Annotated in this window: 52 protein-coding genes and 1 tRNA gene (1 of these 53 only partly in view); 25 read left to right on the forward strand and 28 right to left on the reverse strand. The window is 62.1% G+C overall.

What is annotated here, in order from left to right; genetic code table 11:
* A partial coding sequence (locus ASE00_RS17345; RefSeq protein WP_156405486.1) for an alcohol dehydrogenase catalytic domain-containing protein occupies window positions 1-308 on the reverse strand: 308 nt, incomplete at its 3' end.
* 121 nt (window positions 309-429) lie between these two features.
* Here ASE00_RS17345 and ASE00_RS17350 point away from each other — a divergent pair.
* Complete coding sequence (locus tag ASE00_RS17350) at window positions 430-1320, forward strand: LysR substrate-binding domain-containing protein (RefSeq protein ID WP_056382677.1); 891 nt, start codon at window positions 430-432, stop codon at window positions 1318-1320.
* A gap of 4 nt (window positions 1321-1324) precedes the next feature.
* On the opposite strand, the gene ASE00_RS17355 is transcribed toward ASE00_RS17350, so the two are convergent.
* The 3 genes from ASE00_RS17355 to ASE00_RS17365 all read right to left on the reverse strand — a co-directional run bounded on the left by ASE00_RS17355 (window position 1325) and on the right by ASE00_RS17365 (window position 5070).
* Window positions 1325-2692 carry a metal-dependent hydrolase family protein gene (locus tag ASE00_RS17355; RefSeq protein ID WP_082594813.1) on the reverse strand — a complete coding sequence of 456 codons (1368 nt, stop codon included), beginning with the start codon at window positions 2690-2692 and terminating at the stop codon, window positions 1325-1327.
* Entirely contained in the window at window positions 2689-3162 is a 474-nt protein-coding gene (locus tag ASE00_RS17360) for a hypothetical protein (RefSeq protein ID WP_056382679.1), read from the reverse strand. The genes ASE00_RS17355 and ASE00_RS17360 overlap by 4 nt, the downstream gene beginning before the upstream one ends.
* Before the next feature lie 159 nt (window positions 3163-3321).
* A complete protein-coding gene (locus tag ASE00_RS17365) occupies window positions 3322-5070 on the reverse strand; it encodes an amidohydrolase (RefSeq protein WP_056382680.1) in 1749 nt (582 codons plus the stop codon).
* Between the two features lie 413 nt (window positions 5071-5483).
* Between ASE00_RS17365 and ASE00_RS17375 the strand changes: the two genes are divergently transcribed.
* Window positions 5484-7559, forward strand: coding sequence for a TonB-dependent siderophore receptor (locus tag ASE00_RS17375; protein WP_082594814.1), 2076 nt, complete (start codon window positions 5484-5486; stop codon window positions 7557-7559).
* Between the two features lie 115 nt (window positions 7560-7674).
* On the opposite strand, the gene ASE00_RS17380 is transcribed toward ASE00_RS17375, so the two are convergent.
* Window positions 7675-8244, reverse strand: coding sequence for a cupin domain-containing protein (locus ASE00_RS17380; protein ID WP_056382685.1), 570 nt, complete (start codon window positions 8242-8244; stop codon window positions 7675-7677).
* Window positions 8245-8255: 11 nt separating this feature from the next.
* Window positions 8256-9128 carry an alpha/beta hydrolase gene (locus tag ASE00_RS17385; RefSeq protein ID WP_056382687.1) on the reverse strand — a complete coding sequence of 291 codons (873 nt, stop codon included), beginning with the start codon at window positions 9126-9128 and terminating at the stop codon, window positions 8256-8258.
* Window positions 9129-9386: 258 nt separating this feature from the next.
* Between ASE00_RS17385 and ASE00_RS17390 the strand changes: the two genes are divergently transcribed.
* Complete coding sequence (locus ASE00_RS17390) at window positions 9387-10091, forward strand: thymidylate kinase (protein ID WP_056383353.1); 705 nt, start codon at window positions 9387-9389, stop codon at window positions 10089-10091.
* Window positions 10092-10156: 65 nt separating this feature from the next.
* On the opposite strand, the gene ASE00_RS17395 is transcribed toward ASE00_RS17390, so the two are convergent.
* From ASE00_RS17395 to ASE00_RS17410, 4 genes are read right to left on the reverse strand one after another with little or no spacing between them, the layout of a single operon-like run.
* Window positions 10157-11161, reverse strand: coding sequence for an MBL fold metallo-hydrolase (locus ASE00_RS17395; RefSeq protein WP_056382689.1), 1005 nt, complete (start codon window positions 11159-11161; stop codon window positions 10157-10159).
* A gap of 28 nt (window positions 11162-11189) precedes the next feature.
* Window positions 11190-12503 carry a fumarylacetoacetase gene (fahA, locus tag ASE00_RS23895; protein WP_056382691.1) on the reverse strand — a complete coding sequence of 438 codons (1314 nt, stop codon included), beginning with the start codon at window positions 12501-12503 and terminating at the stop codon, window positions 11190-11192.
* A gap of 3 nt (window positions 12504-12506) precedes the next feature.
* Window positions 12507-13964: an amidohydrolase family protein gene (locus ASE00_RS23900; RefSeq protein ID WP_056382693.1), complete on the reverse strand. Its 1458-nt coding sequence runs from the start codon at window positions 13962-13964 to the stop codon at window positions 12507-12509.
* Between the two features lie 11 nt (window positions 13965-13975).
* On the reverse strand, window positions 13976-16288 hold the full coding sequence (locus tag ASE00_RS17410; RefSeq protein ID WP_056382694.1) for a TonB-dependent receptor: 2313 nt from the start codon (window positions 16286-16288) through the stop codon (window positions 13976-13978).
* Window positions 16289-16489: 201 nt separating this feature from the next.
* On the opposite strand from ASE00_RS17410, the gene ASE00_RS17415 reads away from it, so the two are divergent.
* A complete protein-coding gene (locus ASE00_RS17415) occupies window positions 16490-17158 on the forward strand; it encodes a TetR/AcrR family transcriptional regulator (RefSeq protein ID WP_056382696.1) in 669 nt (222 codons plus the stop codon).
* Here ASE00_RS17415 and ASE00_RS23590 read toward each other — a convergent pair.
* Window positions 17155-18531 carry an FAD-linked oxidase C-terminal domain-containing protein gene (locus tag ASE00_RS23590; RefSeq protein ID WP_056382698.1) on the reverse strand — a complete coding sequence of 459 codons (1377 nt, stop codon included), beginning with the start codon at window positions 18529-18531 and terminating at the stop codon, window positions 17155-17157. The two genes, ASE00_RS17415 and ASE00_RS23590, sit on opposite strands and share 4 nt — an antisense overlap.
* A gap of 9 nt (window positions 18532-18540) precedes the next feature.
* A complete protein-coding gene (locus ASE00_RS17425) occupies window positions 18541-22011 on the reverse strand; it encodes an indolepyruvate ferredoxin oxidoreductase family protein (RefSeq protein WP_056382700.1) in 3471 nt (1156 codons plus the stop codon).
* A gap of 112 nt (window positions 22012-22123) precedes the next feature.
* Here ASE00_RS17425 and ASE00_RS17430 point away from each other — a divergent pair, with 112 nt between their 5' ends.
* Complete coding sequence (locus ASE00_RS17430; RefSeq protein ID WP_162256489.1) at window positions 22124-22672, forward strand: TIM barrel protein; 549 nt, start codon at window positions 22124-22126, stop codon at window positions 22670-22672.
* Between the two features lie 122 nt (window positions 22673-22794).
* Here the strand turns inward: ASE00_RS17430 and trmB are convergent, their stop codons facing one another.
* From trmB to lnt, 4 genes are all read right to left on the reverse strand, one after another.
* A complete protein-coding gene (gene trmB, locus ASE00_RS17435) occupies window positions 22795-23475 on the reverse strand; it encodes a tRNA (guanine(46)-N(7))-methyltransferase TrmB (protein WP_056382704.1) in 681 nt (226 codons plus the stop codon).
* The gene (locus tag ASE00_RS17440) at window positions 23468-24037 is read right to left on the reverse strand and encodes a class I SAM-dependent methyltransferase (protein WP_056383354.1); all 570 of its coding nucleotides are present in this window, start codon (window positions 24035-24037) and stop codon (window positions 23468-23470) included. The genes trmB and ASE00_RS17440 overlap by 8 nt, the downstream gene beginning before the upstream one ends.
* An 80-nt stretch (window positions 24038-24117) precedes the next feature.
* Complete coding sequence (metK, locus tag ASE00_RS17445; protein ID WP_056382706.1) at window positions 24118-25332, reverse strand: methionine adenosyltransferase; 1215 nt, start codon at window positions 25330-25332, stop codon at window positions 24118-24120.
* A gap of 85 nt (window positions 25333-25417) precedes the next feature.
* On the reverse strand, window positions 25418-27070 hold the full coding sequence (gene lnt, locus ASE00_RS17450; RefSeq protein WP_056382709.1) for an apolipoprotein N-acyltransferase: 1653 nt from the start codon (window positions 27068-27070) through the stop codon (window positions 25418-25420).
* A 234-nt stretch (window positions 27071-27304) separates the two neighbouring features.
* Between lnt and groES the strand changes: the two genes are divergently transcribed.
* Together groES and groL are read left to right on the forward strand one after the other, a co-directional pair.
* Entirely contained in the window at window positions 27305-27592 is a 288-nt protein-coding gene (groES, locus tag ASE00_RS17455; RefSeq protein ID WP_056382710.1) for a co-chaperone GroES, read from the forward strand.
* 76 nt (window positions 27593-27668) lie between these two features.
* Window positions 27669-29321 carry a chaperonin GroEL gene (gene groL, locus ASE00_RS17460; RefSeq protein WP_056382712.1) on the forward strand — a complete coding sequence of 551 codons (1653 nt, stop codon included), beginning with the start codon at window positions 27669-27671 and terminating at the stop codon, window positions 29319-29321.
* A 75-nt stretch (window positions 29322-29396) separates the two neighbouring features.
* Here the strand turns inward: groL and ASE00_RS17465 are convergent, their stop codons facing one another.
* Entirely contained in the window at window positions 29397-30290 is an 894-nt protein-coding gene (locus ASE00_RS17465) for a peptidylprolyl isomerase (protein ID WP_056382714.1), read from the reverse strand.
* 77 nt (window positions 30291-30367) lie between these two features.
* Here ASE00_RS17465 and ASE00_RS17470 point away from each other — a divergent pair.
* Together ASE00_RS17470 and ASE00_RS17475 are read left to right on the forward strand one after the other, a co-directional pair.
* A tRNA-Ser gene (locus ASE00_RS17470) sits at window positions 30368-30458 on the forward strand.
* Between the two features lie 179 nt (window positions 30459-30637).
* On the forward strand, window positions 30638-31858 hold the full coding sequence (locus ASE00_RS17475) for a tyrosine-type recombinase/integrase (RefSeq protein ID WP_056382716.1): 1221 nt from the start codon (window positions 30638-30640) through the stop codon (window positions 31856-31858).
* 24 nt (window positions 31859-31882) lie between these two features.
* Here ASE00_RS17475 and ASE00_RS17480 read toward each other — a convergent pair whose 3' ends face one another.
* Both ASE00_RS17480 and ASE00_RS17485 read right to left on the reverse strand, forming a co-directional pair.
* On the reverse strand, window positions 31883-33475 hold the full coding sequence (locus ASE00_RS17480; protein ID WP_056382718.1) for a DUF927 domain-containing protein: 1593 nt from the start codon (window positions 33473-33475) through the stop codon (window positions 31883-31885).
* A 282-nt stretch (window positions 33476-33757) separates the two neighbouring features.
* A complete protein-coding gene (locus tag ASE00_RS17485) occupies window positions 33758-34519 on the reverse strand; it encodes a hypothetical protein (protein ID WP_156405487.1) in 762 nt (253 codons plus the stop codon).
* A gap of 538 nt (window positions 34520-35057) precedes the next feature.
* On the opposite strand from ASE00_RS17485, the gene ASE00_RS17490 reads away from it, so the two are divergent.
* From ASE00_RS17490 to ASE00_RS17510, 5 genes are all read left to right on the forward strand, one after another.
* Complete coding sequence (locus tag ASE00_RS17490) at window positions 35058-35960, forward strand: hypothetical protein (RefSeq protein WP_156405488.1); 903 nt, start codon at window positions 35058-35060, stop codon at window positions 35958-35960.
* A gap of 394 nt (window positions 35961-36354) precedes the next feature.
* Window positions 36355-36699 (forward strand): hypothetical protein, encoded by a 345-nt coding sequence (locus tag ASE00_RS17495; RefSeq protein ID WP_056382723.1) that lies wholly within the window; start codon window positions 36355-36357, stop codon window positions 36697-36699.
* Between the two features lie 53 nt (window positions 36700-36752).
* Window positions 36753-37103 carry a DUF3768 domain-containing protein gene (locus ASE00_RS17500; RefSeq protein WP_056382725.1) on the forward strand — a complete coding sequence of 117 codons (351 nt, stop codon included), beginning with the start codon at window positions 36753-36755 and terminating at the stop codon, window positions 37101-37103.
* A 424-nt stretch (window positions 37104-37527) separates the two neighbouring features.
* Entirely contained in the window at window positions 37528-38382 is an 855-nt protein-coding gene (locus tag ASE00_RS17505; protein WP_156405490.1) for a hypothetical protein, read from the forward strand.
* Window positions 38382-39422, forward strand: a complete 1041-nt coding sequence (locus ASE00_RS17510) for a DUF4429 domain-containing protein (RefSeq protein ID WP_056382730.1) — start codon at window positions 38382-38384, stop codon at window positions 39420-39422. Before ASE00_RS17505 ends, ASE00_RS17510 begins: the two co-directional genes overlap by 1 nt.
* Before the next feature lie 291 nt (window positions 39423-39713).
* On the opposite strand, the gene ASE00_RS17515 is transcribed toward ASE00_RS17510, so the two are convergent.
* From ASE00_RS17515 to ASE00_RS17535, 5 genes are all read right to left on the reverse strand, one after another.
* Window positions 39714-40112 (reverse strand): hypothetical protein, encoded by a 399-nt coding sequence (locus ASE00_RS17515; protein WP_156405491.1) that lies wholly within the window; start codon window positions 40110-40112, stop codon window positions 39714-39716.
* A 22-nt stretch (window positions 40113-40134) separates the two neighbouring features.
* Window positions 40135-40290: a hypothetical protein gene (locus tag ASE00_RS17520; protein WP_156405492.1), complete on the reverse strand. Its 156-nt coding sequence runs from the start codon at window positions 40288-40290 to the stop codon at window positions 40135-40137.
* A gap of 58 nt (window positions 40291-40348) precedes the next feature.
* A complete protein-coding gene (locus ASE00_RS17525) occupies window positions 40349-40906 on the reverse strand; it encodes a helix-turn-helix domain-containing protein (RefSeq protein ID WP_056382736.1) in 558 nt (185 codons plus the stop codon).
* 84 nt (window positions 40907-40990) lie between these two features.
* Window positions 40991-41617: an SOS response-associated peptidase family protein gene (locus ASE00_RS17530; protein WP_056382739.1), complete on the reverse strand. Its 627-nt coding sequence runs from the start codon at window positions 41615-41617 to the stop codon at window positions 40991-40993.
* Between the two features lie 5 nt (window positions 41618-41622).
* Window positions 41623-41811 carry a DUF3606 domain-containing protein gene (locus ASE00_RS17535; protein WP_056382740.1) on the reverse strand — a complete coding sequence of 63 codons (189 nt, stop codon included), beginning with the start codon at window positions 41809-41811 and terminating at the stop codon, window positions 41623-41625.
* 159 nt (window positions 41812-41970) lie between these two features.
* Between ASE00_RS17535 and ASE00_RS17540 the strand changes: the two genes are divergently transcribed.
* From ASE00_RS17540 to ASE00_RS23600, 5 genes are all read left to right on the forward strand, one after another.
* A complete protein-coding gene (locus ASE00_RS17540) occupies window positions 41971-42474 on the forward strand; it encodes a hypothetical protein (RefSeq protein ID WP_156405493.1) in 504 nt (167 codons plus the stop codon).
* Window positions 42475-42518: 44 nt separating this feature from the next.
* Window positions 42519-42692, forward strand: coding sequence for a hypothetical protein (locus ASE00_RS23595; protein WP_156405494.1), 174 nt, complete (start codon window positions 42519-42521; stop codon window positions 42690-42692).
* A gap of 170 nt (window positions 42693-42862) precedes the next feature.
* On the forward strand, window positions 42863-43150 hold the full coding sequence (locus ASE00_RS17545; RefSeq protein ID WP_156405495.1) for a hypothetical protein: 288 nt from the start codon (window positions 42863-42865) through the stop codon (window positions 43148-43150).
* Between the two features lie 155 nt (window positions 43151-43305).
* A complete protein-coding gene (locus tag ASE00_RS17550; RefSeq protein WP_156405496.1) occupies window positions 43306-43587 on the forward strand; it encodes a hypothetical protein in 282 nt (93 codons plus the stop codon).
* 321 nt (window positions 43588-43908) lie between these two features.
* Window positions 43909-44385, forward strand: coding sequence for a hypothetical protein (locus ASE00_RS23600; RefSeq protein WP_056382745.1), 477 nt, complete (start codon window positions 43909-43911; stop codon window positions 44383-44385).
* Here ASE00_RS23600 and ASE00_RS23095 read toward each other — a convergent pair.
* Window positions 44347-44925, reverse strand: coding sequence for a recombinase family protein (locus tag ASE00_RS23095; RefSeq protein ID WP_082594817.1), 579 nt, complete (start codon window positions 44923-44925; stop codon window positions 44347-44349). The two genes, ASE00_RS23600 and ASE00_RS23095, sit on opposite strands and share 39 nt — an antisense overlap.
* Window positions 44926-45506: 581 nt before the next feature.
* Between ASE00_RS23095 and ASE00_RS17565 the strand changes: the two genes are divergently transcribed.
* Window positions 45507-46835, forward strand: coding sequence for a hypothetical protein (locus tag ASE00_RS17565; RefSeq protein ID WP_156405497.1), 1329 nt, complete (start codon window positions 45507-45509; stop codon window positions 46833-46835).
* A 269-nt stretch (window positions 46836-47104) separates the two neighbouring features.
* Window positions 47105-48706 carry a hypothetical protein gene (locus ASE00_RS17570; protein ID WP_162256490.1) on the forward strand — a complete coding sequence of 534 codons (1602 nt, stop codon included), beginning with the start codon at window positions 47105-47107 and terminating at the stop codon, window positions 48704-48706.
* Between the two features lie 98 nt (window positions 48707-48804).
* Here ASE00_RS17570 and ASE00_RS23605 read toward each other — a convergent pair whose 3' ends face one another.
* The 3 genes from ASE00_RS23605 to ASE00_RS17580 form a co-directional block, all read right to left on the reverse strand.
* Window positions 48805-49194, reverse strand: a complete 390-nt coding sequence (locus ASE00_RS23605) for a sel1 repeat family protein (RefSeq protein WP_156405498.1) — start codon at window positions 49192-49194, stop codon at window positions 48805-48807.
* A complete protein-coding gene (locus ASE00_RS23100) occupies window positions 49194-53456 on the reverse strand; it encodes an RHS repeat domain-containing protein (RefSeq protein WP_162256491.1) in 4263 nt (1420 codons plus the stop codon). The genes ASE00_RS23605 and ASE00_RS23100 overlap by 1 nt, the downstream gene beginning before the upstream one ends.
* A gap of 170 nt (window positions 53457-53626) precedes the next feature.
* Window positions 53627-54514, reverse strand: a complete 888-nt coding sequence (locus ASE00_RS17580) for a hypothetical protein (RefSeq protein WP_156405500.1) — start codon at window positions 54512-54514, stop codon at window positions 53627-53629.
* 1284 nt (window positions 54515-55798) lie between these two features.
* On the opposite strand from ASE00_RS17580, the gene ASE00_RS17590 reads away from it, so the two are divergent.
* From ASE00_RS17590 to ASE00_RS17605, 4 genes are all read left to right on the forward strand, one after another.
* On the forward strand, window positions 55799-56071 hold the full coding sequence (locus ASE00_RS17590) for a hypothetical protein (RefSeq protein WP_056382760.1): 273 nt from the start codon (window positions 55799-55801) through the stop codon (window positions 56069-56071).
* Window positions 56072-56084: 13 nt separating this feature from the next.
* Entirely contained in the window at window positions 56085-56264 is a 180-nt protein-coding gene (locus ASE00_RS17595) for a hypothetical protein (RefSeq protein WP_056382762.1), read from the forward strand.
* Between the two features lie 252 nt (window positions 56265-56516).
* Window positions 56517-56885 (forward strand): DUF2513 domain-containing protein, encoded by a 369-nt coding sequence (locus ASE00_RS17600; RefSeq protein ID WP_056382764.1) that lies wholly within the window; start codon window positions 56517-56519, stop codon window positions 56883-56885.
* 16 nt (window positions 56886-56901) lie between these two features.
* Window positions 56902-57003: the 5' portion of a recombinase family protein gene (locus ASE00_RS17605; protein ID WP_056382766.1), read on the forward strand. Its footprint extends 1437 nt past the window's final position; the window shows 102 of its 1539 coding nt (coding positions 1-102); its start codon is at window positions 56902-56904; the stop codon falls past the right edge of the window.

Raw genomic sequence — 57003 nt, forward strand, 5'->3', positions numbered from 1 at the left:
GTCTTGCCACTGAGGCAGCTTTTGCACTGGCGGCATTCGGGCGTGTACAGCGGGATCACATGGTCGCCCGGCTTCACGCTGGTGACACCCGCGCCCACCTCGCGCACCACGCCTGCGCCCTCATGTCCCAGCACCGATGGGAAGATACCCTCGCTGTCGAAGCCGTCGAGCGTATAGGCGTCGGTGTGGCAGATCCCCGTCGCCATGATCTCCACCAGAACCTCGCCCGCCTTCGGGCCCTCGAGGTCCAACTCCACGATCTCCAAAGGCTTCTTCGCCTCGAAAGCGACGGCTGCACGGGTTTTCATCATTCACTCCCAGCTCCGCCGAAAGGGCGGCATCCGATATCGACCAGCGCGGATAGCAATATCCCTCCACCGTGATAACTAGGCAGAAATGCAAATCATTATTGCCATTGAGGGATAATCAATGTCGCGCTGGGACGGTATCGACGAGTTCGTGGCAGTGGCGACGGCGGGCAGCTTCTCGGGCGGTGCGCAGGCCCTTGCCATGTCGACGACCCATATGAGCCGAGCCGTCGCACGGCTCGAACAGCGCGTGCAGGCGCAACTGCTCCACCGCACGACCCGCACCGTGCGGCTGACCGACACCGGCCGCGTGTTCCTCGACAGTTGCCGCCGGATCATCATGGAACGCGACGAGGCGATCGCGCTGATCGACGAGCGCGGCGAACCGCAGGGCGAATTGCGCATCACCTGTTCGACCGCGATGGGCGAACGCTTCATCGCGCCGCTGGTGCGCGAGTTTACCGCACGCCACCCCAAGCTCAGCGTTACGATCGAACTCACCAACCGGATCATCGATCTGGTCGGCGAGGGCTATGACCTTGCCATCCGCACCGGGCATCTCGCCGATTCGAGCCTGATCGGCACGCGCATCGCCTCGCGCACGCTGCACTGCTGCGCGGCTCCCGCCTATCTGCGCGGCCATGGTCGCCCGCGCCGGATCGCCGATCTCGCCCGGCACGAATGCCTGGTCGGCACCGCCTCGACCTGGCATTTCAAGCGGCAGGGTGGCGAGGAGATCTACCGGCCCAAAGGGCGGTGGCGGTGCAACAGCGGCAGCGCAGTGGTCGAGGCCGCGCTCTCCGGCATGGGCATCTGCCAGTTGCCCGAATTCTATGTGCTGCCGCTGATCGCCCAAGGGAAACTGGAGCCGCTGCTGGAGGACCATGCCCCCGACGCCGAACCGATTTGGGCGGTCTATCCCCAGCGCCGCCACCTGCAGCCGAAGATCAGCGCGCTGATCGACCTCCTCCGCCTCGAACTCCCCGCCGCGCTCGCCCGAACGCGCGACTGAACCGTCAGGACCGGAAAGGTGCGCCGCCGCCGGGCATCAGGTTCTTGTGGATGACACCGTCCTTGACGATCATCAGCAGGTTGCGCTCGAAATCCTCGAGCAGGCGCAGGTCGTCGAGCGGATTGCCGCGCACCACCAGCATGTCCGCCCAGGCACCTTCGCGGATCACCCCGAGCGGCGCCGCGCGATAGGGATCGCGCTTGCCGCTCTGCGCGAACAGCGCGCAATTGCCCGACGTCGCGATACGCAGGACCTCGGCATTGGGAAAGATCGCGCCGAGCCGCGGCAGCATCGCATTTTCGGTCCGCGATGCCGGGGTTCGCCCGAACAGATCGGTGCCGAAGGCGAGCCTGACGCCGTGCTTCTTCGCGAGCCGCACGCTCGCCTGCCAGCCGCCTGGGCCGAGCGACTCCTCGGCCTTGATCTGCTGCTCGGCGGTCAGACTATTATCGCCGCGTTCGAAGGGCTGGCTCGACAGCCATGCCCCCTTCTCGGCCATCAGCGCGGCGGTGCGGTCGTCGATGGCATGGCCATGCTCGATCGACAGCACGCCCGCCTCCAGACAGCGGCGAACCCCGGCCGGCGTATAAGCATGCGCACAGGCGTAGCTGCCCCAGTCGGTCGCGACCTGGACGATCGCGCGCATCTCCTCGGGCGTGAACTGGACGGTGTCGATCGGATCGTGATCGGACGTGACCCCGCCGCCCGCCATGATCTTGACCTGCGACGCGCCACGCTTGAACTGCTGGCGGGTCGCAGCAAGCACTTCGGGCACGCCATTGGCGATCGCGGTCATGCCGAGCCGCTGGTTGCGCGAGACATCGCCGCCCAGCGTCGCCGGCAACTCGTCGATCGGCCCCGGATCGCCATGACCCGAAGTCTGCGAAATCGCCGCTCCGCTCGGGTAGCAGCGCGGCCCCGGCACGACCCCGCGATCGATTGCGGCCTTCACCCCGAACACCGATCCCGCCGTGTCGCGCACGGTGGTGAATCCGCGCATCAGCTGGCGCTCGGCATCCTTGAGGATCAGTGCGATGGCCAGCCCATCGTCCGAACCCATCCATGGCACGCCCTTCACCGCCGCCATATGCCAGTGCGCATCGGTCAGCCCCGGCATCAGCGTCTGGCCGGCGCCGTCGATGACGGTTGCGCCCGCCGGGGCGGGGATATCGCCCGCCGAGACGGCATCGATGCGGTTGCCCGCGATACGGACATTGCGAGGCTGGCGAGCGCTGCCCGTCCCGTCGAAAATCTGGACGTTGCGGATCAGGGTGACCGGCGGCGCCCCCTCCCCGTCCGCCGCGCCGAGCAAAGGCAGCGCGGCAAGGCCGCCCAGGATCGCCCGGCGGGTCGGGCCGCCCGCCCGGGTCATTTCCCTGCCTTCGCCTCGGCGCGCTCGCGATCGAGATTAGCGAGCCACTCCGCCGCGGTGGTCGGCCCGCTGGCTTCGAAATGGACATGATCGGCCATCTGCTCGCGAACCTCTAGAAAGTAGATCGAACCGCTGGAGAGGCCGAGTTCCTTGATCTTTGCCGCCATCGCCGCCTCCTGCGCCGGCGTCGGCTTGGGGCGCGACGGCTTGTAGAGCAGCACGTCCCAGCCTTCGCCGCCGGCATGGAGGAAGAGTTGCGTCGTCGGCTGGCCGCCCGCGATGCTGACCTTGTCATAATCGGCCACGCCGCGGATGAAGGCTTCGGCCTTGCCGGGCACGAGGCGGAACATCTCGAACATCGGCGTGGTCATCTCGACCTTCCCGGCCGGGGCGGATGCGGCGCCGGCGATGGATGGTGTCAGCGCCGCTCCGGCAAGAGCGAGCATGACGAAGGAAAATCTGCCGAGCATGAATGCCTCCCTGTTTGCCGGCGGATCGTGCCTCCGCAGGCGCGGTGCGACAATCGGCTCAGGCGGGTGACGCCCGGCCGCAAACGGGTAAGCCGACTCAGCCGGGACGACAGCGCGGCGGCTCGCTGGCGACGGTCATCGCGTCCCTCTTGGCTGCCGCTATTTGTTGCCGTTGACGGCCTCCAGGTCCCCGAACACGGCGCGGCCAGCGAATAGCGTGAGCAGGACCTTGGCCTGCGATATCTGATTGGCGGGGATGTCGAAAAGGTTGCGGTCGATGACGATCAGATCCGCACTTTTCCCCGGCGCGATCGACCCCGTCTGCTTGTCGTTGTGATTAACCTCGGCGACATGGATCGTATAGGAGGCAATCGCTTCAGGCAGTGTCACGGCTTCGCCGGGTAGCAGCGGGCCCAGCTCCGGATGCGCATGGTTGCTACGGGTCAGCGCCACTTCGATCCCTTCGAGCGGATTGGCGGAAGCCACCGGCCAGTCCGCGCCATATGCCAGCTTGCCGCCGCCCCGCACCACGCTGCCCGCGGGATAGATATAGCCCGAACGCTTCGGCCCGATCGCCGCCTTGCTCAGGTCCATATAGGCTTCGTTGCTCGCCCAGAGCGGCTGGAACACCGCATAGGCGCGGAGCTGTCCGAAGCGCGGCTGGTCCGCCGGATCGATTACGTTCATGTGCGACATCATCGGGCGGGTGTCGCTCATGCCGTTGCGCTGGCGCGCCGCCGCGAAGGCGTCGAGACCCTCGCGCACCGCGGCATCGCCGATGGCGTGGATATGTGCCTGGACGCCCTTGGCATCGAGCGCGCTTATCGCGTCGCTCAGCATCGCGGGAGCGATGGTGGCCTTGCCGCGTTCCGACGTGCCTTCATAGGGCGCGAGCATCGCGGCGGTATGCTGCGGGATCACGCCGTCGAGATAATATTTCACGCTGTAAGCGTTGAGGCCGTAGCTCTTCGCGCGCTCGGCACCGCGCAGGATGGACGGTATCTGCTCGAGCCCGCGATCATTCTTCCACTTCTGGTCGATGGCGACATGGCTGGTCAGCACCCCCTTGTCCTTCACGACGCGATAGGCCTCGATCACGGCGCTCCTGCCGTCATCGTCGATGTCGACGCCTGCATCATGCCAGTTGGTGATGCCGATGCCGTTGAAATGCTTGAGCACCCAGACGATCGCACCCTGGATTTCCGTGGCGGTCGGCGGCGGGACCAGCTTCTCGACCAGCGCCATCGCGCTTTCTTCGGCCAGATGGCCGGTCGGCTCGCCCGTCTTCGGGTCGCGGATGATCCTGCCGCCGGCGGGGTCCGGCGTGTCCCTGGTGATGCCGGCCAATTCGAGCATCTTCGAATTGGCCCACATGCTGTGGCCGTCGCCCGATCCGATCGCGATCGGCCGGTCGCGGCTGATCTCGTCGAGGGTTTCCTTGCGCGGCGAACCATCGGGAAACACCGTCTCGGTCCAGCCGAGACCATAGACGATGCCGCCGCCCGCCGGTGCTTTTTCGACGCACGCGGCGATAAGCTTCTTATAATCCTCGACGGTCTTGCCGCTGTGGATCGGGCAGCGCGCCTGGCTCAGGCCACCGAACAAGGGGTGGTTATGCGCATCGCCGAACGCGGGCATCAGCATCTTGCCACCGAGATCGACGACCCGGGTGCCCGCGCCCTTGCGGCGCGCAACCTGCGCCGCCGAGCCGACCGCGACGATCCTGCCGTTGCTGACCGCCACCGCCTGCGCCCATGGCAGCGTCTTTTCGACGGTGTAGACGCGGGCGTTGGTGAGGATCAGGTCGGCCGCCGCCTGCCCGGTCGCGGCCGAGGCGCCGGACGCGCCAGCAATCGCCAATGCCAGTGCGGAGAAGCCTGTCTTCCTGGCAATTCGAAACAACGTCATGATGCACCCCTAGCCATCGGCTTCGAACGAAAGAGACGCCGATTTTTCGATTTGCGGACGCAGCCGCCCGCTCACATTGAACATATAGCAGCAGCCCGGCTCCACGCGGATTTTGGGGTAACGCCGGGCCAAGACGGGTAAGCCGAACCTGCGCTCGCGTGCGTTCGCGAAAGTGCCAGCTCCGGGGCCCGCCGGGTAATGAAGCGCCTGCCGCCCAGCATCCCAAAACCCTCCAATTACCCGCCTGCTCTACCCGTCGAAAATCGAAATCTACCCAAATTCGATCAACGGCGCCGGGACATCGCGGTTACACTTCAAGGGCTAGAAAATCCGTGAGCAAGCGGTGGTCGGAATTCCAGGACTTCCTTTGAAGTCCGTGTCTTAGGTCGCAATATAGGGAAAAGGGGGTCTTCATGAGCAGTGAAAACAAGCGCAAGTTGACGAAGGTTCGAGCATCGATAGGCGCGTCGATATTGGCGCTGACGTCCATTGCACCCGCGCACGCCCAATCGGCGGATACGGACATCATCGTCACCGCGACCCGCGCCACCACGGCGACCAAGACCGACACGCCGATCCTGCGTATCCCGCAGTCGATCAACATCGTCACCGACGCGCAGATCGAGACCATCGGCGCGCGCTCGATCGTGGAAGCGCTCAGCTACACCGCGGGCGTCGCGGGCGGCAACGACAACTCGCTCGGCGACTTCAACTATCTGCGCGGTTTCGAATCGGTGCTTTATGTCGACGGCCTGAAGCGCAACTTCGGCTTCGTCTATCTGCCCCGCGCCGATGTCAACGCGCTTGAGCGCATCGAACTGCTCGTCGGCCCGGCATCGGTGCTGTACGGCGCGGGCAGCTCGGGCGGCATCACCAACATGCAGAGCAAGAAGCCGCTCTTCGAATTCGGCGGCAGCGTCAGCGCCAGCTATGGCAGCTTCAACCGCAAGGAAGGCGTGGTCGATGTCTACGGCCCGCTGAGCGACACGATCGCGGTGCGGCTGGTCGCGCTGGCCCGCGATTCGGACTCACGCATCGATTACATCCCCAACAATCGCGTGCTGTTCCAGCCGGCGATCACCTGGAAGCCCAGCGAGAAGACCGAGGTCACCGCGCTCGGCATCTACCAGCGCGATAAGAACCCGCCCAACTACAATGTCGTGCCGCTGCCGGCGTCGATCCTCGCCGCGCCTGGACGCCGGGTTCCGGGCAGCCGCTTCCTCGGCGAGCCGGACATCAACGGTAAGGGTTACAAGAAGAACGGCGCGGCGACCCTGCTGATCAGCCATGAATTCTCGGACGCGATCCGCTTCGCCAGCTCGACCCGCTACTCCAAAGCGTTCACCGATCAGCGCGAAGTCTATGTCGCACCTTATGCGAACCCGCTGGACCCGTTCCTGGATCCGGCCAAGACGATCGTTCCGCGCAACATTTTCGCGATCAAGGCCCATTACCGGACCTTCCAGAGCGACAACAACATCGCGGTGAAGTTCGACACCGGTCCCGTCACGCACAAATTCCTGGCCGGCGTCGACTATTCCTATTTCCGCCAGCTGGCGCGCCAGGCCTTCGACGTCACCACGCCGATCAACATCTACAATCCGGTCTATGGCACCGCGCCGCAGCCCTTCTACTTTCCGCAGACGCGGCAGGTCGTGAAGCAGACCGGCTTCTATGCTCAGGATCAGATCGATTTCGGCGAGATCGCTTCGCTCGTGCTCGGCATCCGCCGCGACCGCGTGACCAAGACCGAGAGCTTCTCGCCCCGCGCGGTCGACAAGAAGACCACCAAGCGGGCGGGCCTGACCGTCAACGTCACCCCGACGCTGGCGCCCTATGTCAGCTATTCGGAATCCTTCTTGCCGGTTTCGGGCCTGAACCAGTTCGGCAATTCCTATGTACCGCTGTCTGGCAAGCAGAAGGAAGTCGGCGTCAAGTGGCAGCCCTATAAGACCACGTTGCTGCGGGCGACCTATTATACGCTGAAGGAAGACAATGCCCTTCGCACCGATCCGAACAATCCGCTCAACCAGGTCCAGACGGGGTCGACCAAGTCGAAGGGCTTCGAATTCCAGCTCGACCATAATGTCGCCAAGGATATCAGCCTGACCGCCAACTACGCCCACGGCACGGTCAAGCAGTCGGGTGAGTTCCGACAGCGGGACAACACCCCGAAGGATACCGCAGGGCTATTCGCGACGAAGACGACCGCCATCACCGATGAACTGTCGCTCCGCTATGGCGGCGGCGTCCGCTATGTCGGCAAGCAGCAGTCGGGGACGCCGGCAGCCTTTCCCTTCTTCCGCCTCGTGACGCCCAGCTACACGCTGGTCGATGCGATCGTAGCGGTCGATTACGGCAACTGGACGCTGCAGGTGAACGCGCTCAACCTGCTCGACGATCAATATTATCCGACCTGCTATAATTTCGGTTTCTGCGCCAATGGCGAACCTCGCACCGTGCAAGGCACGTTGACCTACCGCTTCTGATCCGCGCGCAAGCGGTTACCTCCCTGACCCGCGCTGCCCTTCGGCGGCGCGGGTTTTCCTTGTCAGGTGATCGCCGATGCGTCGCGGGAGGATGGCTCTGGCCGGGACAGCGCCGTCAGGCCGGGGATTTCGGGCGGTAGCTCTTCGTCCAGGGGGTTTCGGATCCGCGCTGGATGAACGTCAGGAATATGCGCAGATTGTCGGTCGCATGACTATTCTCCACTCCGTGCGCGACCTCGAGCGGGGTGTGGACGTGATCTCCCTGGACGACCGGCAAGATCTTCCCGTCGATCTCCATCTGCCCCTGGCCGCTGATGACATAATAATATTCGTCGAACGACCCTTCCTCGTTCCGGTTGTCGAGGAAGTGGACATGCACCCCTTCGCTCGCGCCGGGCGGAAGATCATAGATCATGAAATAGGCGGGCGCGGACTGATCGGCGAAACGGAAGATCCGCGCCTTCCCCTTGCCTTTGCCATTGTGGATGCCCGTGATCTCGACCATGCCGTCGGCCTCCGCCTCTTTGGTGAAGGCCGGTTTGCGTCCGGCAGGACGCGGAACGGGAGCAGCCCGCGGCTCCATCGCGGCCAGCGCCTTCTGGCTCGCCATCGCGAAACAGGCCCCCGCTGCCGCAAGCGCGCTGCGGCGGCTGATCAGCGGGGTGCGCGGCCCACGATCGCCCATCAGCGGTCCCCTCAATAACCCTCGGAGACGAAGCGCAGCACGTCGGTCACCGATCGCGCGGGCACGGTGATGTGTCCTTCCTCCTCATAGCGGCGCAGGCGCGAGCGCAGACCATGGCCGGAGAGCAGGTCCATCCGCCGCGCGAAGGCCTCGCCAGCATAGGGATCGTCATCGACGTCGCGCCCGCCGACGACGACCAGCAGACGGCTGGGATTGCGGATCCTGCCGCTGGTGAGCTGGGCGGCGAAGGCGCGTTCCTCGGGCAATATGCCCTGATCGTTCCATTCGATCGACGGGCTCGCGGCGACGAGCGAATAGAAAGCCTGCGGGCGGGTGAACAGCGTGTGCAGCACGAAGATGCCGCCCAGCGAATGGCCGAACAGCGACTGGCGCTCGGGATTGATCCGGAAGCGTCGGCCGATCTCGGTGCGCAGCTTGCCGGTCAGGAAGTCGAGGAAGACGTCCTGCCCGCCGCTGCGATATTTGCTGAGATCCTTCCACGCCTGCGGCGGCGGATCGAGCATCGCCGGGGTCAGGTCGTAGAGGCGCCGCTGATCATAGGCCTTGTCGGTCGGGTAACCGACCCCGACGACGATCATCTTGCCGACCGGCTGATATTCCTGGATCCAGCGGGCCGCCGCGAACCCTGCGAAGGCGGCGTTGCCGTCGAGCACGTAGAGCACCGGATAACCATTCGGCGGCGCCTCGCCCTGGCTCGGAAAGGAAACGGAGATGCGATAGACCTCGCCGTTGCCGGCAGTCATGTCCCACATCTGGGTCGACGCCATGGTATAGGACGCCTCCGCCGGTTGCACCGCCGAATGCGCCGCCGGAGCCAGAGCGATCGCCAAGGCCGAGGCCAGTCCCGTCCACCGCCAGGTCATCGGCAACCCTCCGTCAGGCCCTTGCCCGCCGCGGACGCGCGCGGGCTCCCATCCTGCCATAGAAACCGCTTCGGCGCGCCGCCGCCAGAGCGGTGACGGGTAAAAAGGCCGCCTCGCGGGTAAGCCAATGGACGAGCGGCCCATCGCGGTTCGATCTCGCGCACCGCAGAGATGCTGCTATGCTGGCCGCAAGATGAAAGGATCCGCCGTCTTGCCGAACATCGCCAGCCACCCAAATGCCGGGCGGAGAACCGCCGCATGAGCCTGCTCGTGGCGATCGAGGGCGCAGACGGCGCGGGCAAGGCGACGGCCGCAGGAAACCTGCGCGACGCGCTCGTTCAGCGCGGCCTGTCGGCGACGGTGATCTCCTTCCCGCGCTACCGCGACACGGTCGGCGGCGTGACGCTCGGGGAGTTCCTGGCGGGCCGCCTGCCGGTGCCGGTGACGCCGAAGGCAGCGGCTGTGCTCTACGGTCTGGATCGCCTCGAATCGGTGGGGTTCGTCGCGGAAGCCGCGGCGGCCAACGATGTGGTGATCTTCGACCGCTACATCGCGTCGAACATGGTCTACCAGGCATCGAAGGTCACGGCCGGCGAAGCGGCGGCCATGATGGAGTGGATCTTCGCGCTGGAGACCGAGGCGTTCGGCGTCGTTCCGCCGGACCTGTCGATCTATCTGGACACCCCGCTCGACGAAGCCCGCAAGCTGATGCTGCTCAAGGACAAACGCTCCTACACCGACGACCAGTTCGACCAGCATGAGGCCGACATCGCGCTGCAGAACGCGGTCCGCCGCAACTATGCCGAAATGGCCCGCACCGGCCTCGCCGGTCCCTGGCACGTCGTCCACACCCGTGTGGACGGCAGCCTGCGCGCGCCGCTCGACATCGCAGCGGAAATAGTAGGACATGTCGTCGAGCGGCTGGATGCGGGCGGGGAAACACCGCGGGCGAAACTGGCCTGAGACTGCAGGACCGACCCCCGCCCAATCCGGAATCGCCCCGGCAGCCCGATCGCTCGATGATCGGGTTAGTGTGCGTGTCCGCAAGTCGCGCTGTGCCGCCCGCTCAGGCATTCGGCGCGCCGGTTCGCATAGCGGGCGATCATGTCGAACATCTTCAGGAAATCGGGCTCGGCATGCGGGCTACCCCATTGGCGGTAGAGGAAGTTGATGCTGCCGACGATCCGTTCGGGCAGGATCCAGCTATCGAAGGGCGGTTCGAAGACGATGTCCGCCGCGGCCTCTTCCACCGTCATCCCGGCCTCGAAGCGCAGCCGCGCCTCGCGGCGGAGCATCTCCAGATAGGCCTTGAAGGTCCGCACCCCATTTTTGTCGGTCAGCCGGCCATGCCCCGGCACGACGATATCGACGTCGAGGCTGAGAATCAGATCGCAGGCGGCCATCCAGCCATCGATCGAGCCCGCCCAGATCGCGGGATGGCCGTCGTTGAAAAGGATGTCGCCGGTGTAGACGACCTTGTCGTGCACCGAATGGATCAGCGTGTCCCCGGCGGTATGGGCAGGACCGACATTATACAGCCGGACATCCTTGTCGCCGACCTTGAGCAGGGCCTCGCGCTCATAGGTTTCGGTCGGCGGGGTGGTGACGACGTCGTCGAAGTCGAAGCGCCCGCCGCCCATATAGGCGGCGATATATTGCGCGCCTTCGCCCAGCATATCCGCCTTGGCGAGGACTTCGCGCAGCCGTTCGGGCCGGTCGGCGAAGAACTCGTTGGCGGTGGCCGCCGAGGCGATGATCCGCGCGCCCTTCACAAGCTGATTGCCATAGGTGTGATCGCCATCGGCATGCGAATTGACGAGCATGTCGATCTGCCGCGCGGCGGGCGTCGCGTCGCGCATGTCCGTCAACATCCGCGTCGTCAGGTTCAGATCGTACAGCGTATCGACCAGCAGCGAATGATCGCCGTTGGTGATCAGCCCGGCATTCGAATAGCCCCATTGGCCATCGGGCTGGAGCCAGGCCCAGATATCACGGCCGATCTCATGAAGGCCGTAGGTGAAAGCGTCACTCATTAAAATCTCCCGGCACGACGGCCGTCTGTCAGTTGGGGACGGCCGGCGCCGCGATGATACGCCCGGAGCATTCGCCGAAGCCGATCGGCACGAAGCCGTCGCGCACGCAGCGCGCCCGCAGGCTCACTTCGTCGCCGTCCTCGAGGAAGCCGCGCGTCTCGCCGGTGGGCAGCGGGATGGCGATCGTGCCGACCGCGCTGAGCTCGGCCATGCTGCCGGACTGCTCGCGCGTCGGGCCAGATATCGTGCCCGAAGCGATCAGGTCGCCGCTGCGCAAATTGGTGCCGCCGCAGCTATGCTGGACGATCATCTGCGCGAAGGTCCAGTAGAGATGGCGGGCATTGGTGGCGGTGATCCGGACCGCCCCCATATTCGCGTCGCGCATCGCAGCGCTCGACAGCCATGCCTCCAGCTGGATGTCGAGCCCGCCCTGCGCCTGATCGTCGGCGTCGGACAGGTAGCGCGGCGGCGCGGGATGGCCGTGCAAGCGGTCCATCAACGGGGCGCGGAACGGGGCCATCGCCTGTTGGGTGACGATCCAGGGCGAGACGGTGGTGCTGAACCCTTTCGAGTTGAACGCGCCGAGCGGCTGGTTCTCCCAGAACTGGATGTCGCGTGCCGACCAGTCGTTGACGAGGCAATAGCCAGCGATCCGGTCCCGGGCCTCGGCGATCGCTATCGGCGCGCCCAAGTCATTGCCTTGCGCGACATAGACGCCCAGCTCCAGTTCGAAATCGAGCCAGCGGCTCGGTCCGAATTCGGGCGCCCCATCGACCGGTGGCTGGCCGAGCGGGCGCCGCACCGGTTCCCCGCTGATCCGTACCGAGGAGGCGCGGCCATTATAGCCAAGCGGCATCGCGCCATAGTTGCGGGTCAGTGGCGGGTCGGCCTTGGTCAGCCGACCGCCCTCCTCCGCATGGTAGATGCCCGCGAAGAAATCGGTAAAGCCCGGCACCGAAGTCGGCACGTGCATCTGCGCCGCCGCCATCGGGACGAGCGCGCTCCGCTCGATCGCCGCGCGGATCGCCGGATCGGCGGCAGTGTCGAGCAGATCGCCCGCCGCCGACCGCAGCAGGCCGATCGTGCCGACGCCCGCGCGCAGCAGCGCGTCGAGATCATCGCCCGCCAGCAGCGTCGCCCATTCCGGGCCGATCAGCCCGGCGGCGCCAACCGCGCGGAGATCGACGATCATGTCGCCGATCGCGACACCCGGCCGGGGCCCGCCGCCGTCGCGGCTGTATATGCCGAATGGGAGATTCTGGATCGGGAAATCGCTGTCCCCGCCATTGGCGGAGTCTACCCAACTCCGCCGGGCGGCGTCATGCGTCCTGTCGAGGATCATCGGTCAGATCGCGGGTTCGATGGCGGGGGTTTCGAGGCCCCAGATCGGCGCCCAGGCGCCCCGGATATCGGCTTCCGAGATGCGCGCAAACTGGTCGAGGATATGATCCCGCGAGGCGTTGAGCCGCTTGCGGACGGCGGGCCAGGAGATGCCGGTCAGCTTGCCGCCGCGCTTGCGCGCGACGCCGTCGATCCACACCGAGTCGATATCGTTGGCGTCGGCGTAGAAGACGAGCGCCGCCACCGGATCGGTGACCGGGCTCATGTTCACGCTGTCCATCCGCGTGAGGATGATGTCGGCCTTCTTGCCCGGCGTCAGGCTGCCGGTAATGCCGTCGATGCCCATCTGCCGCGCGCCGCCCAGGGTCGCGAATTCGAGCATGTTGCGTGCGGCATAGCGCGACGCGATCGGGATGCCGGCATTGGCGGTCTCATAATGGCGGAAGCGCATCGTCTGCAGCATCACCCGCATCTGCGCGAACATGTCGCCCGCGAAGTTGGAAGCAATGTCGATACCCAGCGACGGCGTGCTGCCGCTTTCCACGACGCGTTCGAGGACCGGATAGCCCATACCCATCTGCAATTCGGTCTCGGGCGTGGTCGACAGCCAGCCGCCATGATCCTTGAGAAGCTGAAGATCGCGATCGGTGACATGCGCGCCATGGACGAAGAGCAGATCCTCGCCAAGCAGCCCATGGTCATGCAGTCCGGAAACGATGCGGAAATCCTCGTTGACTCCGAAATGCGCGTGGATGCTGATCATCGCGGGCTGCAGCGTGCGCGCCCATTTGATCTCGTCCACCATCGGCTTCACGTCGGTGAAGGTCGCATATTCGCTCGACGCGATGCCGAAGCGCAGCAAGCCGTCGTCGGACGCGAAATGCTGCGCACGCACCCGTGCAGCATTGTCGCGATGGAAATCCTCCAGCGGCCCCGACACGTCTGAGACGATCATCGCCTGGTTGAGCTTGTCGCCGGGGTTGTATTTCGGATTGCGGTAGACGCCGTAGCACATCACCCCGCGAATGCCCGCGTCCTTCAGCCCGTTGACCAGGCCGTCCGAATGATCGGGCGTGATCTGCAAATGGCTATGGTCGACGAGCGAGGTGATCCCCGCGTTGATCGCGTCGAGCGCCCCGACATAATTGCCCACATACGCGTCCTCGGCATTGTAGCAGACCGAGTACATGCTGCGCATCAGGCAGGTATAGTCGAACAGGCTCCAGTCGATCGCCACACCCTTGAGCTGGGTCTGCCAGGTGTGGCGGTGGGTATCGACGAAACCCGGGCTGGCGATCATGTCGGTGGCGTCGATCACCTCGGCGTCGTCGGCGGAGATCGACGGTGCGATCTCCGCGATGCGATCGCCCACGATCAGGATGTCACCCTTCAGATCGCCGACCGCCGGGTCCATGCTGACGATCGTCGCGCCACGAATGAGGGTTTTGCCTTGGCTGCCCATCGATATTCTCCTCAGAATTTGTAGCCGACCGTCAGGCCGAAGGTGCGCGGGTCCTCAAGATAGCCGTTGATCGGAAAGCCAACGAGGCCGGAGCTGATATAGGCGTTGCCGAGCGTAGTCTTGTCGGTGAGGTTCTTGACGAACAGCGAGCCTCGCCAATGCTCGTCGTTCGATTCCCAGTTCAGGAAGGCGTTGAGCTTCGTGTTCGCGGCCTGGCTGACATATTTGACGTTGAACGGCGTGTAGTAGACCCGGTCGCGCCACGAGACTTCGCCGCGCAGCGTGAACTGGCCGAGCGTGGTCGGGATGCGATATTGCGCGCCGACGAAGAAGGTGAAGTCGGGCGACTGCGACAGGCTGTTGCCCTTCAGGTTGAAGGCCGGAACCGCGCCCGGCGTGGCGGCGGTCGCATTGGGCAGGACATTGCCCGCCGCATCCACGAAGGTGACGCCGTCGCCGAAGGCGCGCGCGGGATCGGCGCTGACATATTTGTCGAAGCGGGCGTGGAGCCAGGCGGCGTTGGCGTTGATCTCAAACTCGGGGGTCAGCTTCGCGCGCAGCTCGGCTTCGAGACCGTAGATCTTGGCGGTGGCGGCATTTTCCAGGACGACGTTCTGGCCGACGACCTTGCCGATCTGGAGGTCCTTATAATCATAATGGAAGCCGGCGAGGTTGAGCTGGAGGCGGCGATCGAACAGGGTCGACTTGATGCCGCCTTCGAAGGCGCTGACCTTCTCCGGGTCGACCGGCGAGGCCAGCGTGCCGAGATTATAGGTGCCCGACTTGAAGCCCTTCGACCAAGACGCATAGAGCAGAGTGCCCGGCGTCACCTGATAATCGAGCGCGATGCGCGGCGTGAACGACTTGAAGCGCTTGGCGCGATCCGCCGTGAAGGCGTTTGGCGGCACCGTGGGATCATAGGGGGTGAACACATCGAACGAGAAGAAGTCGTGATCGGTCTTCTTCTCCGAGCTGTAGCGCGCGCCGAGGGTCAGGCGCAGATCGTCGACGATCTCGTAGCTCGCCTGGCCGAAGGCGGCGAGCGCGTCGGTCTTGATCGTGCCGCCCGCGTTGAAGCCCTGGACGAAGGTGCCTGGGGCGGGGAAACCGATGATGATGTTGTTGAAGGGGATGTCCTGAACCCCCTCGTCATTCTCATGGAAATAATAGAGGCCGACGATCCAGCTGAGCCGGTCGCTCTTGCCCGACAGCTGGAATTCCTGACTGACCTGATAATCGGTCTCGGCCTGAGTGACTGGGGCGACGAAGGCGCTGGTCGAATCGAGATCGGTCAGCGTGCGATATTTGGTGTGGCGATAGGCGGTCAGCGAGCGGAACTCGGTGCCGCCGCCCAGATCATAGGCGATCTTGCCGCTCACGCCCCAGAAATCGACCCGATTGCGGGGATCGACATCGTTGCTGATGTCGCGCGGATCGGTGGGCACCGTACCGCCAAGCGCCAGACCGGTCGGAACTATCGGGACGCCGGGCGCGGAGAAGCCGCCGCCGCCGCCATAATGATAGCCGCCCGAGCGGTCGCGCTCGCGGAAATAATCGGCCTTCACATCGATCGTCAGCCGATCGGACGGGGTGAATTGCAGGCTGCCCCGGATCGCGCGCGTCTTGAGATCGTCGATGTCGCGGCCGGTGACGATGTTCTTGCCGTAGCCGTCGCGGTCCTGAGTCTGGAAGGCGATGCGCGCCGACAGCAGATCGGGCACGATCGCGCCGCTGACCGCGCCTTCGGCGACGATCCGGCTGTAATTGCCCAGCGTCAGATTGGCATAGCCCGACAGGTCCTGCGTCGGCCCCTTGGTCGTGAGGTTGATTGAACCGCCGGTCGCGTTGCGGCCATAGAGCGTGCCCTGTGGCCCGCGCAGCACCTCGACCTGCTCGATGTCATAGAAGCTCGACAGCGCGGCAATCGACCGCGAGACGAACACGCCGTCGACATGGAAGGCGATGCTGCCCTCCGCGCCCGCCGCGATATTTTCCAGCCCGATGCCGCGCAGCGCGATCTTGGCGACGCCCAGCTGCTGGCCCAGATTGAGGTTGGGGACGACCGCGACGACGCCCTGCAGGTCGGTGATCCCGCTGCGGGCGAGATCGGACGAGGTGACCGCGGTGATCGCCAGCGGAACTTTTTGCAGCGATTCGGAGCGCTTCTGCGCGGTGACGACGATCTCGCCGAGCCCTTCATTCGTCGCATCCTGGGCTGGCGCCTGCACTGCGGCGGCGCCCGCAGCGGGCTCCTGCGCCGCAGCCGCCGACGCCAGTGCGAAGGCCAATGCCCCAACTCCAACTGCTGCAAGCGTGCGAACCATATCGATCTCTCCCTTCGACCCGTGCCTGTTTGGCATCACCGTTCAACCGGTTGAATGATCTCATGCGATGATTTTGTCAAGCTGCCAGGGATATTGGCCCAAATTCGTCGCGCGCTCCCGTAAAACCCTATTTTTTATCAACCACCCGGTTGAATAAAAGTCGAGCTTGCCATCATCCGGCGCTTGCGGCAGGGAAAAACGATGACGACCAGCGCCTCAACCGTAGCTCCGCTACCGGACGATCCGTCCGCGCCGAGCGTCCGCGACAGGCTGATCGACGTCGCGGCCCGGCATTTCGCCGAGCATGGCATCCAGGGCGCGAGCCAGCGCGCGATCCAGCGCGAGGTGGGCGTCAACAATTCGACGGCAAACTATTATTTCGGGTCGAAGGACGCGCTGTACCGCGCCGTCGTCGACACCGCGCTTTCCCGGGTCCAGGCACGGCGCATCGCGGCGCTCGACGCGATCGAAGCTTTATCCGGCAGCCTCAGCCACGAGGAACATGTCCGGCGGCTGCTTCGCGGATATCTCGGCGCGCTGCTTCAAGAGGCCAGCACCGACACCGGTTACAATTATATCCGGATCGTCATCAATCTGCACTTGGTGATACCCGAGCCCGCCGTCGAGGTGCTTGAGGAGCGGCTGACGGCGGTGCGCGAACTCTATGTCGACGTTCTCGCCAAGCTGTTCCCCAATGCATCGCGCAACCGCATCTATGAGGTGGTCGAGCTATCGGTCGGCGTCACGGCGATGTCCGCGGTGCAGCGCCGACATCGCATGTCAGAAAAGGCCATCGAGCGCCTTACCGAGCAGGCGGTGACAGTCTCGGCGATCGCCTTCGAGACGCTGTGCGGCACGGACGCCGACTAAGGCCGGCTGAAAATCTTCCCCGGGTTGAAAAGTCCCCGCGGATCGAGCGCCTGCTTGATCGCGCGCATCACATCCACACCCTCGCCATGTTCCTCGACCAGCCATTGCTGCTTGCCGAGACCGATGCCGTGCTCGCCGGTGCAGGTGCCATCCATCGCCAGTGCGCGTTCGACCAGCCGGGCGTTCAGCCGTTCCGCCTGCGCCGCCTCCTCAGGATTGTCGGGATCGAGCACGAAAAGGACGTGAAAATTGCCGTCGCCGACATGGCCCACGATCGGCGTCGGGATGGCTACCGCATCGAGATCGGCGCGCGTCTCTACGATGCATTCCGCCAACCGGCTGATCGGTACGCAGACATCGGTCGCCCAGCCGGTCGATCCCGGGCGCAGCGCGAGCCCCGCATAATAGGCCTGGTGGCGCGCCTTCCAGAGCCGGGAACGCTCCTCGGGCAGGTTCGACCATTCGAAGGCGCCGCCGCCATTGCCGGCGGCGATCTCACCGACCGTCTGGACCTGTTCGGCCACGGAAGCCGCCGAGCCATGGAACTCGAAGAACAGCGTCGGCTTCACGGCGAGATCCATCTTTGCATAGGCGTTTATCGCCGCGATCTGGACCTCATCGACGAACTCGATCCGGGCGACGGGCACGCCGATCTGGATGGCGAGGATGACCGTGTCCACCGCGCCCTTGAGCGTGTCGAACGCGCAGACCGCCGATGAGATTGTCTCAGGAATGCCGTGCAGCCGGAGGGTGACTTCGGTGATGACGCCGAGCGTCCCTTCCGATCCGATCAGCAGCCGGGTGAGATCATAGCCCGCCGCCGACTTGCGTGCACGCCGGGCGGTGCGGACGATGCGGCCATCGGGCATAACCGCGGTAAGCGAAAGGATCGCCTCGCGCATCGTGCCATAGCGCACCGCATTGGTGCCCGAGGCGCGCGTCGCCGCCATTCCGCCGATCGTCGCGTTTGCGCCGGGATCGATCGGGAAGAACAGCCCCATGTCGCGCAGATATTCGTTGAGCTGCTCGCGCGTCACCCCGGCCTGGACGGTACAGTCGAGATCTTCGGCATGGACAGTAACGATCGCGTTCATCTCCGACAGGTCGATGCACAGGCCGCCCGCCACCGCCGCCACCTGCCCCTCGAGCGAGGTGCCGGCGCCATAGGGGACGATCGGAAGATCATACTCGCCGCAGATGCGGACCAGCGCGGCGACCTCCTCGGTCGTGCGCGGGAAGGCGACCGCATCGGGCGGCATCACCGGGAAATGCGCCTCGCTCGATCCATGCTGGTTGCGGATCGCATCGCCGAGTTGAAGACGATCGCCGATAGCGGCGCGCAAGGCGGCGACGGCCAGATCGGAAAGCTTCATGCTGACCCCTCAGCCCGCCGCCATTTCGGGCTGCTGTGCGGCGCGTTCCGCCATCCGCGCTTCGGCCGCGGCGATCTTGTCGCGATAGGCGTCCATCGCCGCGAGCTTGACCGGACCGAAGCCGCGCACCGCGGCCACCTCGTCGAGCAGCGCGATCGCCTGGGGCAGATTGTCGGCGGTCAGCCTGGCGAGCGTGCGATCGACCAGCGCCTCATAGTCATGCAGCAGCGCGCGTTCGGCTCGGCGCTCGGCGGTCCAGCCGAAGGCGTCGAGCGCGGTGCCGCGCACCCCTCGCACCGCCGCCAGCAGGCGCAATGCCGGGAAGACGAGCCATTTCGGGAATTCGCGTTTGCGCGGACGGCCATTGGGGGAACGCCCGGGCAGGAAGGGCGGCGCCATGTTGAAGCTCAGCCGCGCGCCATCCTCGAACGTCCCGGCGATCCGGGCGTGGAGCGCCGGATCGGTTAGCAGCCTCGCGACTTCATATTCGTCCTTGATCGCCATCAGCTTTGCAAGGTTGCGCGCGACGACCAGCGCGAGTGCGTCTGATCCCGGCGCCACGCGCTGCTCCGCCGCCTGTGCCGCCGCGACGCTTTCGCGATAACGCTCCGCCAGCGCTGTTCCCTGATATCCGGTGAGATGCGCCGAACGGTGGGCAATGATCTCGTCGAGCGTCTGCGGCAACGGCTGTGCGGCGGGCTTGCGGATCAGCGACTCGACCCGATCGGGATCGGCGATGAACAATCGTCCCAGCCGGAAGGCGGTCAGGTTGAGCTTCACCGCGACCCCGTTCAGGCCGATCGCCTGTTCGAGTGCGGCAGGCGTCACCGGCAGCAGCCCCAGCTGCGACGCCATTCCCACCACCATCAGATTGGCGGCGATCGTGTCCCCAGTGAGGCCGAGCGCCAGCGCGGCCGCATCCATCGTGGTAAGCCGGTCCCGGCCAATCGTCGCAGCGAGGCGGCCGAGCAATATCTCGGGCTCGGGCACAGCGTCGCGATCGAACTGGAAGGCGACGGTGGGCAGCACCGCGCTGTTGGCGATCGCGCGCGTGCGCCCTTGCGCGATCGTCGATGCCGCCTCGGGCGAGAGCGCGGCGATCAGGTCGAAGGCGAGCAGCACGTCCGCCTCGCCCCGGCCAAGCTTCTGGGCATGGATGTCGCCGGGGGACGCCGCGATCCGGATATGGCTGAAAACCGCGCCGTTCTTCTGCGCGAGGCCGGTCATGTCGAACAGCGACGCCGCCCGCCCGTCGAGATGCGCCGCCATGCCGATCAGTGCCCCGACCGTGATCACGCCGGTGCCGCCGATTCCCGCGACCATGATGTTGCAGGCGGCATCTGCGATCACCGGTTCGGGCAGCGCCGCGAACAATCCGTCGTCGACGTTGGCGCCCTTGGGTTTGCGCGGCTCTGCGTCGCGCACGGTGATGAAGGAGGGGCAGAAGCCCTCCGCGCAGCTATAGTCCTTGTTGCAGCTCGACTGGTCGATCGCACGCTTGCGGCCCAGCGCCGTCTCCTTCGGCACGATGCTGACGCAGCTCGATTGCACCGAGCAGTCGCCACAGCCTTCGCAAACCTCTTCGGCGATGAACATGCGCCTGGCGGGATCGGGGAAGGTGCCGCGCTTGCGGCGGCGGCGCTTCTCGGCGGCGCAGGTCTGCTCGTAGATCAGCACGCTGCAGCCTTTGAACTCGCGCAATTCGCGCTGGACGCGGTCGAGCTCGTCGCGGTGGGCGATGGTGACACCCGACGGAAATCCTGTCTCCCGCCGGTGATGATCGGGATTGTCGCTCAGCACCGCGATGCGCTCGACGCCCTCATGGCGGACCTGCTGGGCGATCTCGGCGACCGACAGCGGCCCATCGACAGGCTGCCCGCCGGTCATCGCCACCGCGTCGTTATAAAGGATTTTGTAAGTGATGTTGACGCCCGAGGCGACCGCGGCGCGGATCGCGAGCAGGCCCGAATGATAATAGGTACCGTCGCCCATATTCTGGAAGATGTGCGACGTGTTCGTGAACGGCGCGAGGCCCATCCAGTTGGTGCCTTCGGCCCCCATCTGGGTCGGCAGCAACGCCCGGTCGGGGGCTACGAAATGCGCCATGGTGTGACAGCCGATGCCGGTCATCGACAGACTGCCGTCGGGCAGGCGGGTCGAGCGGTTGTGCGGGCAGCCCGAACAGAAGAAGGGGCTGCGGCGCGGCGCGGCGGCGTTGCCCTGCGCGGCGGCCGGCGGGGGTGCGAGGCGTGCCGTTGCCGCCTCCAGCGGGGCATCTGCCAGGCCAAGCCGCGCCAGCCGCTCGGCGATCACCAGCGCGATGTCGGCGGGCTCGAGTGGCAGGACCGGAGACAACAGCGGCGCGCCATCCTCATCGGCCTTGCCGATCAGGCGCGGCGCGGTCCGGTTGTTCACCAGCGCCGCGGCGGCCTGCGCCTCGATGAAGCTCTTCTTCTCCTCGACGATCAGCAGCGTGTCATGCCCGCGCGCAAAACCGGCCAGGCTTTCGCCGTCGAGCGGCCAGATGCACCCGATCTTGTAGAGCGAAACGCCAAGCGCGGCGGCGCGCGCTGCATCGAGCCCGAGCAGCGCGAGCGCCTGCATCACGTCGCCATGACTCTTGCCCGCGCTGGCGATGGCGAGACGCGGGGTCGGCGCGCGAAACACCGTGCGGTCTATCCGGTTCGCGCGGACGAAGGGAATGACCAGCGGCAAGCGATAGTCGAGCACGATCTGCTCGGCACGAAGCGGATTGAACGCGCGCTTGCCGGCATGCAGCCCCTCCGGCGGCACCGACGTGACGGGCGGCCGCACCGGCGCGAAAGCGTCGAGGTCGATGTCGACCGATGCCGTCTGCTCGGTAACCTCGTTGACGCATTTTACCGCCGTCCACATTCCCGAGTGACGCGACAGCGCCAGCGCCAGCAAGCCATATTCGAGGATCTCGCCCGCATGGGCGGGGTAGAAGGATGGGATGACATTGGCGGCGATCGCCTGTTCGCTCTGATGCGCGACGGTCGACGACTTGCCGGCATGGTCGTCGCCATAGAAGAGGACGACCCCGCCCTTGGCGTGCGCACCCGCATAATGGCCGTGCTTGAAGGCGTCGCCCGCGCGGTCGACGCCCGGCCCCTTGCCGTACCAGGCGGCGAAGACACCGTCATGCCGCGCGCCTGGCAACTGGTCGATCTGCTGCGTCCCGGCGATCGCGGTGGCGGCAAGATCCTCGTTGACACCCGGCTGGAAACGGATGCCGGTCGCGTCTAGGCGCTTGCCGATCGACCAGAGCGTGGTGTCGACATTGCCTAGCGGCGAGCCGCGATAGCCGCTGACATAGCCCGCAGTGTCGAGCCCGTCGCGCTTGTCGAGCCAGGCCTGCGCGAGCAGCACGCGCGCCAGCGCCTGCGTCCCGTTCAGGAAGATCCGGCCTCTGGTCACGGTCCATTTGTCGTCGAGCGAGACGGCGGCGGTGCTTTGCATATCCTGTTCTCCCGCCGTCCTTATAGGATCGTCCCGAACCCCCTGCTGTCACATATGCGACAATCATATGAGAGGAGGCCCCGAGGGTCCGGGAGAGCTAGCGAAGGGCTGCATGATCCGACTCGTGGTGCCGGGCCGCGAGGCCGACGTGAATGCGGCGGTGGGACAGCCGCTCGACCAGGCGGCCGCGCTCGACGTGCCGATGATCCACTTCCTCGCTGGGCGCCCGCCCGCCGGCTTGAGCCCGGCAGCGGCCGACGATCTGTTCCTGGCCAATCTCGACCGCGCCGCCGCACGAGCCCGGCAGGCGGGAAGGACGCTGACGCTGGAGGCGCTCAATCCGATCGATCGGCCGGGCTATCACGTCGTCGATGTTGGCCACGCGCTGCGGCTGATCGCAGCCTGCGGACGCGACAATGTCCGGCTTCAGCTCGACCTCTACAACGCGATGCTGACCGAGGATGACGTGATCGGCACCATCGAACGCTGCCGCATGGTTCTGGTGCATGTCCAGCTGGCCGGGGTGCCGGGGCGTCACGAACCCGATGCCGGGGAACTGCCTTATCGCGCCGCAATCGATCGCCTGATGGCGCTGGGCTATGACGGCTTCCTCGGCTGCGAATATCGGCCGCGCGCGGATACCAGCGCCGGGCTCGGCTGAGCCCGCCCTTATCTTCGGGGTGCCGTGGCATGAGCCCGGCAAAGCAGGATCAGCTTTCCCGGAATGGACAAAGCGGGGCGCTGCGAAATCGCATCGCCACGACCTTGCCCGACCGTTGCGCTCTACTTCCGCCGGTACCGGAAGTACCAGACCTCATGCCCTTTGCCGCGCGCCTTGGCTTCGTAACGGGTTTCGGGCCAGTCGTCCGGACGCACGAGAAAGTCCGCAGGAGCTTCGCCGAGCCAGTCGAAGTCGGGGGATTGCCCCATCACCATCATCGCCCAGCGGACATAGACGGGGTGATCGGTGCCGAAGCGGAATTCGCCGCCGGGTTTGAGCTTGCGCGCGATCAGGCCGATCGGCCCCGCATTCATGAAGCGGCGCTTGGCATGGCGCGCCTTGGGCCAGGGATCGGGATGGAGCAGCCAGGCGCGTTCGAGCGAGGCGTCGGGCAGCCTTTCGAGCACCTCGATCGCATCGCCCATGTGCAGGCGGATATTGTCGATATCCTCCTCGTCGATCTTCATCAGGGCGCCGACGACACCGTCGAGGAAGGGCTCGCAACCGATAAAGCCATGGCCGGGGCGGTTCATCGCCTGCCACGCCATATGCTCGCCCTTGCCGAAGCCGATCTCCAGCTCGATAGGGCGATCGTCGCCGAACAGCGCCCGCGCGGTCAGCGCGCCGTCGCCGGGGACCGAGATGTCGGGCAGCAGGCGTTCGACCAGCTCGGCCTGTCCCTGGCGCAACTTGTGGCCCTGCCGCCGGCCATAGAGGCGGCGGATCGAAAGCGGATCATTCATCGAGGCGGCTTATCTCATAGACGGCGGCGGGCGGCAGATTGCGGAGCGTGCTCGACAGCCGCCGCGCCTTGAGGCCGAGCCGGTCGAGCACGGGCCGGCGGATCGGGCTGATCGGGCTGTAGGTGAATTGATAGAAGCGGCCGCCGGGGCGCATCAGGTCGAAGCAGCCGCGCATGATCATCATCTGCTGGCGCGCGCTGATGTTGAGGATCGGCAGGCCCGAGATCGTTGCGCCCGCCAGCCCGCCGCCGAGCAGCGCGCGGTGCCGCCGGACCCGCGCGGCGTCCCCGCGCAGCACCGTCGCCTGCGGAAAGCGTGCGGCGAGCAGCCGGGCGAAATCGGCTTCATATTCGATCAGGATCAGGTCGGACTGCTTCAACCCCCGCGCGAGCAGCGCCTTGGTGAAGACCCCGGTGCCGGGCCCGAGTTCGATGACCGGCGCCATGTCCGGATTGATCTCGGCGGTGATCAGCTTTGCCAGCGCGGGACTCGAGGGCGCAACCGCGGCGATGCCGAGCGGATCCTTGGCCCAGGCGCGCAGGAAAGCCGCGAGATCAGACATGGGCATGCGTCAAAGCGGCCATGGCCGTGCCTTAGTGGCTGCCGGGTCGGGCGGCAACGGTCATCGCCGCCCTATCTTCGTCAGGCCAGCGCCGCCTTGAGCTTGTCGGCGAGGTCGGTCTTCTCCCAAGGGAAGAAGTCGCCTTCGGGCGTCCGGCCGAAATGACCATAAGCGGCCGTCTTCGAATAGATCGGCTTGTTGAGGCCGAGATGGGTGCGGATGCCACGCGGGGTGAGCCCGCCCAGTTCCTCGATCTTGCCGATCGCCTGCTCGATCGCCGCGTCGGTGACGCCGTCGGCGCAGGTGCCGTGGGTGTCGACATAGAGCGACAGCGGCTCGGACACGCCGATCGCATAGGCAAGCTGGATCGTGCAGCGGCGGGCAAGCCCGGCGGCGACGATGTTCTTCGCCAGATAGCGGGTGACATAGGCGGCCGAGCGGTCGACCTTGGTCGGGTCCTTGCCGCTGAACGCGCCGCCGCCATGCGGGGCGGCGCCGCCATAGGTGTCGACGATGATCTTGCGGCCGGTCAGGCCTGCGTCGCCATCCGGGCCACCGATCTCGAAGCTGCCGGTCGGGTTGATATGATAGACGGTCTGATCGGAGAGCAGCGAGGCGGGCAGCACATCGGCCACCACCGCCTTCACATAATTCTTCAGTTCGGCCTCGTTCGCGCCTTCGTCATAGCCCTTGCCATGCTGGGTGGAGACGACGATCGCGGTCGCAGCGACCGGCTTGCCATTCTCGAACTTCAGCGTGACCTGGCTCTTGGCGTCGGGCTCGAGGAAGGGGGCCTTGCCCGAGTGGCGGTCCGCCGCCATCTGCTCGAGGATCTTGTGGCTGTAATAGAGCGTCGCCGGCATCAGATCCGGCGTCTCGTCGCAGGCGAAACCGAACATGATGCCCTGGTCGCCTGCGCCCTCGTCCTTGTTGCCGCTCGCATCGACGCCTTGCGCGATGTGCGCGGACTGGCCGTGCAGGTTGTTCTCGAAGCGGAAGCTCTCCCAGTGAAAGCCGTCCTGCTCATAGCCGATGCGCTTCACCGTATCGCGCACCGTCTTCTCGATCTCGTCCTGCGCGCCGGGGGCCCAGGCGCCATTCTCATAGACGCCCTTGCAGCGGATCTCGCCGGCCAGGACGACGAGCTGGGTGGTCGTCAGCGTCTCGCAGGCGATGCGCGCTTCCGGATCCTTCGACAGGAACAGGTCGACGATCGCATCGGAAATCTGATCAGCGACCTTGTCGGGATGGCCTTCGGACACGCTTTCGGACGTGAAGAGATAGTTGCTGCGCATTGGTACTGACTGACCCTCTTGGGATGATCGCCGCCTGATAGGGCGCGAGCTGACGAAAGGATATAAAGACTTCGTTATATGCCCCTTAGCGGCGCTTCACGGCAACGGCAATCCCGCCCGCGATCAGCAGCGCCGCGAACAGCAGCGGCAGCAGATTGCCGAAGCGTGCGAAGGGTGTGGCCGGACGCGGCCCGGGCAACGCCGCTTCGATCGCACCGGCCGTTTTCCACGGCAGGCTCTGGAGCAGCCGCCCATCGGCGTCGATTACGGCCGATATGCCCGTCGGAGTCGACCGGACGATCGGCATACCCTCCTCCGCTGCGCGCAGCCGCGCCTGGGCCAGGTGCTGCGGCGGGCCCCAGCGGCCGAACCAGGCGTCGTTCGAGGGGTTGAAGAGGAAGTCGGGCCGGTTCGCCCGATCGATGACCTGCCCGGAAAAGATGATCTCGTAGCAGATCTGCAAGCCCGCCTTGCCGAATCCGGGAACGGCCATCGTCGCCGGACCGGGGCCAGGCCAGAAATCGATATCGCCCTGCACCAGCCGCGACAGGCCGATCGCCGACAAGATCGGGCGGGCCGGCAGATATTCGCCATAGGGGACGAGATGCGCCTTGGCGTAATGGCCGATGATGTCGCCGCGGGCATCGATCCCGAACACGCTGTTGCGTGCCCCGATAAGGTCGCCCGCCTTGTCGAAGATCAGCGCATCGCCGCCGAGCAGGACGATGTCGCGCGGCCCCAGCAGCCCGGCGATCCGCATGCGCGCCGCGGGCTCGATCTCCATATAGTCGGCGGTCGCGGCTTCGGGCCACAGGATCAGGCGCGGCGCGGGACCGGGCTTGCCGCTGAGTTCGCTCAGCCTGGCAAGGTTGGCGGCCTGCAGCTTCGGGTCCCATTTCTCGTTCTGGTTGATGTTGGGCTGGACCACGACGAGCCGCGGCCCAGTGCGCGGCGGCAGCGGCCGCAGCATATAGGCCGAGAGAATCTGGGCCAGCATCGCCACGAGCAACGCCCAGCCGACCCGTTGCCAGCGCGCGCGAGCCGCACCCGGCAGCACCGCGAGCAGCCAGATCGAGGCAAGCAGCACCATCACCCCCGACAAGCCGTAGGTGCCGATCAGTCGGGTCAGCCCCATCCAGGCCGGCTCGGCGCTCGATGGATCGATCATGATCGCCGCAAGCGGATTCCAGGCGAAGCCGGTGAAGGCGATGCTGCGCAAATATTCGGCGAGCACCCAGCTGCCCGCGAACAGCGGTATGAAGGCGTAGGGGCTCGGCGTCGCAGCGATCGGTTGCAGTGACGGGCTCTCCATGCCGGGCGGAATGAGGCCCTTGAGCTTGTTGCGGCGCTCCGCCAGTTCGGCGCGCCGCCGCCGTGCCGCCAGCGCTACCGGCAGCCGGTGCAGCCCCCAGGCGAGCATCGCGGCAAGCATCGGAAAGACCGCGAGGTAGAGCGACAGCAGGAACACGGCGATCCAGCCGAGCCAGTGCGGCATCCGGTCCTGGAACGTGAATGCCGTCGCGATCCAGTTGAGGCCGAAGGTGAAGTGGCCGACGCCGAAGCACCAGCCGCGCACCGCCGCCTCGCGCAGCCGGCCCGCGTCGAGCAGCAGCCACATCAGCCCGGCGATGCACAACAGGGTGAAGAACCACCAGTTGAGCGGCGCGAAGCCGAGCGCCGAGGCGAGCCCCAGCCCGAATGCGATCGACGGATATTTCAGGGCGGTGAGTCTCGGCATCGGCGGCTTGGATTATCCTTGGGCGTCCCCCATATCGCGAGCGCCGTGCTGCCGGAAAGGTGGCGCGTCGCATCAGCGCAATAAAAATCGTTCAGAGGGTCGCTTGACAGCCTTTGGGCTGCTCCACATATGCCGCTAGCACTCGCCGGGGGTGAGTGCTAAAAGTTTCCAGTCTGAAGGATTCGGCGCAGGCGCACCCGCCCGCACCGAACAAATGAGGAAAGGGTGAAGCACATGAGTTTCCGTCCGCTGCACGATCGCGTGCTCGTTCGCCGCGTCGAGGCCGAGGAAAAGACTGCTGGCGGGATCATCATCCCCGACAGCGCCAAGGAAAAGCCCCAGGAGGGCGAAGTCGTCGCCGTCGGTGGCGGCGCGAAGGCCGAGGATGGCAAGATCACGCCGCTCGACGTCAAGGCCGGCGACAAGATCCTGTTCGGCAAGTGGTCGGGCACCGAGGTCAAGATCAACGGCGAAGACCTGCTGATCATGAAGGAATCCGACATTCTCGGCATTGTTGGCTGACGCTAACGGGCTGGGGATCGCCGGCCGATCCTTCCCTTCTATTTTCAAATCATATCTAGTCTAAGGAATTCAGATCATGGCAGCGAAAGACGTCAAGTTTTCGCGCGACGCTCGTGAGCGCATCCTGCGCGGCGTCGACATCCTCGCCGACGCGGTGAAGGTCACGCTGGGCCCGAAGGGCCGCAACGTCGTCATCGACAAGTCGTTCGGCGCACCCCGCATCACCAAGGACGGCGTCACCGTCGCCAAGGAAATCGAACTGAAGGACAAGTTCGAAAATATGGGCGCGCAGATGGTCCGCGAAGTCGCTTCGAAGACCAACGACATCGCCGGCGACGGCACCACCACCGCCACCGTGCTCGCCCAGGCGATCGTGCGTGAGGGCATGAAGTCGGTCGCCGCCGGCATGAACCCGATGGACCTGAAGCGCGGCATCGATCTCGCGGTCACCAAGGTCGTCGAGAACCTCAAGTCGCGTTCGAAGCCGGTCGCGGGCACCAATGAAGTCGCCCAGGTCGGCATCATCTCGGCCAATGGCGACACCGTCGTCGGCGAGAAGATCGCCGAGGCGATGGAGAAGGTCGGCAAGGAAGGCGTGATCACCGTCGAGGAAGCCAAGGGCCTCGATTTCGAGCTCGACGTCGTCGAAGGCATGCAGTTTGACCGGGGCTATCTGTCGCCCTACTTCATCACCAATCCGGAAAAGATGCTGGTCGAACTCACCGACCCTTACATCCTGATCCATGAGAAGAAGCTGTCGAACCTGCAGTCGATGCTGCCGATCCTCGAAGCCGTGGTGCAGTCGGGCCGTCCGCTCCTCATCATCGCCGAGGACATCGAAGGCGAGGCTCTTGCCACGCTCGTCGTCAACAAGCTGCGTGGCGGCCTGAAGGTCGCCGCCGTCAAGGCGCCGGGCTTCGGCGATCGCCGCAAGGCGATGCTCGAGGACATCGCGATCCTGACCCAGGGCGAGATGATCTCGGAAGACCTCGGCATCAAGCTCGAGAGCGTCACCGTCGGCATGCTCGGCACCGCCAAGCGCGTCACCATCGACAAGGACAACACCACCATCGTCGATGGCGCGGGTTCGTCCGACGCGATCAAGGGCCGCGTCGATGCGATCCGCCGTCAGATCGAGAACACCACCAGCGATTACGACCGTGAGAAGCTCCAGGAGCGTCTCGCCAAGCTCGCTGGCGGCGTTGCCGTGATCAAGGTCGGCGGTGCGACCGAAGTCGAAGTCAAGGAGCGCAAGGACCGCGTCGACGACGCGCTGCACGCGACCCGCGCGGCCGTCGAAGAGGGCATCGTCCCCGGCGGCGGCACGGCACTGCTGTATGCGACCAAGGCGCTCGAGGGCCTGAAGGGCGTCAATGACGACCAGACCCGCGGCATCGACATCATCCGCAAGGCGATCACCGCCCCGGTGAAGCAGATCGCGCAGAATGCCGGCCATGACGGCGCCGTCATCTCGGGCAACCTGCTGCGCGAGAATGACGAGACCAAGGGCTTCAACGCCTCGACCGACACCTACGAGAACCTCGTCGCCGCCGGCGTGATCGACCCGACCAAGGTCGTCCGCACCGCGCTGCAGGACGCGGCCTCGGTCGCCGGTCTGCTCATCACCACCGAAGCGGCGATCTCCGAATCGCCCGAGGACAAGCCGGCCATGGGCGGCATGCCCGGCGGCATGGGTGGCATGGGCGGCATGGGCGGCATGGACTTCTGATCCAGATCGCCCGGCTGGCCATATGGTCACCGGAAACAGGAAGGGGCCCGGGGAGAAATCTCCGGGCCCTTTTCCTTATCCCTTCACCGCCCGTACTGGCGGCAGCGCATTGCAGATGTCGAGCGCGCCCGCGGGCCGGATGAAGAAATCATCCTTGCGGTTCGCCCGCGCCTTCACCCAGGCGGCGAATTGCGGCGCGTCGCTCCGCATCACCTCGAAGGCGGGCCGCTCGCTGGCGGGCATGTCCGCCGCGATCCGTGCGCGCAGGATCGCGGAACGCGGTGCGCCCTCCTTGTAGAAGCCGAGCGCCTCGGTGCCCCGCGGCAAGGCGGTCAGCGCCTCGATGCCTGCCAGCACCCGGCCCACCGTGGCGATGTTGCGGTCGAGATGGCGCGGCCCATGCCCGATCACCGCATAGAGCTCCGCGCCCGTCCCGGTATCGGGGGCAAGGTTCCGTCCCACCCCAACCATGCCATAGCAATGCGGTAGCCAGGCCAGCGCGCCCTCCCGCGCGACCGGCCAGCCGCCAGCATGACCGGTCTCGGCGGCGTAGGCATCGCGATAGCCCATCGCGCGGAAGCCGAGCCCGGCGAGCGGCCGCGCATATTCGGCGGGCGGGCTGACGACGATCCCGGCGGGCAGCGCCTTCTTCTCGGTAGCATCCCCCCATTGGGTGACATAATTGTCCTGAACCCGGTTGATCGTGATCCCGTCGAACCAGCCGCTTCGCGCCAGCGCCCGGATGTTTTCGACATGTACCGGCGCAAAGGCGGGCGCGAGCGCGATCACGACGCGCGATCCGCTATCGAGGTCGATCACCAGCAAATCCCGGGCCGGAAACGCGGCCCAGGCCGAGTCCGGCGCCTGCGCGACGATCTCGCTGGGGGTAAGCGGCCTGGCCGGCGGCGACGCGGCGACAAGAGCCAGCAAGGGGAACGCGACGGCGGCGATGCGAAGGCGGTGTTTCATGCCGCGATGATGACATGCCACATCGCCTTGCGGAACCCGCCGCTACGGGCTAGGGAGCCGGCTTCCAGCGATGGTGCGGAGCGGTGGCCGAGTGGTCGAAGGCGCTCGCCTGGAAAGTGAGTATACGTCAAAAGCGTATCGAGGGTTCGAATCCCTCCCGCTCCGCCAGATCCTGCTCCTCACGACACTCCCCCGATCTTCGGTGCACGGCAAAGAGCCTGCAATATGGGAGTTTTGGCGAGTTAGCTTGTGCGCCCGAGTGCGCGGCGGACCACGCCAGACCCCGGCCGAGTTTATGGCTTGGTTTATGGTAAGAGGCGCGGCATAGCGGTTGCTGGAGGTAGGCGATGCCAGCGCGCAACAAGATGAATGTTAAGCTGATAGCCAAGCTGAAGACGCCCGGTGTCTATTCGGACGGTGGCGGTCTGTACCTTCGAATCAGGCCTTCGCTGGCGAAGAAGAAGCCGGATGCAGACGTGGATCCCGACCCAGCCGTGGCGAAGTCATGGCTCTTCATTTACGGCGGAAGGGGTAAGCGGATCGAATTAGGGCTGGGGTCTTATAGCGATATCTCGCTCGCCAAAGCGCGCGAGAAGGCAGCTGCGATGCGCGAATTGGTGCTGGAGGGGCAAGACCCTCGTGGTGCCCGCCCACGGCCGGCGCAGGCCGCCGAGCCGCCCGTCACCTTCGGCAAGTTCGCGATGGAATGGCTCGACGACATCGAGGATGGCTACAGCAACCGCAAGCACCGGCTGCAATGGCGAAGCACAATTAAAACCTACGCCAAAGCGCTCATGGAAAAGCCTATCGCTGACATTAGACCGGAGGATGTCGTCGAGGTGCTTCAGCCGATCTGGCTGACGAAGACCGAGACCGCAGGCCGGGTCCGCGGTCGCATCGAAAGGATAATCGATGCCGCCAAGGCAAAAGGGGTTTACCAGGGGGAGAACCCAGCGCGCATGCGAGGCAACCTGGATCACCTATTGCCCAAGCGCACCAAGGTGGAGGTTAAACACCATGCCGCGTTACCGTATAAAGCCGTGCCGGCCTTCATGAAGGCTCTGGCAGACCGCCAGGGCATAGCCGCGAAGGCGCTGGCCTTTACGGTGCTCACAGCGGCTCGCTCGGGCGAAACTCGCGGTCTGACCTGGGGGGAGATCGATCTCGAAGCCAAGCTTTGGACCGTGCCGGCCGAGCGGATGAAAGCACGCGCGATGCACCAAGTACCGCTCACAGCCCCCGCTCTGGCCATTCTAGAGATCATCAGGCCGGAGAAGGCCGATCCTGGTCAACTCGTCTTTCCAGCGCCTCGTGGGGGGATGCTATCCGACATGACGATGACGGCGGTATTGAAACGCATGAAAGTCCCGGTCACGACCCATGGGTTTCGGTCTTCATTTCGTGATTGGGCCGGCGACGAGACGCAGCATGACCGGGAATCGATTGAACTTTCGTTAGCGCATATGCCGCCATCAGCCACGGAGCGGGCATACCGACGAAGCCAAGCGCTCGCGAAGCGCCGGGAGTTGATGAACGACTGGGCGGCGTACTGCTTGGGTAGCTCCTGAAAGTCGTACGCCGCCCTTCAAGCGCTACTCGCTGCCCTCCGCGCCGGGATCGGCATCGAAGAGCCCCTGTTCCTGCAATGGCAGCGTGAAACACCAACACCGTTTAGCGGGCAGCCCGCGGGCCAGGCTGACCTTCGGCTTGAGACCCCGGCCATCTGCTGGCACCATGAAGCCCCTCACCTCGTCAGTCTTCCAAATTGCCTTCCAGTCGTCAAAGACGCGTCCGATGTTGGCTGGCGGCACCCGCAACTCGCGGTGCGTGGGCAAGCTGACGAGGGTTCCCAGCGCCTGCAACGCGCGCTGTGATTGGCGATCATCCTTCTGGCCCGAAACCTTCAGGATGCGATCGTCACCTGCCAATGCTTCGAGTCTGTCAGCGAACGAGATTCGCGGCGTATTCTGAGCGCGAAAGGCTGTGTAGCAGGCAGTTAGGGCCTTCCCGAAGGTCAGCGTCCCTGGAAGGACCTTCAACTCCTGGGCCAGCTTGGCTGCTGCATAGGCTGCAGCAAACACCTTGGCTTTGGCATAGTCGCGGCCGAGGCCGCGATCTACACCGGCTTTGGTCAGGAATTCCGCTTGCCACTTGTCCAGCTTGCGGATGAATGCCTCCCGATTTCGACCCAAGCGCGCAACGAGAGCCTTGATAAACCGTCGATGGGCGTGGCCATAATGCGACGCGGCGCTCGTCATCAATGCTTCCAGAAAGGCCGGCTTGTCGACGTGTTCGGGCGGGACGCCCCAGTCTATCGGAATCGTCAAGGTCAGCATCTCATCTTGCGAAGGGTCGCCCTTGCCAGCGACGGTTCGTAGGCTCTCCCGGCCGAATAGGGTCACTACCCCACGATAGCGACCCGTCCCGCTCGGTGTGCCGGGAATTGCAAGGTCGCCACGACCGGCGTTATGCGCGAGTGTGAGATAGGGCCGAGCCAACTTCTTGGCATCGAAGACGTGCCCTAGAAGATGGGTGCCATCAAGGATCAGCGTGCGGTCCCTGTGGTCGAGGATGACCTCGGATAGCTTGTCGATAACGCTGTCGATGGAGTGCCAGTACTGCGGGCTACCGTTGACCCCGGTGCCACCGGAGGCGGATGCCATGACGTTCCGAAGGACCGTTTTTCCGGAACCCTGACCACCGACAAACTCGACGGTGGCATTCTGGACCGAGGGCATCAACCGCAAGAGCGGGCCGAGGAACATCAGCGCCAAGGCAAACTTCGCTGTGGGCCATTGTTCGAGCAGGGCGGCAACCTCTCTTTTCCAGCGTATCGGATTCCCCGCGGACGCGATGCTGGACCGCGCGAACGCCATTTGGGGGGCAGTGGCGCCCTTGGGGACTGCAGAAGCGCCATCTGCATGGAAATAGATGGAGGGTTCACCGTGCCAACCGGATTGGCCTGCAACGTCCACGGGAGGAAACTCCCGTACGTTGCGGATCGCTTCGAGTGTCGCTTTCAGATCGGCTGGCGAACCGGGCATGATGCCCCGCGTGCGGAGCGCTGCCGACAGTCGCTCGATCGTAGTGACGTCCTTCTGGGCTAGCCAAGTTCCCTGATCCCCGAATACCATGCCAACATATCGGTTGCCGGCGCAGGTGGCCCCGTAGGCGTCATTGGACATGAGGGGCCTCCATCTGGCGGGTAGCCGAAAGCTGTTGGGATTGTCGGGGTTGCTGGGAGTCCTGGCTGGAGACACCCGGTATCGTCGACTGATCGCCAACAATTCCCACATATCCAGCACATACGGCCGGCATGGAAGATCCATGACGGTTTAGGCGGATGCCACCATCCACGGCGACACTGTGTTTAGTACGAAGTAGGTCAAATATAGCACATTCGTACACGTATTGACCGCATATAGGCATAATTTTCATGATAATATTCCCTTATGTATACACAGATATCATTTGGTTGGCTTGAGACCTGACCTTGTAGGCTTCAGTCCATTGAATAAGACGAAGTCTTGGACAGGATGCTTATCCATCCACACCATCCATTCCGTATGGTACGGCTCTGGGATGCGGTACCGGAATTCACTGCGTTGGATTTGTAGGGGATTGTGACCGACAATCTTGGTCGGTCGATGTGGGTACCAGTACTGGATCGAATAAGTCAGCGGGTCGGGAAGGTTGGTCAGGACCTGCTTGCTGATCCTGACGCGGGGCCTGTCCGCCATGCCCATCTCGTGCGGTTCACTGCGACCGACAGAGTATTTCGGACGGTCCCGCAGCGCTTCGAGAGCACGAGCTTTCCACCCGCCAGCCACCAGATGGTAGTGGAAGTCGTATCCCTCACGCCGTTCGTCGAACTCGGCATGAAGACCAGCCATGACAAAGCCTGTCTGGGTGGTCACGCCGACACGATCGAAGTCCGAGCAGAGCCGCCGCATCATTAGCCTCGGAATCTGGTGCTGCAGTTGACCGGCCGGCACCCACAGGCCTGTCGGCATCAACGTCGCGGTGACGACGATGCCGGCAAGTTCATCCTCTACATGCGGCCAGAGGTTGCCAACGACGCGGTGGCGGAGCTCATCGGTAAAGACCGGGCATGCGGCGGTTGGGGATGGGACTTGCGTCGCCACCCCCTTCTTCAGTCGCCGCAACAGTTCGCGTGCGTCGAGGTTAGGAAGGTCCGGGTAATTGCGAAGGTACTGCTCGACCATCACGATACGGCTCTTCAGCTCCTTCCAGCTCGTCTCTTCCGATGGGAATGTGATGACCCCATCTGGCCGTCGCGTGTCGAACCTCGGTCGGAACGGCTCTACTGGGTCCGGAAGGTCCAAGAGTGTAGGGGCGACCATTATGCGTTCCCCTCGTTGCAGGAGGGGCTGAGCAGAGCCTGTGCACTGTCGACGTAGATGAGGCGTCTCGTCCCCACCGTCGTGGCTTCCAGCTTACCGGTCCGGATGAGCTTATGGATGGTCGACTTGCAGAGCGTTGAGGCTTGGCAAAGGTCCTTCACCGACATTGCCTGACGGACCCGAAGCGGAGCACCCTCCGCACGGGATCGATCGTTATTCTCGGGATTCATATTAGCTACTCCATAGTGGTGGAGCGCCTGCGGGCATGTCGCATCGCAAACGCGACAGTCCAGCTATATGGCCGCTTCAGAAAACTCTCGGCTGATAATTTCTAAATCTAGAAAACGCCGATAGAAGGCAGCTGAGATGGTGGGCTCCCCTCCGTCACTTGGAAGGAATTCTAGTGAGCAGCCTTTTTGGAAGACCGGCTCCTACAAGCCATTGGGGGCGCTGGACGCCTTCCGAGCAGAACACCCGCGACTACTTCCAGGCTGAAGCGAAGCGCATCGCCTTATGGTATATGAACGTATCGGCTACCCGCGAGCGCATCGGCCACAAGGTGGGCGACAAGAATGTCCAGCGAAAGGCGCTCGCGCCACGCTTCCGAGCGACAAGCGTCTTCAAGCGCGAACTTTACAAGCTCGCCTGTGATATCCACGATCGCGGTGGGTTCAGAATCTTAGAGTTTCACGTGAGACAGCGTGACGGGCAATGGGGCGTGTTCCATCGTCTTACAAAGCCCACTCCCATTGATTGGACGCTATGGCTCGTACGAGGACGGCTATTGGGGCCAGCGCCCGCCAGCGGCGTGAAGAAGCCAACATGGCTCTTTGGGGGCACGTTGCTCACGCGGCTGTCCGTGGAACTCAACTTCGCCTTCCGAAATTGGATCGAGCCCAGTCTTATCACGATGTTTATCGATGAATTCGGAGGGCACGAGATCATCTCGGCGAGACGCGCGATCGGGGACTATGATCTCAGGGAAGAAGCTTGGGTCATGAGCCTCCAGCGCCGCAAAAAGCCAAATATCGGCATTATCGCAGGACGCTTCATCTACACCGATGAGCCGGGAAACCCTGACGAGAAATACGAGGAGTTGGTTGATCCATCGTTGCCAAGGCCAACTTCCATTTCGAAGCACGATCGTGAAGATTGGGCTGACGACGACGATGAGGAAGATTGGGGCGACGATATGGAGGAGGAAGACTGCTCTGATCCAGTTTACATCGATACTGCTGTGCCGTTCGATGCCACTTCATCTCCTGATATAAAGATGAAAATGCGGGGTCGACGGAGTCCTGATTGAACTCGGCGGTTGAAAGCCTGCTTACGGCGATTTCATTTAGGATATTGAAATATCAGCAAAAAATTGCTATAACTCGACTATGATGAGCACTGCTTTCATGACAGCGTATTGGCGACGCTAAGTGGCGGCGGGAGGGAAAAGACGCCGTTTCCCGCCCCCACTTTCAGTACCCCTTAGAGCCGCCGCAATAGAAATCGCGGCCAGGCACCAGATTGATCCATACTTCCAGAGTCCGCTCGACGCGCTTTGTGGGATTCACTCCGGCATCAACGGGCTTCGACTAGCGCTCCACGAAATTGCTCCACTGACGAAAGCCGGGGCGAAGCGCCTGTTTGTAGCGGCAGCACAGTTCCTCGACGAAAGAGGCGGTGCCGGAGAAGCGATGTGGGCGGGCATGGAAACCCGCCGCTGGCATGCCTTGGTGAGGAAGCTGGCCAAGCATGCATCCACGGACGATTTCACTATCGACGTCGAGCGGGCCGAGTTCGCTTCCAAGCCGACGATTGATCGGGTGTTCGACTGGATCGATGCCAGCCTGGCGCAGCGTAAGCCGGTACTCGTTCACCTCGATGGCACGCTGAACCATTTCTCGGTGGTCGCAGGTTTGACGACGACGCGCCTAGAGCTGTTCGACAGCGCAGGTCACAAGTTCGTCATGCGCTCATCCTGCGGGATGAAGCGCGGCTTCCACATCATCAGACCCAAGGCGTTGCTCCGGCTCGCCGTCAGGCCGCGTTAGCCGCGGATACCGACAGACCGACTTTACCACCAGCACCAATGAAGGAGTGAATCATGGGGGACCAGGAGCAGAAGACGCTTGCCCAGCGCACGGGGCGAATTCGCGAGTTGAACGATAGGCTCCGACAACGTCACGAGGGTCGCGTGGTGATCACGCGGGGCATCGCGAGCTTACCGGTCGCCACCGTCGCGAGGGTGCTCTTTGCCGTCCGTGACTTCGCCGCGTTTGACGCCCGCAACGACCCTCACGGTGAGGGGGACATGGGCCGGGTCGAGGTGGATGGCCACGAATGCTGGTTTCGGATCGACTATTTCTCAGCCGATCTAGAGAGCGGATCACCCGATCCAGCCGACGAGAACATAACGACAAGGGTCATGACAATCCTCTTGGCCGAGGAGCTGTGACCATGTGGCAAGAACACGACGGGGGCGATTGCCCGGTCGACCCCAAGACCGAGGTCATAGTCAAATTCCGCGAAGGCCGAGAGGCTGGCCCTGCTCCAGCCGGCGATTGGCGTTGGAAGCTTTGGTCTATGGGCGAGACTCAATGGGACGTGGTGGCATGGAGGCGTCCATGAGGATCGGTCCGAAATGGCAACGATCGTCCGCTAGCATCATGACGGGAACGTGCTACATTGATCCCGTCGTTCCGATCTTGCTTGTGAGGTTCGGCCCGCGTTTCGCGGTGACTGTGGGCTCTCGACCGTCAGGTCGGGCGGCTCGCGAAATAAAAGACCTTCGGGAAATACGCGAGGCGCGTTTCCCACGGTCACGCGCAAGCAACCGACCCGGCTGCCGGGCCGGATTGCGCAGTTATGGGGGTCGTATATTGCGCAATATGTTTAGCGCAGGGGCGGGGCGTGCCCGTGCACTGTCGCATCTGGCGAAGAAATCTCTTCAAGTTGTGTTGGCAGGTGGGATCACAGTCAGTTCAACCATGGGACTGGCTCAATCGGTTGACGATCCATTTGGATTTCAGCAGCGATATATCACCAAGAGAATGAGACCTATCTGCGAAGACAGAGCGTTGCTCGACGCCTTCGTTTTCGAAGTGTTTGGCCATTACCGTGCCAATATGTCCTCTACGGGTGATAGGCAGCTTGCCGAAGAGGCCTTGGCGCGAGAGTTGACTGCTGGATCGCGAGTTTCGGCCCAGTTTCTTGAGTGGCAAGGCGGCCAAATCAACGGTTCTTGTCATCTGGACTTAGAGATCACACTCCCCCCGCAGAGCGTGGCCCAGTTGGGCGGTCACCCGCAGATGCGCGGCGACATGTGGTTCAATCTGGAACTCCGTGATGGGAAATGGACGCTCGTTAACGTCACAGATGACCTCGGGAGTGGGGATAACTCGTTCCGTCGTTTCGCAGCGCCGTTCACAGATGCGATGGTCGAAGCTCGACTTGCTGCAAAGTATCAAATGGAAGCCGCAGCGGAGCAGCAGCGGCGCGATCAAATCAGTGCAGAAATCAAACGGCGTGACGACCGCGCTCGTGCAGAACGGCAGGCCTGGATCCGAAGGCATCCGGCGGAATATGCCGCTCAGCAACGCGCCGAGGCAAACAGGCGTGCGGCTCAAGCCGCTGACGAACGCCGCCGTCGCCTCGCTTGCGAAGCACATGGGGGTACCTGGGGCCAACGGATAACAGAAATGTTCCCCGCCTGCTTTTTCAGGACGGAACGCTGATGTTGATGGTAGCAAAAGGTGCCGCTGGCGCGGCAATCGAATTGCACGATCACCATCTCGTCATAAGGCGGAGAGGTGTGGCGAGCATGCTGCATGGCATCGGCGGCGACAAGTCGATCCCCCTGTCCAGCATCACGTCGGTGCAATTCAAGTCGGCTGGCATCCTCATGCCAGGCGAGATTCGTTTCTCGCTGATGGGGGAAACGGCAGCGTTCTTGAAAGAGCGCGATCCTAACAGGGTGCAGTTTCGCGGTTCGCAGCAAGGCGCGTTCGAGCGCCTTCGCAGCGCTATCCACTCCAAGATCAATCTCCCCTCGCTGCAGGCCCTAGCCGTGCAAAGCGCCAGGGCCAGGGAGGCGAATGCCGAGTGGCCTACCCGTGTGGCTGGTGGCGGCACGCGCTATGAGACTTCCACACGCCCATCGCCGTTGCAGATCGAGGACCACTCACACGCGCAGCGGGTGGGCGGTGATTGGGAGGCAGCCCAGCCGCTGGACCCGTCTGCTGCCGGATGGTTGGCCGAGCATAAGATTATCCGGGGCATAGCATATGCTGGCATCGTGCTTTTCTGCCTGCTGGCCTTCCTTGCCATGCTCGCTGATGACCCTAGTACACCTATCGACGGGAACGGTGTTGAGGCGGCTCAGATAGAAGATGCTCCAACCGCGACGGAGGTGACCTATGAAGATGCACCTCCCGTCAGCGCCGACGATAGGTGGTTAGGGCAATATTCCGCCGCATTCGATGGCGCGAGTGGGACAGTGGAGATCACGCCACAAACAGGCGGCAGGCTTGCAGTCTCGATCGACATGGCCGGGGAGCGATGTGCCGGATCAGTTGCAGCCGTAGTTGATCGGCCGGAGGACAACCTGATCACGGTCGCGAAAGCGCCTTATGAGGATGGGGATGATCAGGAGAGTTCGTGTCGGATCAGCCTACGGAAGAACGGCGATGAGTTATCGATCACCGAAGAGGAGGTTTGCATGAATCATCACGGCATGAGCTGCGGGTTCAACGGCGTGGCTCGCCGGACGCAGTGACGTCGACCCTGCTGTTAACTGCCGCGACGTTCAAGGCAAGGCTGCCGTGCTCGGATGGTTGAACCGACGATCGAAGACCGCAATGATTTTTACGACCGATGGCACATCACTGAAACGAACCTCCGTCAAATATAGTTCGGAAGAGCCTTGCGAGATAGGCGAGGACTAACTGCCCTCCGTGGCAGCTTACCACCAGATCGCGGTCGAAAGCGGACCGTCGGCAAACCACCCCATCCCGGTCATTGATCAACCGATCGCCGAGCACTCTGCCGCTGATTGCTCCAGTTGCAGCTAGTCGCGGCGGAACCGCCGTTCCGGCATGGGCCGGCCGTCATCAAGCTGTCGCTGTACCTCTTCCCAGAAATCGTGAACGGCTCGGCCGCAACGGGGGCGGCTAAGGCATTCTTCGGTCTGCGGCGTATCGTTGAATCCCAGGCCGTAGATGATGCTGTTTATCGCCCGACCTAGATTCAGGTGTCGCAAATAGCTCCCGCCATCGGTCGTCGTCGGATGGCCGTCTTGCATCGCGGCCCAGAAATATTCGAAAGGATCACGGCTTCCGAAGCTCTGCGTGTACAGATAGGCGAGGCAAAAGCGCAGCGTCCATGACGGCTGAACTATTGCCTCGCTGCTCCTGCTGCGCGTATCCTGCAACGCCACCAGCGCCTTGAAGATGAGATGCTCGCGCACGCTTGGCATATCGGCTTATCGCTCAGAGTAGGAGTGGGTCGCCAAGACCATCCGCCACGCAGTACCGGGCGAATATCCGCGCAGCCTCCGTCGCCTCATGATATTGCCGCGTCCTCTTTCGCTCCGCATCGTCGAACGTGGGGGCATAGTTGCTGCCCTGCACGAGATATTCGTACATGGCTTGCGCAACGGCGCGGAGCAGCGGGTCGGCGTGAGTGACGGAGCGGGGATCTGGTTTATTGCTGGTCCCGCGGGCCATCGTCATCGTCCGCGAACTTGATGGTGCCTAGCTCGACACCGCGATCGATCCGGGTGTCTAGCGTCGCCGCCCATTCGCAGGTCACTCGCCAATCGGTCAGAGCGTGAGGGCTAACGTTCAACGCCTTGGCCATAGCATTGTCGTGCATCTCGTTTGCCACGACTTCACGGCTCTCGATCGCACGGATCAGAGTGGCGGAAAGGCCGGAAGCTTCGGCGAGCTGCTCGATCGAAAGGCCACGCCATAGCCGAACGGTTGTCAGCGCATGATAGCCGCGTTCATCGCCGGCATTGCGCACTTCAGCCGGCACCTTTTCACATTCGCCAGCGTCCAGCGTCACTAAGGCTGGGCCCAGAACGTTGATTGCCTCGAAGCCCTTATGGACGAAGCTGCGATATAGGGCCGACTTTGTCTCGTCCCGATCGATCGTCCGGTTTTCCAGTTCGGTCAGATCGTAGCCCGCCATCTCGGCGGCAATCTCGGCCATGCGGTGTGCGTAATCGATGTGCGTCGGCACCTTCGTGAAGATGGTCATAACCTGTTTCCCGACTCAGTGTCTCAGATGGACCATTGAGAACATAGAGAGAACATAAGAGTCAATTGCGGGCGGCGAAACAATCTATGCAGCCGTCCTTGCAAGCGTCGTCTCAGATGCCTCTTTGCCCGCCCGGGCGAGAGCGACAGTAAGCTTTCCGGCCGGCAACGGACGAAGCAGATCGGCTTCGGGTTGATCAGCGTATAGCCAGGATGCCCAATCTTCAGGCGGCAGGACGACGATCTGCCGGTCGTGGTAGGGCTGGATGTCGGGCCCGGGTGCTGTCGTCAGCATCGTGAAGACATCGGGGTCACCTGCGCTGCCCGCTCGCCAAATACCCGCGATCCCCAGCGCCCCGCTGTCCGCTAATGAGAAGCGCCACTTGCTCTTCGGGCTCTTCGGGCCAGTGAATTCGAAGAAAGCGGTGGCGGGTATGATTATTCGCTGCTCTTTCGAGAAGTGGCGACCGTCAGAGCGGAAGTTGAAGGCCGGCTTCCCGCCTGGGCGTACGGGGGGAAAGCTCCAGCGCATCTGAGCAAGTTCAACGACGTTGCCCCGAGCGCGCATGACAGGCGCCATATCGTTAACGCGAACGTCATCGGCCTCGGGCAAATCGTCTGGCGTCTGATCGACCGGAATGCCCAGCGCGAGCTTCTGCATGACTTCGCAATATTCTGCCCAGCGAAGATGCTGCTCATAGTCGTTGCACATGGCGGCTAGCGCTTTTTGGCCTTCTCTGCGGCCGCGTTCAGCTTCTCGCGGTTATTGCCGACTTCTTTGATGAGCCTCTCCGCTTCCCGCTTGGAGAGGCCGTGTTTGCGGGCGAAGTAGCTGACTTCATAACCCTCGCCAGCGGCGACGCGGCTTCGGTCTGCACCACCGCGTTTCGATTTGCTGTCGGCCATCGGATGCTCCTTTGCTGAGAAGCGCTCGAGGGGCGGTCGAGTTCCTCTGGCCAACGCCACGCGGTTATCTCCGTATCGGACCAATTCTTTCGGGTTCGCCTTGATAGAATTTCGCTACGGCCGCTACAGCGCCCGCGGGCACAACATCGGGAGGGGGGAATGAGGAACGCGAAGGTAGCATTTGCCGTGGCAGCGGTGGTCGGGGCTATGGCACCCGCAGCACATGCGGCGCAGCTAGGGGCTGAGTTGAGCGCGGCACGTTTTGACGACACCTGGGGCGCTGAAGCTGGTGTGACTTACCGGGTCGGGCTTAGCCGCATCTATGTCGCGCCGACCATCGGTGCGTTCATCTACAAGGGCGACAACGACCGCTACTATACCCAGCAGTTGAGCAACGGGACCGAAGTTTGCCGCGACAGCTCTAACGGCCAGTTCGCTAAAAAATCGAGGTGCAATAATGTGGCCGCTGCTCCCTATGCCAGGATCGAGGTAGGCTTTACCTTCCCTGAACTTTTCACCATCGGGGGCGGCGCGCGCTTCACAACCAAGGGGCAGGAAGTGATCCCTTATGGCACGATTGCGATTCCGATCGCGCCCAATGTCAATCTGAAAGCCAATGCCGGTAAGGACTACTATGCGCTTGGCCTGACTGTCGGATACTGATCACGACGAGCGCCTAGCGGTCCACACGGAGCAGAGGAGGATCAATGGTGGATGTGAGTGAACGAGTGTTCATGATTTCCGGCACAGACGCCAATGGCGACACCGAGATGTTTATGTCAGTCGATCGAGAGCGCGCCACCGCTAAGTATGTCGAGATGGTGACGCGCCTACGGGACGTCAGGAAAAATGACGCTTGGGACAACTTACAGGAAAATTAACACGGTTCACGCCGCCCCTTCTGGTGTTGAGCAGAGGCGGCTTGCGACCCAATTGCGGTCATTTGCTGATCGCGTAGAATGGGATGGGACGAAGTCTCCCCCGTTGGGAGTGAGGACTGCTGTTAGCGGTGCTCCAGATAAGGCTGGAGAAGCTACGCGACGGAGGAAGAGTGGAAAACATCTCGTCAGTGATTGCTCGCCGCATGGACGCCGTAGCAAAGCTCGCGCTCGATCGCGCGGCGATCGAACCGGTTGGTATACAGCGTTCACAGTATGAGACGATCGCGGCCAATTTTGAGGCTTACAGAGCTTCACTTCTCGCAGGCAAATTACCTCCAGTTGGCCTTGGTGCCGGGCTTGGCGCGGCACGGGCGATTAGCGAATGGAATATTGCGGATGCGAAGATATTGAATGCGGTGGAAGAGATAGAGCACCTGTACCGTACAGGCGCGCAATGACCGCCTCCCACCCCATCTCGGACATTCCGTACCGGATTGGATCGAATAGCTGCTACCGACCCTTTGTTGCTATTCCGCCGCACGAACCATTAGCCAGAAACCTGCCATTGCGACTAGCCCGAACTCCCGCCATTCTCCTCTAGGAGGTGGCGATCATGACTGCTTGGTTGAACGCAGACGGCAGGCCGTATGACCCCCACAAGGCAATCATCGCGTGGCAGGACGGGGACGCATCAGCGGGGGAGGAACTCTTCGAGCAACTCTATCATCAAGGTGCCGTCAACACCGCTTCATACGCTGCGGCTGAAGAGATTGTGAACATGATCATGGAGGCCTCGTCACCTGAATGGCACGCGTACGCGCTTCTGTCATTTATCGAAGAGGGGCGGCAGACGACCTCGAACCCGGCGTTGCCACCCGAACTACAAGCGTCGTAATTCAGCGCATGGGAGAAGGTTCTGCCCAAGGCACTTGCCGATCTACAAGACGCCGCAGACGATCCAACCGTGCGGAGCCTATTGGCCGTTGTTGCTCATGCGAAAGGGCAACACACGCTCGCGACAATCGCGCTTTGTACAGAGGACGAGCGGACCTTTGCCTTCTATTTCCGCGGAAGCCGCCATTTCTGTCCAAAACGGATTGATCGGCTGCTTGCGACCCCAAACTCAGGCGTAACGCGCAGGATTAATAACACCGGATTGCAGATGTGCGCTAACGGTGGCAGGCCCCGGTGACCATTCGTGTAAGGACGCAGGACGGTGCAGCTAGGCTATGCTGAAACAGGCCTTTTAGAAGACTGCTACGAGGACTGGCGGGCGCTATGGGAGATACCCTCAGTGCGGCCGGTGAGGAGCATCGACGACAGTATCGCCTTTGTCACACCACTCGTGATGGGCGGTTACCTGACAACCCTCAAGGTGACGGCTTGGGAGCAAGCAAAGGGGGCGGTCTTGATGCCACTCGACGAGGCTCTTGCCGTCGTGAAGGATCGAGCAAACTACTCGCCGCCTGCAAAAACTGACGAGACGTTTTATCTGCTTGCCATCACCGCAATAGGTGAAGCTGCAATCCCGCCAGCCGCATTCGCCGTCGAAGGTAAGATTTTGCTGTCCGGCGGGGGCCGTGGACGCCAAAGCGAAGATAGCCAATTGCCACATATGAACACCAAACCCTTCCGCTCAGATTTCCACGCCATCTCAAACGCTCGAGCAATATCGAGATACCGTCGCTCGTGAGAGCCCGAAATGCACGACCGTTTGCGATAGGCTGGCATTGTTGTCCCGCCGCCATTTAGCAACTTCGGCGGGATCAGCAGCCTTTGGACGGCCCAAGCTGGGCTTGCCATGATGGGTTCTGCCAGTAGCAGCTAGAGCCGCTCGCGCCGCTGCCCGGCCGTTCTCGCACCGCTCGACGATTCGCCGACGCTCCATGTCCGCCACTTGCGCAAGAACAGCGACAACGATCTCGCCCACACCGCGGCCGATCGCGCCAAGCCCATGAACATGGACAGTTACACCCATCTCAATCAGCCGGCGCACAGTGGCCTGGATATCGAGCGCGTCGCGGCCGAGCCGGTCGATCGCGGCAACGTGGAAGGTGTCGCCTTCGCGCACATACGTCAGCAGTCGGCCAAAGCCAGGTCGCTCGGCAGCCGGGATAAGGCCACTGACATCGGTATCGTCAAACTCCTTATCGAAATTGCCACCAAGCTCTATTCGTTGGGCATCGATCGACTGATCGCGAGATGAGACTCGATAATAAGCAATGCGTGACATGTGCGTTCCGTCTCGAAACCTACTCAACCATTTTGAACTAGGCGCACAAGTCTATTTAATATCTTTTGAAGCAGTGATCCAGACCCTATCATGGGAGTCGCATTACTTACAACTTCTCGGGATGCCCGACTTCAGGCCGATTGCCGAATCATTGGGTTCGGTTCGCTGACCGTGAAAGCGGACGCCAGTACCGAGGCACCGCGCGATATCTAATTCGAGCGCGGGCGCGCCCGCTCACTTGATCGGCCTCCGCCTCGGGGTTGAAAACGTGGATTGCGCCGACGGTTCTCGACTTCGCTCCTCCTCTTGGTAGGTCCTCTAGATATCGGAGACGGAAATTCCAGATTCGGGCATTTTGGGTGTCATGGCAATATCGGCGTGGGTCTGAGATGATCTCCTCTCGAAAAGACCAACGAAGGGGATCGAAATGCACGAATTTCATGCTTTCGCCGCAACGCGGCTTTGCTCCAACGCCGCTTATCACGGACGCGACCGGCAGATGATGTTCCGTGGAACCAGATTTCAGGCCATCGCTCCTGCGGCGATCAGCGCCACCCCAGCTTCTTAAAGGAAACCGCACCATGACGACGATTTTGGTACCTTCCTCCGCGACCTTTCCTTTTGGCGTGATCCTGTCTTGGCACATGGCCAATGGCAGCATCGACGGCCTGTCACTATACGAACAGGGACAGGCTTGGACCGACATTGCCCTCGCCACGGCGCTGACCGAGTGCGGCGTCGATACCGATGCGAGCACAGTCGGCCAATGGCGCCGGCGCGGGACCCTGCCGCACGGGCGCCGTCTGCGTGCTTTGCTTGACCTGCTGTTTGGAGACGATCCCGCGAAGCGGGCGTGGCGCGACGACCTCGAGGAAGCTGCCCGCAATGCCGTGTTCACCGCCAGCGATATGGTTCATCTGTTCAAAGTGATGGGCCGTCCGACCAGCCTGATCACTTTGCACGGCGATGGCTGGAGGCCATTCTCGCCGAACTTCACTAGGGTGAAGATCAAGGGCACGATCGACCGTTCTGACTGGCCGCAAGCGATCTTAAACCGGCAGGCGGAGCTGGCGGCCTATTTCGAGACAGAAGAGGCGATCCTCGACAGCAAGTGGGACGGCTATCAGGTGGGTGTACAGAGCCTGGCGCATCCGCATTGCAATGACGAGATCGATTACGGCCTCTCGGTGAACGGCTATGAAAACCGCTATTCGGATTTCCAGGCGACGGTTGGCGATCTGTGCAACGCGCATGAACAAGGGCGGCTTGCCACGGCGCGGCGGACTCTGGGCCTGCCGCGGCACGCCTCAGAGCCGGTGCCGGGTTTGGCCAATGGCCTGGGGACGGTGATCGTGGTGCGGACCGCTGATGATTTCATCATCACCGTCCGCCGCTCTAACAAGAGCCTGCGTGAGGGCGCGATCGATGCGGCGATCGCCGAAGGGATCGATCGCAAGAAAGATAAATTCGCACATGAGCCGGACAGTATCAACGTTTGGCACACCGCGTGGCGCGGGATCAACGAGGAACTGAAGGTTGAGGCGACCTATGACGACATCAAGCTGCTCGGCTTCGCGGTCGACACGAACAACCATCAATTTAATTATGTGGGCGTGGTCCGAACGACCCAGAAATATGACGATATCCTCGCGGCGCGCGCCGGGCACGACAAATGTAAGTGGGAGGTGGTCCCGCAGAAAATGCGCTGGTCGACCTTGGGAATTCGTCGGATGCTTGAGCAATGCACGAGTTGGCCGTTCAGCGCCTATGCGCTGTCGCTGGCCTGCATTCATTGGGGGCTATTCGATGCCATGGAATATTTTGGGCATTCGGCAACCGACATCGAAGCGATGAAGCGGCGCGCCGCCAAAGCAAAGGACAGCGAGGGACCTGATACCGAAGCGGCATAAGCCGGGCGAGGGCGGCGGCGGGGCTGGCTCCAAAGCCCGCACTGCCCCCGCAATTGATCCTCTCGCGAGGATCACCTAGTCCTGCAGCACCGGGTCATAGGGGTGCCGGTCATTCAAGCAGAAGCGCGGCCGCGATGACCCAGGATGGTTTCCTCTCTTTGTTGGCGTTGCTGCTTGCAGCGGTCAGTTTCTTGCCGGCGTCGCGACGTCTCCATCTTCGCGCAACGCTGCGACGAAGCCTCTCCGTGTCGATTCCGGCTTTTCTCCTGGTGCTCTACTTCGAGTGGTACGAGGCGTTCCACCTGCCCTGCCCTGCAATATTCGGTGACACCTGCCGGAAGGTCGATATGACGATGGCCAGCCCGTTTGGCCCGCAGGATGCGGCGCTCGCGGTGGTCCTCGTTTGGGCTGCTATAATGGGGCTGCTATACCGCCGTGATGCCGTAGGCCCGGCATCGTTGGTGGCGCTCCATGCCATCGCAGGCGACCTAGCCCGTGTGCGTGATTATGCGACCCTCGTCGATCTGGTCGAATCCCATCTCGATCTGATTGATCGCGCCGCAGACAGGCGGCTCAGTCGCCAGCGCCACTATGACTGGTGGGCGCGTCGCCGCCTGGCTCCGCCACCGGATTTCCGCATCCCCTTTGATCTCGACGTCGCCACGGAAGCGTCAGTCGAGCTTGGTTGGCGAACGAAGCTGGACAATGGTTGGGCAACGGTCTGCTCGTGGGGCCGCCGCACATCGGGCGTCCCTGGCTTATTGTTGCCGAGCGGCCGCATGATCGAGCAGTCGGCGCGCGGGTTGCGCAGCCTGTTCCTCAGCGATGTCGGACTGCGGCGCTATCTTGTCAGCGAGCGTCCGGCATTCGGGGCGCGGCTCATGACCTGCCCGGGCTACGAAGCGGGTGATTTCGCCTTCCGCTTCCTCAGCGACCTGGCCGCCGATACCGAAAGCAGCCTCTACCGGGAGATTGAGCGGACCGGTGGCTGGGATCATTGGCGGCCACGCGTCCTAGACGGCAATTACCCCGTCTTGGGCATTCTGTTGCACGACGCCCGCGTCGCAAACGACCTCTCAGCCTATCGTCCGCTTGCCGAGCATTTCATATCGCGCCTGCGGGCCGACAATGATCGGGCCTATGTTGCATCGATCAACTTGCGTCCCGATCGCCTGTGGGATGAGGTTGGCAAGCATCATGATCCGGGCTTCGCGATCCCGGTCTTCTTCGACTTGATGGTGACCGCGGCGGCGTTCCAAAATGTCCGGTCGCACATGTGGTTGATGTATGCAGACCATTTCGTCGACGCGATCCTCAGGGTTCACGACGAGACCGGGCCGGGGATCGATCCGGACGCTGAATGGCCAACGCGCGGATCGGAAATACTCTATCATATCGTCTCCGCGCTGGTCGCCTGGATCCAGCTGATCGAGGGGCTGCCCGACGGCAACTGGCATCTTACGATCGAGTTTGACCGAATCGACGGCGATGGCCGAATTCCGAAGTCGGCGATAGTCTCGCTCGCGCGGGTGACCCAAGCGATCCTGCTCGCCCCCAATGTCGGTCAGCGCTTCAAGTCCTATGTCGTGGAGATCGTCACGCGCTGCGTGAAGACACTACCAGATAGCGGCGATCGCGCTGCGTTTCGCGAGACGCTGGTGCGCGCGCTTTCTGGCGAGGCGGCGATCAGCCGCGAGAGCGACTTCGTGACCGCAGCTTGGTCGGCCTATCAAAGTATCGACTATATGCTGCGAGCCGGCACTCCGGATTTTGAGGCGGCATTGAAGGCGGCAGTACGGCCTCCTCGGATCGTCATGCCTTTCGCTCCCGCAGTAGAGTCGGCCATAAAGTCAATAACGACTGATTTATAATATTTTCTTGAAGTCCGCGCCGGGATAGTGGCAGCAAAGCTGCCGACTAAAGGATCACAAGGTACAACTTCTGATCATAGGGGCGCGAACAAAATCAGCTATTCCGACTGATATTTTGTCAGAACTGATTCAACATCATAATCTTTCGATCTCGCCTCAATAGCATCAGGTTCACCGAGGTCAGCGGCGATGTCTATCCACCTTCTAGATTCATCTGTAATACCATGGCTTCTGGCGATCATTGCCAGATTCCAAGCGGCATCAGGACTACCAAAACTTACTGCCTTTTCGAGCCAGTATTTAGCATCATCCTCTCTTTCCTCTATATCTGACAAATAAAGGCTAAGATAGTGAATCGCATTTGGATCACCTTGTTGCGCCATATCCTCTAACATAGTGAGACCCCTGGGTTCGGAACCTGGTTCAGATATGAGATCGATAGCTAACGATATCTCCTGCGTTATTTCTGGCGTAAAATTTGTTGTCATCATTGAGCTCCTGACATGATCACCGCAGCGCCGGCGCCTAAACCGAGCGCCGCTGCGCCACAGGGCTCCGCCACGATGCAAATGGCAACTCCCCCTCCAATGACTAGCGCTCCCATCGAAAGCGGGCTGAACCTGTTGTTTGAATTGTCCCCCAATCGTGGATCAGTCGGCCAAGGCTTTGGACCGCTCAATTTACCGGTTTGAGGGTCCTTAACTTGGCCAAACCCGGGCTTCCCAGGCGCGGGCTTCATATGCTTATAAGGATCCGGTGTTCCTTGATTTGTCGCAGCTCTACCGCGCTCTCCTTTGCGACGGCTTTCGAGGACGCTACCTTGCATGAAGCCCGCCTGAGCCCCCGCGAAATGAAAGCCGGAACTCCGACCGTTAAACGCCAGAGCACCGGAGCCAAAACTAGAACGCGGTCCCAGTTCCAAACGATTTCCAACTGCCCGTCCCGAGTCGTAATTTTGCCAATCCGGATACCGGTATGGACTGTCGCCATAGGAACGCCCGTTCACGACGATGTCGCCATCTGACGAATAGCTTACCGGTGAGCAAGTGGGACTGGAATACGAACAGTTGCCACCTATCGAAAGATAAATGCCTTGCAGGCCATAGGGATCCACAAGGTTTATGGGATCACTGTAAGAGTAATTGTACAGATTCGGTCCGGTTTCGTATCCAATAGGGTCTGTCTGCATGAACCTTCCTAGCCGGGGCTCGTACATGCGGTTGCGCGCATAGTACATTCCAGCCTCTGGGAGCCAGATGAGCCCAGTATATCCAAATCGCCCGAGATTGTTCACGCCCGGGACGCCAAATTCATCATAGGTGTTGACCCGTATCGTGCCACCGCTGCTACCGCTAACCCGCACGATTGAGCCTCGTTCATCTGCGTCCATGAAACGCCGATCGGCGCCGGGGCCGGTCCCTTCGTACCATAAAACCGGTGCCGTCGCGGCAGGCTCATAGACATAACGCCGCAATAGCGTCGTCCCGTCGTAGATGCCGACGAGATTATCTCCATCCCAGTCGAAGCGCAGGCCCTTCTGGGTGAGATAGGTAATACGGTTCAAAGCGTCGTGCCAATAAGAGCTTGGCCCCCCGGTCGTAATGGTATTCTCAATACCGAAACTTAGCGCTTTGCTGCTAAATTTATCCATATTTTGTTTGGCATCGTAACCAACAGCAATGTCGGCGGTCGAAACTATCTTCGTGTACTGGTTTAGTCCGTTGATTGGGAAGCTAGGTGGCGTGTAGTCGGTCGTACCGTTCTGTGGCTTAGCCGCAGCATAGACGTTGTTAGAACTGCTCCGAAAGCCGATCTCATCAGCCGGGCTATAGCTGCCATAGGTGAGTGTTGTCCCGTTAAAACTCGTTAGATTCATCGAGAGGATCCGCGAGGCCGGATCATAGCCATATTCTATATTGTTGTTATTCAGCGTTTCCTTTTTAAGCCGTCGACCTAGGTCGTCATATGTGAAGGTGAAAAGCCCAAGTCCGGCCGAGCCTTCCTTGATTTTTTTCACCTCATTTACGTTGTCATATTCGTACGTGATATAGAGACCGTCTGGCCACGTAAATTTGGTCAGCCGTCCGCCAGCATCATACTCAAAGCTTTTGGTGATGGGGTTTATGCCGCCATAGGTCGACGTTTCGGTCTTTTTGCGACCAAGTGCGTCCCACTCGAACGTTACCCCGTTCGAATAGGATGGGCTACTTTGAATGTTATTCGCCGTTAGAAGATTGTTGACTAGGTCATAGCCGAACGCCGGCGCGGGGTTACCCGTGCCCGCAGGCATCACCTTCGAAGTAAGTCGATTAAGGGCGTCGTAGTCACTCTGTACGAGAGCGCCATTCCGCGCACGAAACTGAACGACGTTGCCGTTGGCGTCATAGGATAGCTCTTGATAGTCGGTCGTCGAGCTGCCGGGCGCGGTAATGTTGGGAAAGCGCGTCCGTGACAGCCTGTCCTGTCCGTCGTAGACGAAGGTAGTGGTATTTCCTTTGCCATCGACCAGCGTTTGGACGTTGCCATTTGGCGTGTAGGTGTAAGTGGCGGTATCGATAGGTACGCCCGAGCTATAGCCCTCCGTTACCTTCTGAACTTCGCTGGTGGCGAAATACGAGGTTTTGCTGATCCGGTCGGGACCATAGGCTCCAGCAGGCGTGATCGGCGTGCAGGCGGCGGTAAGTGTGCCAAAGGCGAGTGGGTTCATCCGTTGCGCCACGCACTCTGGCCGGCTCAGCACATCGTAACTGGTATCCATCACATGATAGGTCGTACCCAGCGCTGACTCAACTTGACGGGTAAGGCGCCCAAAATTGTCATAGGTTTGCTGGGTCGTTTGCAGCACTATCATTCCCGTCAAATCGGACAGGCTGGTGCCGTCGGCAGTGCCGACGCTCATCTGCGTCGGAAGTCCGTCCGCTCGATAGCTCGTCTTCATCGCCCGACGCTTCAGCGTCAGATAGCCAGGATCAGCGCTGATCGTACCAATCTGACGTCGGTCGGCGTCAAAGAAAGCGTAGGTCGTATTCCCGTTCGGGTCTTGAACCGAAGTTGTATTGCCGATGCTGTCGTAGCCATAGCTCGTGCTCGCCATGGAAGGCGAGGCACCCGAACCGGACACCGTACTCTGCAGCTTGAAGTTCTGACTGGCTGACCCGTAGTTAAAAGCCGTGACGTTTTCGTCCGCCGTGCCGCTACAGGACGAGACGGTTGCATCTTGCGTGCGGCATGATGAGATCCCAATCAGTTTACTAACGAGGCCTAGAAAATTATATCCATACCGCACTTGTGGCCGCCTGAGGCTTCCATTCACCACGACAGATGGCCCAGTTACATTTTCAACCTGCCCATGGATATTATAGGCGTAGTTCGTTGTATTTCCTCTGCCGTCCGTTATAGAGTCTGGCTTATTGCAGACCCGCAACTGAGGCGCGATGCATGGCCCGTAATTGTAAGTTGCTGTGGTGACTATGTCGGCAAGTGTGGAGCCCGGCTTTGCAATCTGGCGGACCTCTATAGTATTTCCCGTGTTGGTATCATACGTGTAGCGAGTAGCATTTCCTTCAGGATAGGTTACGAACGTCAAACGATCATAGCTATCATAAGTATAATAGGTAAATCGATGAGCCTCATCCTCATAGACCGTTACCGGCCCAGGTGTCTTGCTATGGCTTACCTTTTTCTGTCCACCTAGTGGATCAGTTGCCAGCGTATATCCCGCTCCACTGGAGCTGCTGTAAAAATATGTCCACGTGCCGATGCCATCATTGTATGAAATGACCCGATGTTTATTATCATAACTAACCGTGTGCGTTATACCGGACGGGTTAACTATCGCAGTGATATCGCCGTCAGAATTGAACGTATATTGCCATAAGGCGGATGAAGGATCAACAATACTTTGCGTCACATTCTTTGGTCGAAGATAGGTGTTGTTGGTGTCTGATGGATTTAGGTTGGGGGTAGCGACTGTAAGGCTTTGCGTGGCGCCGCTCCCATCCCCGGTGTTGGTTATAGTGAAAGTAATCGATGGCTGATTAAAGAGCGCGCTTGTGGTGATTTCGTATCCAGATCCGGATATCAGATGGACAAAGGAATTGTCTTTTACATTGTTGGTCGACTCGTACTTAATATTTCCCATGTCCATCGAGCTTTTAAAATTCGGCCACACGAGAGCATTGCCCCAAGCACCGTAGAAATAGCTCCTGCCCGGGGGGTAAATGCCTCCGGTTGCTATCGTATTGCCGTTGAATATGACAAATGTTCCCTGGCGAGACACATACTGGCAATTAGTGAACCAGGATCGCCCTGATATAGGAACGGAGTCATAGCATGACAATAAAGCTCCCTTATTTGGCTTTACCTGTTTGTAATCATATCGGCGACCAAGGCCACTAAGTTCAGGCGGCCCCGCCCAGTTATATTCAGCTCCCCTTTCTCCATCACCGAATTCGTCCTGGCCTTCTTCCGTAGAGATAAAAACGTGGTAATTATCTGTATTAACGGACAGCAGAGGCTGATTGGGGGACCAAGTGTTCCCGTTCCATTTTAAATAGAAGGCGGCGCTGCTCTGGCCCTGGCCCATCGACAAAACCGGCGATGTGAGATTGAGCTGCCCCGTCAAGAGGTCGACCCCGTTCCGGTCGACGCTTTGAAAGACCGGTGCCTGCAAGATGTCGGTCGTCGTCATTACTTCCTGCGCCGTCGCCGGCATCATCCACACTGCTGCGATAATCGGCGCGAGCGCCATGCGGCCAGCCCAGCCCTTCCGGGAGAGATTGTACGATGAGTGACGCATGGAATGTCCCCTGATTTCTTCGCGCCGAAAGCGCGCTGTGCTCCGCGCGACGGCACGAGCGGTCATTTGCACGTATTGGTCTGGCGCTTTGATGATGAGGTCGCGCGTGACGCGACACCGCCTCAATTCGCTCCGATCGCCGTTAGGTAGGTCATGAGTCTGCTACGGAAGTTGGCGGCCTGGATAGATGTCAGGCCACCACCCGATCCAGCTACTGCGAGGCGAGAAGAAGAGTATTGTATGGCACCCGCTTGCCCGCGCAGAAGGTTTAGATTCCCCGTCATCGTCGCAGACGACGGGCCTATCGTGTTTCCAAACTTAGCTACGCCGTCTCGGTAAAGATCTCCGGCTGCCGCACCTGTCCGCGAGAGAATTCTCATCCCAATCGGGCCAGTGCTAGTATAGCTATCCGAGTTGCCTGTGTTGATACGGGCATTCTCAGTGGAACCGCTCACCTCCGCCTGCATTCGGATGTTCGTGTTACCAATGGCTCCTATGTCATAGGGAGTACCACCTGGGCCTGCGTTGATGTACGTCAGGAGGTGTGCGCTGTTCTGCGCGTACACATTTCCGGGCGCGTTGAGCGCCTCGCCGGCATCTAGGTATGCGTTGACGCCGTTGCCCTGATAGCCCCGGTCGGTGGTGAAGGTCGGCGCGTTAATTGCAGTCGCGATCTTAGTTGGAACCCTCACATTGATCCTCGCCGCCTGCGCGTCATGCGAGGCCAACAGTAAAAGCCAGTCGATTTTTCCCCACAGGCCGTCGGCTTTGAGCCCGACGATGAGATCGTTGATCAGGATTTTGCGCGCGGTGTCCGGCTGTACCGTCATCGCCGCGAAATAGGCTAAAGCATCAGGATCATAATCGGGGCCAATCACCGAGTAGGTGAGAATTAGGACGCCTTGCGCGCCGGCACCGGACGATCCTCCTGTACTGCCGCCACCTCCGCCGCCTCCGCCGCCGCCATAAAGACCAGCCGCGCCGCCGGAGACACCGGCGCTAGTTGTCATCCCGGCAGCGCCGCCTCCACCGCCGCCAGCGCCGGCAGTGACGCTGGGATTTGTCTGGACATAGTCGCTACCCGCCGTGCCGACGCCGCCGATGCCCGTCGATGTGGCGACGCCACCCGCTCCACCAGCTCCACCGGAGCCGCCTCCTGCGCCGCCTGCGCCACCACCATTGCCACCAGGCCCTCGCAATCCAGCGGCGCCGCCACCGCCGGAGCCGGCCCCCCCCGCAATAAGACTAGGTGTGCCGCCATCACCACCGTTGAAGGTGATAGAGCCAATAGAGGCTGTGGCTTGGCCACCAACTCCTCCGCTCGTCGCAGTCGAAGGGGTACTGCCGCCGTCTGCTAGCAGACCTTCTTCGGGTCCTTCCGGTGGGACATTGGCAGTGAAGTTTACCCACGTGTCGCCACCGTCGCTACCACCCGACGAACTTCCAGCGCCCCCGCTGCCGACAGAAAAATAGATTGTTTGCCCCGGCGAGATAACGGCGTCTGATTGATTGATCTGAGCGAAAGCGCCCGCACCACCTCCACCGCCGCCACTGCTACCGCCCCCTGCGCGTCCGCTGGCTCCACCGCCGATGGCGGTAATTGACCATGGCCAACACCAGTCTGATGGCGTGATTAGGCTCGACCCCGAGGTGATGACAATCGTCTTAAGTGTCGTAGAGGAAGTTTCAGTAACCTCCGCTAACGCGGATTGCGCGCTGCTGGCCCCGGCCGAGCTTCTTAACGCGGCTGACGAGCCTCCGCAGGTCCATCCCCCGGTTACGGAAAGCGAAGTTCGGTTATCCGCTTGGTCATATGCGTACACGCTTTGCAACCCGGCGTTGACCGTGCCGCTATGAATGACCTGCGTTAGCCTACCGTGAACGTCATATTGATAGGTCACCGTTTCGGCGGCATGCGCCCCAGCGGCAATGACAATTGCCGCGATAAACGCTGCGTACCAGCGCATCCGCTATTCCCCCGATTAAATCGTGCCCGCGAGAACGGTTCACTTTCCGACAGAGCGGTTCAAGGGCAACTGCGACCAATATGGAGCAACTGGATAACTACGTAGTCGGCCAGACGCCATGCTGTACTCGCTCGGCTGGTAATCAGAACGTGCAGCTATTGATGGCGGTCAATTGATATACCTCATATCGGCGCGGTTTCAGGTCAGCAGTCTCAAAGCACGCTCGCATACGGCACCCAATGCCTGACCGAACGTTATTCTTAGCGGTGGCAGCGATTTACCGATCGCACGTTTCATCGCGTCAGAGCTTTGCGTTGGGTGCTTACGATGACCGATCTTCATCCCGGCGACCTCGTTATCGCCGTGCCGATCAGCGAATGCCAGTTGGGGCATCCTGATTGGCATACCAACTTTGCTCATCCAGAGATGGACCAGCGGACGTATCTCGTCACGTGGGTCGGCCTGTCCAACTATTGGAAACGCCCGGTCGTTGCGGTTGCAGGCAGGCAAGGACACTTTTGTGCGGGCTGCTTTGCCAAACAGAGTCCCCAAGACGGGCGAGCCATCGCAATAAGCAAGCGGGCTCTCGTCACGGCCTGAGAAGGAGCGAGCTATGTCAGATCATGATTCCGAAGCTGATTCAGCCGTGCTTGCGGCGGAAGCAGCCAAGATGACCGACGAGGAGCTTCTGGATAGCTGGGAGACTGCATCCGAGAAGGAAACGGAAAACCTCTCGCCATTCCTCCGATCGATCGTGGACGAGATGGAAAGCCGCGACATCGCCTTTCGATAGCTTCCCGTCCGCGTCAGTGCTTTGATGTAGCGGATGCGGCCGATAGCTCCTCCATCTTGGCGATGATCCTAAGCCATGTCCGACGGCCTTCCAGATCAACCTCACCCAACAAGCTGCTAGCGCGCTCCGTCGCCCGGGCAACGGCGCCACTTCCATGCTGCTGCATCTGTTGATGGGCGCATGCCCAGATCTCCCATTCGTTAATCACAAAACCCTCTTCAAATGTAGGGATTCGCGTGCAATCTAAACGGGATGCGACGCGACTCGGATCTTATCCGCGCGATCCTCTTGGCCATCGAAAAAGACGATCGCTGCGAAGTTTTACGCCTGCCCGACATTGGTGGCTACAGCGATGAAGCCGTGCATTTTCATGCGCGCCTTCTCATCGAAAAGGGCTTCCTGAAAACCTTCTTTCCGGATCGGACCGGCAAACAGCCATGGTGCTGCATCAGGCTGACCTGGGAAGGCTATGACTTTCTCGACGCCATCCGCGATCCCGTGCTGTGGAGATCGGTGAAGCGTGCAGCGGGCAAGGTGGGGAGCTGGTCGATTGAGACGCTGGCGGCCATCGCCAAAGCTATGATCCTGGCAAGGGTGGAGGCGATCGGCCTGGCCGCCTGATCGCGATCCATCCCTCATGATGGAGAGTGCAATGGCAGGTCAGCCGATCAAAGCCGCCCAATATGTCCGGATGTCCACCGACAAGCAGGTATATTCGACCGTCAACCAGATGGCGGCG

Source organism: Sphingomonas sp. Root710 (genome assembly GCF_001429065.1).
In the GTDB taxonomy this organism is placed as follows: Bacteria; Pseudomonadota; Alphaproteobacteria; order Sphingomonadales; family Sphingomonadaceae; genus Rhizorhabdus.

Bases quoted from the DNA above. Each gene is read 5' to 3' on its own strand.
- ASE00_RS17465 (WP_056382714.1), bottom strand. From the start codon at position 30,290: ATGAAACACCGCCTTCGCATCGCCGCCGTCGCGTTCCCCTTGCTGGCT.
- ASE00_RS17375 (WP_082594814.1), top strand. From the start codon at position 5,484: ATGAGCAGTGAAAACAAGCGCAAGTTGACGAAGGTTCGAGCATCGATA.
- ASE00_RS17480 (WP_056382718.1), bottom strand. From the start codon at position 33,475: ATGTCCAATGACGCCTACGGGGCCACCTGCGCCGGCAACCGATATGTT.
- ASE00_RS17500 (WP_056382725.1), top strand. From the start codon at position 36,753: ATGGGGGACCAGGAGCAGAAGACGCTTGCCCAGCGCACGGGGCGAATT.
- ASE00_RS17365 (WP_056382680.1), bottom strand. From the start codon at position 5,070: ATGACGTTGTTTCGAATTGCCAGGAAGACAGGCTTCTCCGCACTGGCA.
- ASE00_RS17350 (WP_056382677.1), top strand. From the start codon at position 430: ATGTCGCGCTGGGACGGTATCGACGAGTTCGTGGCAGTGGCGACGGCG.
- ASE00_RS17530 (WP_056382739.1), bottom strand. From the start codon at position 41,617: ATGTGCAACGACTATGAGCAGCATCTTCGCTGGGCAGAATATTGCGAA.
- ASE00_RS17395 (WP_056382689.1), bottom strand. From the start codon at position 11,161: ATGAGTGACGCTTTCACCTACGGCCTTCATGAGATCGGCCGTGATATC.
- ASE00_RS17580 (WP_156405500.1), bottom strand. From the start codon at position 54,514: ATGACAACTAGCGCCGGTGTCTCCGGCGGCGCGGCTGGTCTTTATGGC.
- ASE00_RS17475 (WP_056382716.1), top strand. From the start codon at position 30,638: ATGCCAGCGCGCAACAAGATGAATGTTAAGCTGATAGCCAAGCTGAAG.
- ASE00_RS17590 (WP_056382760.1), top strand. From the start codon at position 55,799: ATGACCGATCTTCATCCCGGCGACCTCGTTATCGCCGTGCCGATCAGC.
- ASE00_RS17520 (WP_156405492.1), bottom strand. From the start codon at position 40,290: ATGTACGAATATCTCGTGCAGGGCAGCAACTATGCCCCCACGTTCGAC.
- ASE00_RS23100 (WP_162256491.1), bottom strand. From the start codon at position 53,456: ATGGCGCTCGCGCCGATTATCGCAGCAGTGTGGATGATGCCGGCGACG.
- groL (WP_056382712.1), top strand. From the start codon at position 27,669: ATGGCAGCGAAAGACGTCAAGTTTTCGCGCGACGCTCGTGAGCGCATC.
- ASE00_RS17540 (WP_156405493.1), top strand. From the start codon at position 41,971: ATGAGGAACGCGAAGGTAGCATTTGCCGTGGCAGCGGTGGTCGGGGCT.
- ASE00_RS23900 (WP_056382693.1), bottom strand. From the start codon at position 13,964: ATGGGCAGCCAAGGCAAAACCCTCATTCGTGGCGCGACGATCGTCAGC.
- ASE00_RS23590 (WP_056382698.1), bottom strand. From the start codon at position 18,531: ATGAAGCTTTCCGATCTGGCCGTCGCCGCCTTGCGCGCCGCTATCGGC.
- lnt (WP_056382709.1), bottom strand. From the start codon at position 27,070: ATGCCGAGACTCACCGCCCTGAAATATCCGTCGATCGCATTCGGGCTG.
- ASE00_RS23595 (WP_156405494.1), top strand. From the start codon at position 42,519: ATGGTGGATGTGAGTGAACGAGTGTTCATGATTTCCGGCACAGACGCC.
- ASE00_RS17525 (WP_056382736.1), bottom strand. From the start codon at position 40,906: ATGACCATCTTCACGAAGGTGCCGACGCACATCGATTACGCACACCGC.
- ASE00_RS17600 (WP_056382764.1), top strand. From the start codon at position 56,517: ATGCGACGCGACTCGGATCTTATCCGCGCGATCCTCTTGGCCATCGAA.
- ASE00_RS17410 (WP_056382694.1), bottom strand. From the start codon at position 16,288: ATGGTTCGCACGCTTGCAGCAGTTGGAGTTGGGGCATTGGCCTTCGCA.
- metK (WP_056382706.1), bottom strand. From the start codon at position 25,332: ATGCGCAGCAACTATCTCTTCACGTCCGAAAGCGTGTCCGAAGGCCAT.
- trmB (WP_056382704.1), bottom strand. From the start codon at position 23,475: ATGAATGATCCGCTTTCGATCCGCCGCCTCTATGGCCGGCGGCAGGGC.
- ASE00_RS17385 (WP_056382687.1), bottom strand. From the start codon at position 9,128: ATGACCTGGCGGTGGACGGGACTGGCCTCGGCCTTGGCGATCGCTCTG.
- ASE00_RS17425 (WP_056382700.1), bottom strand. From the start codon at position 22,011: ATGCAAAGCACCGCCGCCGTCTCGCTCGACGACAAATGGACCGTGACC.
- ASE00_RS17510 (WP_056382730.1), top strand. From the start codon at position 38,382: ATGTTGATGGTAGCAAAAGGTGCCGCTGGCGCGGCAATCGAATTGCAC.
- ASE00_RS17390 (WP_056383353.1), top strand. From the start codon at position 9,387: ATGAGCCTGCTCGTGGCGATCGAGGGCGCAGACGGCGCGGGCAAGGCG.
- ASE00_RS23095 (WP_082594817.1), bottom strand. From the start codon at position 44,925: ATGTCACGCATTGCTTATTATCGAGTCTCATCTCGCGATCAGTCGATC.
- ASE00_RS17415 (WP_056382696.1), top strand. From the start codon at position 16,490: ATGACGACCAGCGCCTCAACCGTAGCTCCGCTACCGGACGATCCGTCC.
- fahA (WP_056382691.1), bottom strand. From the start codon at position 12,503: ATGATCCTCGACAGGACGCATGACGCCGCCCGGCGGAGTTGGGTAGAC.
- ASE00_RS23605 (WP_156405498.1), bottom strand. From the start codon at position 49,194: ATGACAACAAATTTTACGCCAGAAATAACGCAGGAGATATCGTTAGCT.
- ASE00_RS17380 (WP_056382685.1), bottom strand. From the start codon at position 8,244: ATGGGCGATCGTGGGCCGCGCACCCCGCTGATCAGCCGCCGCAGCGCG.
- ASE00_RS17595 (WP_056382762.1), top strand. From the start codon at position 56,085: ATGTCAGATCATGATTCCGAAGCTGATTCAGCCGTGCTTGCGGCGGAA.
- ASE00_RS17565 (WP_156405497.1), top strand. From the start codon at position 45,507: ATGACGACGATTTTGGTACCTTCCTCCGCGACCTTTCCTTTTGGCGTG.
- groES (WP_056382710.1), top strand. From the start codon at position 27,305: ATGAGTTTCCGTCCGCTGCACGATCGCGTGCTCGTTCGCCGCGTCGAG.
- ASE00_RS17355 (WP_082594813.1), bottom strand. From the start codon at position 2,692: ATGACCCGGGCGGGCGGCCCGACCCGCCGGGCGATCCTGGGCGGCCTT.
- ASE00_RS17360 (WP_056382679.1), bottom strand. From the start codon at position 3,162: ATGCTCGGCAGATTTTCCTTCGTCATGCTCGCTCTTGCCGGAGCGGCG.
- ASE00_RS17495 (WP_056382723.1), top strand. From the start codon at position 36,355: ATGGAAACCCGCCGCTGGCATGCCTTGGTGAGGAAGCTGGCCAAGCAT.
- ASE00_RS17535 (WP_056382740.1), bottom strand. From the start codon at position 41,811: ATGGCCGACAGCAAATCGAAACGCGGTGGTGCAGACCGAAGCCGCGTC.
- ASE00_RS17440 (WP_056383354.1), bottom strand. From the start codon at position 24,037: ATGTCTGATCTCGCGGCTTTCCTGCGCGCCTGGGCCAAGGATCCGCTC.
- ASE00_RS17550 (WP_156405496.1), top strand. From the start codon at position 43,306: ATGACTGCTTGGTTGAACGCAGACGGCAGGCCGTATGACCCCCACAAG.
- ASE00_RS17430 (WP_162256489.1), top strand. From the start codon at position 22,124: ATGATCCGACTCGTGGTGCCGGGCCGCGAGGCCGACGTGAATGCGGCG.